Raw genomic sequence first — 56,351 nt, 5'->3', positions numbered from 1 at the left:
CCTACGGGAGCCGTGAGGAGTGGGACGCCGCCCTCACCGAGGCCACCGACGCGTACGCGCCGGACCTCGTGGTCTCCGCAGGGTTCATGAAGATCGTCGGCAAGAGCTTCATCGACCGCTTCGGCGGCCGGTTCGTCAACACCCACCCCGCCCTCCTCCCGGCGTTCCCCGGCGCGCACGGGGTGCGGGACGCCCTCGCGTACGGGGCGAAGGTCACCGGCTGCACGGTCCACTTCGTGGACAGCGGCGTGGACACGGGTCCGATCATCGCCCAGGGTGTCGTCGAGGTCCGCGACGGGGAGGACGAAGCCGCGCTCCATGAGCGCATCAAGGAAGTCGAGCGCCAGCTGCTCGTCGACGTCGTGGGGCGCCTGGCCCGGCACGGCTACCGCATTGAGGGACGAAAGGTAACAATCCAGTGACCGCCAACGAAACGACGACGGCTACGACCCAGCGGCCGATCCGGCGTGCGCTCGTCAGTGTCTACGACAAGACGGGACTGGAAGACCTGGCCCGCGGCCTGCACGAGGCGGGCGTCGCGCTCGTCTCGACCGGCTCCACCGCGTCGAAGATCGCCGCGGCCGGCGTGCCCGTCACCAAGGTCGAGGAGCTGACCGGCTTCCCCGAGTGCCTCGACGGCCGGGTCAAGACCCTCCACCCGCGCGTGCACGCCGGCATCCTCGCCGACCTGCGCCTGGAGGACCACCGGCGCCAGCTCGCCGAGCTGGGCGTCGAGCCCTTCGACCTGGTGATCGTCAACCTGTACCCGTTCCGGGAGACCGTCGCCTCCGGCGCCACGCCCGACGAGTGCGTCGAGCAGATCGACATCGGCGGCCCGTCGATGGTCCGCGCCGCCGCCAAGAACCACCCGTCGGTCGCCGTCGTCACCAGCCCGGCCCGCTACGCCGACGTCCTCGCCGCGGCCCAGGGCGGCGGCTTCGACCTCACCGCCCGCAAGCGGCTCGCGGCCGAGGCCTTCCAGCACACCGCCGCCTACGACGTGGCCGTGGCGTCCTGGTTCACGAACGCGTACGCCCCGGAGGGCGAGGAGGGCGCGCTGCCCGAGTTCCTGGCCGGCGCGTGGGAGCGCAAGTCGACCCTGCGCTACGGCGAGAACCCGCACCAGGCCGCCGCGCTCTACACCGACGGCCAGCCGGGCGGGCTCGCCAACGCCGAGCAGCTGCACGGCAAGGAGATGTCCTTCAACAACTACGTGGACACCGAGGCCGCCCGCCGCGCCGCCTACGACCACGAAGGACCCTGCGTCGCGATCATCAAGCACGCCAACCCGTGCGGCATCGCGGTCGGCGCGGACGTCGCCGAGGCGCACCGCAAGGCGCACGCCTGCGACCCGCTGTCGGCGTTCGGCGGCGTCATCGCCGTCAACCGCCCGGTGACCGTCGAGCTCGCCGAGCAGGTCGCGGAGATCTTCACCGAGGTCATCGCCGCCCCGGCGTACGAGGACGGCGCGGTCGAGATCCTCGCCAAGAAGAAGAACATCCGCGTCCTGAAGGTGGACGGCACCCCGCACCAGCCGGGCGACCTCAAGCCCGTCAGCGGCGGTGTGCTGCTCCAGCACTCCGACGTCTTCCAGGCGGAGGGCGACGACCCGGCGAACTGGACCCTGGCCACCGGCGACGCCCTGTCCGCCGAGGAGCTCGCCGAGCTCGCCTTCGCCTGGCGGGCCTGCCGCGCCGTCAAGTCCAACGCGATCCTGCTGGCCAAGGACGGCGCCTCGGTCGGCGTCGGCATGGGTCAGGTCAACCGCGTCGACTCGGCCAAGCTGGCGGTCGAGCGGGCGGGCGCCGAGCGCGCCCAGGGTTCGTACGCGGCCTCGGACGCCTTCTTCCCGTTCCCGGACGGGCTGGAGATCCTGACCGCCGCCGGCATCAAGGCCGTCGTGCAGCCGGGCGGTTCGGTCCGTGACGAGCAGGTCGTCGAGGCGGCGCAGAAGGCCGGCGTGACGATGTACTTCACCGGTACCCGCCACTTCTTCCACTGAGCGGCCCGGCAGACGGCGAAGGCCGCGTCCCGCAGTGCGGGACGCGGCCTTCGCCGTGAGCGGTGCCTGCTGCCTGCTGCCTACTTCTTGACGACGATCGTGCCCGCGGCACGGTCGTGCCAGCCCTGGAGCTTGCCCGAGTTGTCGAAGAAGGGGGAGAGGTAGACCAGGAGCTGGCCGATGCCGCAGAGGACGGAGCCGACCATCGGGATGATCCAGCGGATGAAGCCGCCGCCGATGCCCGGGACCTGACCCGTGTTCTCCTTGACGACCTTCAGACCGAGGGCCAGCTTGCCGACGGTGGCGCCCACGAAGGCGATCATCAGCCATTCGTAGAGCAGGGTGGCGAGACCGAGGATGAGCAGACCGCCGAAGAAGGCCGCGAAGATGCCGCCCGCGGCCTCGCCGGCCTGGGCCGACGCCTCGTTGAGGCAGGTGCTGTACTGCGGGGACAGCGGGTCGATGCCCGTGCAGTCCTTGATGTCGCTGGCCGCACCGAAGGCGCCCGCGAACACCACGGAGCTCAGGATGAAGTACAGGACACCGATGATCAGACCGTCGATCACGCGGGCGCCGAAGCGGCGGCCCATCGTGGCCACCTGGACGGTGCCCAGGCCCGCGACGTTGATGTAGCCGTTGTTGGCCTGCAGCGTGCCGGGGGCCTGCGGAGGGACGCCGTACGGCTGCTGGCCCTGCTGCGGGTAGCCGTAGCCGGCCTGCGGCGGGACGCCCTGCGGGGCCTGCTGCGGGTAGCCGTAGCCGGGCTGGCCCTGCGGCGGCTGCTGCTGCCCGTAGGGGTTGTTGGGATCGCCGAAGCTCATCTGGGTGTTTCCTCCGTGAAGTGCGGGGACGCACGGCACGCTGGAGGACACTTGCTTCTGCGGTACGCCCCCCGGCACTGCCCGCGGCACTCTTTCCGATCGTCTTGCTGCCCGTCATCGTCGTGGGCCCGCACCGGGCTTGTCCAGCCGGTTGCAAAGCCGGGCCAGACTTGTTGTGCAAGTGCAATGAAGAGCATGTTCCGGCCACCGCCCGACTGGAAGCCGGGCCGCCCCATCCGGGAGGATGCCCCCATGACCGCCCAGATTCTCGATGGCAAGGCCACCGCGGCCGCGATCAAATCCGAACTGACCGCCCGCGTGGCGGCGCTGAAGGAGCGGGGCATCACCCCCGGCCTCGGCACGCTGCTCGTCGGCGACGACCCGGGCAGCCGCTGGTACGTCAACGGCAAGCACAAGGACTGCGCGGAGGTGGGCATCACCTCCATCCGCCGCGAACTGCCCGCCACGGCCTCCCAGGAGGAGATCGAGGCGGTCGTGCGCGAGCTGAACGAGAACCCGGAGTGCACCGGGTACATCGTCCAACTTCCGCTCCCCAAGGGCATCGACACCAACCGGGTCCTGGAGCTGATGGATCCGGCCAAGGACGCCGACGGCCTGCACCCGACCTCGCTCGGCCGGCTGGTGCTCGGCGTGCAGGGGCCGCTGCCCTGCACCCCGTACGGGATCGTCGAGCTGCTGCGCCACCACGGGGTCGAGATCAACGGTGCGCACGTGGTCGTCCTCGGACGGGGCATCACCGTGGGCCGCTCCATCGGGCTGCTGCTCACCCGCAAGTCCGAGAACGCCACCGTGACCCTGTGCCACACCGGTACGCGCGACCTCGCCGGGCTGCTGCGCCAGGCGGACATCGTCGTCGCGGCGGCGGGCGTTCCGCACCTGGTGAAGCCGGAGGACGTCAAGCCGGGCGCGGCCGTCCTCGACGTCGGCGTCAGCCGCGACGAGAACGGCAAGATCGTCGGCGACGTCCACCCGGGCGTCGCCGAGGTGGCGGGCTGGATCTCCCCGAACCCGGGCGGCGTCGGGCCGATGACGCGGGCGCAGCTGCTGGTGAACGTGGTCGAGGCGGCGGAGCGGGCCGGCAGTGCGGGCTGAGCACGACACGAGCGGGGCCGGCGGGACCAGCGGTACGGACGGGACCGGCAGCGGTACGGGCGAGGACACGGGCACGGGCGAGGACACGGGCACGGGCGAGGGCACGGCCGCGGGCGGTGCCCCGGCGCAGGGCGCCGGGGCACCGGAGCACCCGCCGGCACCCCGCCCGAAGTCCGGTCCCGGGACGGGCCGGTCCCCGGCGGCGGCCGGGGCCTCCACCCCCGCCCGGCCGGCGGCGCGGTCCCGGCGGTTCCCCGCCGTCACCCAGGACACCGCCCGCCCGGAGGGCGCGGGCCGCGCCATCCCCGGCGCGGTGTCCACGCCCGCCCGCCAGTGGCCGATGCTCAGCGTCCTCGCCGCCACCGCCGCCGGGCTGTTGGCCACGGCGGTCGGGCACCCGCGGGTGGGCTGCCTCATCATCGGCATCGCCCTGATCGGGGCCGCGGTGCTGCGGCGCGTCCTGCCGTCGGTGGGCATGCTCGCGGTGCGCTCCCGCTTCACGGACATGGTCACGTACGGGCTGCTGGGCGTGGCGATCACGCTGCTGGCGCTGGTGATGGAGCCCAGGCCGTGGCTGCACATCCCGTTCCTGGAGACCGCGGTCCGCTTCACCGTCCGCTGACCGGGCGTCGGCCGCCGCGCCGCCGGGACGATCCCGTGCGGCGCGGCGCGCCCGGGCCCTCGAAGAGGCCTGGAACGTACGGATTTCGGGGCTGGAGTACAGGTCGCGCGTGCGTTCGGACCTTCGAACCCGGGGGTCGTGTGCCGTGGACCACAGGTGCCGGGGGGTTCGGGACCCCTCGGGTCGGATAGCCTGACCGCGGATGTCTCTTCACGTCAAGATTCACAGGACAGGGAAGCGGCGTCCTCCCCAGTACTTGGGACCCAGCACATGGGGCGGGGACGCCCCACCGCCAGCTGTCTAACGGAGAAGGCCATGACCCGCACTCCCGTGAATGTCACCGTGACCGGCGCCGCCGGCCAGATCGGCTACGCGCTGCTCTTCCGCATCGCGTCCGGCCACCTGCTCGGCGCGGACGTGCCGGTCAAGCTCCGCCTCCTGGAGATCCCGCAGGGCATGAAGGCCGCCGAGGGCACCGCCATGGAGCTCGACGACTGCGCCTTCCCGCTCCTCAAGGGCATCGACATCTTCGACGACCCGAACCAGGGCTTCGACGGCGCCAACGTCGCCCTCCTCGTGGGCGCCCGCCCGCGCACCAAGGGCATGGAGCGCGGTGACCTGCTCTCCGCCAACGGCGGCATCTTCAAGCCGCAGGGTGCCGCGATCAACGCGCACGCCGCGGACGACATCAAGGTCCTGGTCGTGGGCAACCCGGCCAACACCAACGCGCTCATCGCGCAGGCCGCCGCCCCGGACGTCCCGGCCGAGCGCTTCACCGCGATGACCCGCCTGGACCACAACCGCGCCCTGTCGCAGCTCGCGCAGCGCACCGGTGCCGACCTCACCGACATCAAGCGCCTCACCATCTGGGGCAACCACTCGGCGACCCAGTACCCGGACATCTTCCACGCGGAGATCGCCGGCAAGAACGCCGCCGAGGTCGTCAACGACGAGCAGTGGCTCGCCGAGACCTTCATCCCGACCGTCGCCAAGCGCGGCGCCGCCATCATCGACGCCCGTGGCGCGTCCTCGGCCGCCTCCGCCGCCAACGCCGCCATCGACCACGTCCACACGTGGGTCAACGGCACCGCCGCCGGTGACTGGACCTCCATGGGCATCCCCTCGGACGGCTCCTACGGCGTCCCGGAGGGCCTGATCTCCTCCTTCCCCGTCACCTGCAAGGACGGCAAGTACGAGATCGTCCAGGGCCTGGACATCAACGAGTTCTCCCGTGCGCGCATCGACGCGTCCGTGGCGGAGCTCGTCGAGGAGCGCGACGCGGTCCGCGAGCTCGGCCTCATCTGATCCACCCGCTCCGCCCGGAGGGCCCGCCCCTCCGGCCGGAGCGGAGCGAACACCCCTTGCGCCCCGGCCGAACACGGCCGGGGCGCTTCGGCGTGCCGCCGGACCGCGGGCCCGGCCGGTCAGCGCTTGAGCGAGCCCGGGGTGTAGTGCCCCGGGGACAGCCGGGTGGTGACGGCGATCCGGTTCCAGACGTTGATCATGGCGATGACGGTGATCAGCTGGGCCAGTTCGGCCTCCTCGAAGTGCGCGGCGGCCCTCGCGTACACCTCGTCCGGGACGAAGCCGTCCGTCAGCACGGTGACGGCCTCGGTCAGCTCGATCGCCGCCAGCTCCTTCTCCGTGTAGAAGTGCCGCGACTCCTCCCAGGCGGCGAGCTGGATGATGCGCTCGACGCTCTCGCCCGCCGCGAGGGCGTCCTTGGTGTGCATGTCCAGGCAGAACGCGCAGTGGTTGATCTGCGAGGCGCGGATCTTGACGAGCTCGACGAGGACCGGGTCCAGGCCCTTCTTCGAGGCGATCTCCAGGGCGACGGCGGCCTTGTAGGCCTCCGGGGCGAGCTTGAACAGCTCCATGCGGGGGGTGTGCTCTTCGGCGAGTCCGGTGGTCTTCGTGTCGTTGCTCATGGCTCCACCGTACGGAGCGGGCGGCCCGCCTATATGGTCCACATCCATGACCGACTCATGGGCCACTTACGGCGCCGACCTGCACCTGGACCTCTCCGCGCTGTCGGCGGGCGAGCGCGGCCTGCGGGCCGCCCTGACCGAGTCGCTGCGGGAGGCCGCGCGCAGCGGCCGGCTGGCGCCCGGGACCCGGCTGCCCTCCTCCCGGACCTTCGCCGCCGACCTGGGCATCGCGCGCAACACGGTCGCGGAGGCCTACGCGGAGCTCGTCGCCGAGGGCTGGCTGACGGCCCGCCAGGGCTCCGGTACCCGGGTCGCGGAACGGGCCCGGCCGCGCCGCGCGCCGGGCCCGGCGGCCCCGGTGCGCCGCCCCGCGCGGCGCTCCCCGGCCTACAGCCTGGTGCCCGGCTCCCCGGACGTGGGCGGCTTCCCGCGCGCCGCCTGGCTGGCGGCCGCCCGCCGGGCCCTGACCGACGCCCCGAACGAGGCCTTCGGCTACGCCGCCGACGCGCGCGGCCGGATCGAACTGCGGGAGGCGCTCGCCGGATACCTGGCACGGGCGCGCGGGGTGTACGCGGACCCGGACCGGATCGTGCTGTGCGCCGGCTTCGCCCACGCGCTCCAGCTGCTCGGGCGGGTGCTGCGGGGCCGCCGGGTACGGGAGATGGCGGTGGAGGGCTACAGCCTGGACCTGCACCGGGACCTGCTCACCGGGGCCGGGCTGCGGACCCGGCCGCTGTGGGTGGACGGGGCCGGCGCCCGCACCCCCGACCTGGCCGGGCTCGGCCCCCGGGTGGGCGCGGTGCTGCTGACGCCCGCGCACCAGTTCCCGACCGGCGCGGCCCTCACCCCCGAGCGCCGGGCGGCGGCGGTGGACTGGGCGCGGACCACGGGCGGGCTGATCCTGGAGGACGACTACGACGGGGAGTTCCGCTACGACCGCCAGCCGGTCGGCGCGCTCCAGGGCCTGGACCCCGACCGGGTGGTCTACCTCGGCACCGCCAGCAAGTCCCTCGCCCCGGCGCTGCGGATGGGCTGGATGGTGGTCCCGCCCGGCCTGCTGGAGGAGGTGCTGGACGCGAAGGGCCGGGCGGAGTGGATGTCGAGCGCGCTGGAGCAGCTGACGCTGGCGGAGTTCATGACCTCCGGCGCGTACGACCGGCACGTGCGGGCGATGCGGCTGCGCTACCGGCGCCGGCGCGACGAGCTGCTGGCCGCGCTCGGCGGCGGACCGGTCTCCGGGATCGCGGCGGGACTGCACGCGGTGCTGGACCTCCCGGCGGGGACGGAGCGGTCGATCGTCCAGGCCGCGGCCTGGCAGGGGCTGGCGGTGGAGGGCCTGGCGCGCTACCGGCACCCGGAGACGGAGATGCCGGAGCGCGAGGCACTGGTCCTCGGCTACGGCACCCCGACGGACAGTGCCTGGTCCCCCACCCTGACCGCCCTGACGGCCACCCTCCCGTAAGCCCACGGCCCGGCCCGGCGCCCTCCGCGGCCCGCGCCCTGCGTGCGGCCCGTGGCCCGTGGTGTGGCCCCCGTGTGGTGGGCGTTGCTCAGCCGGGTTGGGTTGGTTGTGGTTCCGGTTCGCCGAAGCGGGCCAGGGCCAGGGATCCGGCCACCGCCACCAGGAACCCCAGGACCGCCAGCCACTCCAGCCCCTCCCGCGTCCGGTCGCCGAGCCACACCACCCCCACCACCGCCGGGCCCACCGTCTCGCCCAGCACCAGCCCGGCCGTCGCCGCCGTCACCGAACCGCGCTGCAGGGCGGAGGTGAGCAGCAGGAACCCCGCCGCCCCGCCCAGCAGCAACGCGTACAGCGCCGGGTTGAGCAGCTCCCGCAGCGAGACGGAGTCCACGAGCCGCACCGCCACCTCCACCACGCCGAACCCCGTCCCCGCCGCCAGGCCCAGCACCAGTGCGCGCGAGCCGTCCGGCAGCCGCCCCGCCACCGCGCCCACCAGCAGCACCAGCCCCGCCACCGCCAGCAGCCCCAGCTTCAGCGCGAGCGTGCCGACCCCGTCCCCCTCCTCGCCGGAGGCCAGCCCCAGCATCAGCAGCCCCGCGCTCACCACCCCCACCGCACACCACTCCAGCCGCGACAGCCGCACCCGTAGCAGCCGCGCCGATACCACCGCCGTCACCGCCAGGCTCGCGGCCATCGCGGCCCCCACCACGTAGATGGGGATGTGCCGCAGGGCGATGATCTGGAGCACGAATCCGACCGCGTCCAGCGCCAGCCCCGCCAGGTACCGCCACTGCCGCACCGCGCGCAGGAACAGCGCGGTGTCCACCCCCGAGCCGTCCCCCGGCCGGGCCGCCGCGCGGGCCGCCACCGCCTGGAGGACCGAGGCCGTACCGAAGCACACCGCCGCGCCCAGCGCGCAAACCATTCCGATCAGCACGAAACCGACTCTAGGGCCCCCACCGTGACAAGGGTGTGACGGTGGCCGGATTCCCTCGCCCGACACCCCCGCTCTAGTCTGTCGGCAGCCCACGCCACCCAGGGGGAGCGGAACACGCCATGGACACCAGCGAAACCAACCGACGACGCATGCGCTCCGGCGCGGTCGCCCTCGGCGGCATGGGCCTGCTCGCCGCCACCCTCGTGGCCTGCGGCAGCAGCAGCGAGCCCGACAAGCGCTGCGCGTCCCGGTCCACGCTGGACCACCTCAACGCCAAGGAGTGCAAGACCGGCGGCCGCGGGGCGTACTACTACGGCGGCAGCGTCAGCAACGGCAAGGTGACCGGCGGCAGCTTCGACAAGTCGGCCGTCACCCGCGGCGGCATCGGCGGCGGCAGCCACTCCGGCTCCTCCGGCGGCTGAGCGGGCGGCGGACGAGCGCACACGACGGAGCACGGCACCCATGCAGCGGCACACCATCGAACCCCGCCCCGACTGGCAGAAGACCGTCGAGGACCAGGGACTGATCTACCCCCTCACCCGCTTCCCCGACGACTCCCTGCGCCCCTACTGGGACGAGAGCGCCTACTACTCCTTCTCCCTCCCCGAGGTCGAGGCGCTGGAGAACGTCGTCGAGGAACTGCACGCCATGTGCCTGGCCGCGGCCGCCCACATCGTCGAGCACGACCGCTTCGCCGACCTCGGCATCACCGATCCGAAGGTCGCCGCGCTCATCGCCGAGTCCTGGCGGCGCCGTGCCGAACAGCCCTCCCTCTACGGCCGCTTCGACCTGCGCTACGACGGCTCCGCAAGCCCCGCCAAGCTGCTGGAGTACAACGCCGACACCCCGACCTCCCTGGTGGAGGCCGCGAGCCCGCAGTGGTTCTGGATGGAGGAGCGCTTCCCCGGCGCCGACCAGTGGAACTCCCTCCACGAGCGGCTCGTCGACGCCTGGCGCCGGCAGGCCGAGCTGCTGCCGCCCGGCCCGCTGCACTTCGCGCACTCTGAGACCGACGAGCTCGGCGAGGACCTGATGACGGTCGCCTACCTCCAGGAGACCGCCGAGCAGGCCGGGCTGGAGACCCACGCCCTGTCGGTGGAGACCATCGGCTGGGACGCCCTCGCCGGCCGGTTCGTGGACGAGAAGCTCCGCTTCATCCGCGGCTGCTTCAAGCTCTACCCCTGGGAGTGGCTGGTCGAGGACGAGTTCGGCCCGCACGTCCTCGACAGCTACGACCACGGCGGAGGCACCGGCACCACCGCCTGGATCGAGCCCCTGTGGAAGATGCTGCTGGCCAACAAGGCCCTGCTGGCGATCCTGTGGGAGCTCTTCCCCGAGCACCCGAACCTGCTGCCCGCCTACCTCGACGGCCCGCGCGAGCTGGCCGGCACCTGCGGCTACGCCGCCAAGCCCCTGCTGGGCCGCGAGGGCGCGGGGGTCACCCTCCACGAGCCCGGCGGCGAGCCCTTCGCGGCGGCCGACGGGGAGACGTACGTCTTCCAGGCGCTGGCCCCGCTGCCCGACTTCGACGGCAACCGCGTGGTCCTCGGCGCGTGGGTGGTCGAGGAGGAGGCGGCCGGCCTCGGCATCCGCGAGTCGGCGGGCCCGGTCACCGACGAGTACGCCCGCTTCCTGCCGCACGTCATCCTCTAGCGGACGAGGGGGTGCCCGGCCGGGCACCCCCGGGGCCTCAGCCGGCGAGGACCGCCCGCAACTGCTCCAGACCCCAGTCCAGGTCCTCCTTGGCGATGACCAGCGGCGGCGCGATCCGGATCGTCGACCCGTGCGTGTCCTTCACCAGGACCCCGCGCTCCATCAGCTTCTCGGAGACCTCGCGGCCCGTGCCGCGCGCCGGGTCGATGTCGACGCCCGCCCACAGCCCGCGCCCGCGGACGGCGGTCACCGCGCCCGAGCCGGCCAGCAGGTTCAGCTCGCGGTGCAGGTGGTCGCCGAGTTCGGCGGCCCGCTGCTGGTACTCGCCGGTGCGCAGCATCGCGATCACCTCCAGCGCGACGGCGCAGGCGAGCGGGTTCCCGCCGAAGGTCGAGCCGTGCTCCCCGGGCCGGAACACCCCGAGCACGTCGCGGTCCGCGACCACGGCGGACACCGGCACCACGCCACCCCCGAGGGCCTTCCCCAGGACGTACACGTCCGGGACGACGTCCTCGTGCTCGCACGCGAAGGTCCGGCCGGTGCGGCCCAGGCCCGACTGGATCTCGTCCGCCATGAACAGCACGTTCCGTTCGCGCGTCAGCTCCCGTACGCCCGCCAGGTAGCCGGCCGGCGGGACCAGGACGCCCGCCTCTCCCTGGATCGGCTCCAGCAGGACGGCGACGGTGTTGGCGGTGACGGCGGCGTCGAGGGCGGTGAGGTCCCCGTACGGGACGATCTCGAAGCCGGGGGTGTAGGGGCCGTAGTGGTCGCGGGCCTCGTGGTCGGTGGAGAAGGACACGATGGTCGTCGTCCGGCCGTGGAAGTTGTTCGCGGCGACGACGATCTTGGCCTGTCCGTCCGGGACGCCCTTGACCTCGTACCCCCACTTGCGGGCCGTCTTCACCGCCGTCTCCACGGCCTCCGCGCCCGTGTTCATCGGCAGCACCGCCTCCTTGCCGCACAGCGCGGCGAGTTCGGTGCAGAAGTCGGCGAACCGGTCGTGGTGGAAGGCCCGGGAGGTGAGCGTGACCCGCTCCAGCTGGGCCTTGGCCGCGTCGATCAGACGCCGGTTGCCGTGGCCGAAGTTGAGCGCCGAGTACCCGGCGAGCATGTCGAGGTAGCGCCGGCCCTCCACGTCGGTCATCCACGCGCCCTCCGCCGAAGTCACGACGACCGGGAGGGGGTGGTAGTTGTGCGCGCTGTGCTCGTCGGCGGAGCGGATGGCATCAGCTGTTCTCGACACGGGATCTCCGATCGTCCGTCTGCTGGTGACGCGGGTGACATGGGTGGCGTCCTTTGTATCGTCGCTCGGATCGTGGACGCGGAAACCTCCGGGGCGCCGCGCCCGCTAAGGTGTTCGGTACGCACGGCGACTGGCGTACGGGGAACCAACTCCGGGGGAGTCGTGCGCGCACGACCGCAGACAGGGCCGCTCGCCTGGGCCTCGCGGGGACGAGAACCGACATCGACCCCGGAGGAGCCGCGATGACCGCGCACCGCCAGCCCGCCCTGCTCGCCACCGACCCCGAACTCGCCTCGCTCGTCTCCGCCGAGGAGACCCTCCAGGCCGAGACCCTGCGCCTGATCCCCAGCGAGAACTACGTCTCCGCGGCGGTCCTGGAGGCCTCCGGGACGGTCCTGCAGAACAAGTACAGCGAGGGCTACCCGGGCCGCCGCTACTACGAGGGCCAGCAGAACATCGACCGCATCGAGGCCCTGGCGGTCGAGCGGGCCAAGGGCCTGTTCGGCGCGGAGCACGCGAACGTCCAGCCCTACTCCGGATCCCCGGCGAACCTGGCCGTCTACCTGGCCTTCGCGAAGCCCGGCGACACCGTCATGGGCATGGCCCTGCCGATGGGCGGGCACCTCACGCACGGCTGGGGCGTCTCGGCGACGGGCTCCTGGTTCCGCGGCGTCCAGTACGGCGTGCGCGCCGAGGACGGCCTGATCGACTACGACGCGGTGCGCGACCTGGCCCTGGCGGAGCGCCCGAAGATCCTCTTCTGCGGCGGCACCGCCCTGCCCCGCACGATCGACTTCGAGGCCTTCGCCTCGATCGCGAAGGAGGCGGGCTCGATCCTGGTCGCGGACGTCGCCCACATCGCGGGCCTCATCGCGGGCGGCGCCCACCCCTCGCCGGTCCCGTACGCCGACGTGGTCTCCACGACGACCCACAAGACCCTGCGCGGACCGCGCGGCGCGATGCTGATGTGCACGGAGGAGCACGCGAAGGCCATCGACAAGGCGGTCTTCCCCGGCCTCCAGGGCGGCCCGCACAACCAGACGACGGCGGGCATCGCGGTGGCCCTGCACGAGGCGGCCCAGCCCTCCTTCACCGCCTACGCCCACGCGGTCGTCGCCAACGCCAAGGCGCTGGCCGCGGCGCTGCTGGAGCGGGGCTTCGACCTCGTCTCGGGCGGCACGGACAACCACCTGATCCTGATGGACCTCACCTCGCGCGGGGTGCCGGGCAAGGTGGCGGCCAAGGCGCTGGACCGCGCGGGCATCGTGGTGAACTACAACACGGTCCCGTTCGACCCGCGCAAGCCGTTCGACCCGTCGGGCATCCGCATCGGGACGCCGTCCCTGACCTCCCGCGGGCTGACCACGGAGCACATGCCGGCGGTCGCCGACTGGATCTCCCGCGCGGTGGACGCCGCGTCCGCGTCCGACGAGCCGGCCCTGGCGAAGATCCGCGCGGAGGTGGCGGAGCTCCTGTCCGCCCACCCGGCCCCCGGCCTCCCGCTGGCCTAGGCCCGTCCCGGTCGTCGGCGGGGGCGGGCACCGGCCCCCGCCGACGACCGGGCCCCGGGTCCGGGAGCATGGCCCGAGACCGCGCCGTTACCTGAGAGAATGGACCCATGGCTTCTGATCGTCCTCGCGCGCTCTCCGGCATCCAGCCCACCTCCGGTTCGTTCCACCTCGGGAACTACCTCGGAGCGATCCGCCAGTACGTCGCCCTCCAGGAGACGCACGACGCCTTCTACATGGTCGTCGACCTGCACGCGATCACCATGCCGCAGGATCCCAAGGACCTCCGCGCGAACACCCGCCTCTCCGCCGCGCAGCTCCTCGCCGCCGGCCTGGACCCCGAGCGCTGCACGCTCTTCATCCAGAGCCACGTCCCGGAGCACGCCCAGCTCGCCTGGGTCATGAACTGCATCACCGGCTTCGGCGAGGCCAGCCGGATGACCCAGTTCAAGGACAAGTCCGCCAAGGGCGGGGTCAACAGCGCCAGCGTCGGCCTGTTCACGTACCCGATCCTCCAGGTCGCCGACATCCTGCTCTACCAGGCGAACGCCGTCCCCGTCGGCGAGGACCAGCGCCAGCACGTGGAGCTGACCCGCGACCTCGCCGAGCGGTTCAACCACCGCTACGGCCGGACCTTCACCCTCCCCGCCGCGCACATCGTCAAGGAGGTCGCGAAGATCTACGACCTCCAGGACCCGGCGATCAAGATGTCGAAGTCCGCGTCCTCCCCCAAGGGTCTGATCAGCCTCCTCGACGAGCCCAAGGCCACCGAGAAGAAGATCAAGAGCGCGGTCACCGACACCGAGGCCGAGATCCGCTTCGACGCCGAGAAGAAGCCCGGCGTCAGCAACCTGCTCACGATCTACTCCACCCTCACGGGCGAGTCGATCCCCGCCCTGGAGGCCGCGTACGAGGGCAAGGGCTACGGCGCGCTCAAGACCGACCTCGCCGGAGTGATGGTCGATTTCGTCACACCCTTCCGGCAGCGCACGCAGGAGTTCCTGGACGACCCGGAGACCCTGGACGCCGTGCTGGCCAAGGGCGCGGAGAAGGCGCGGGCGGTCGCCGCGGAGACCCTGGCGCAGGCCTACGACCGGATCGGTTTCGTGCCCGCCAAGCACTGACGGACCGAGGCCCCTGGCGGCCGAGGGGGTGCTGCCGCCACACTGAGGCGGCAGCACCCGTTGCGACGCCCGTCGATGCGACCACATCGACGCGACCACTCACCAACACGCGCGGAGGAGATCACGTGGGGACCGTCACGCTCGGCGTTTCGATCGCGGTCCCGGAGCCGTACGGCAGCCAGCTCCAGCAGCTGCGCGCCGGCTTCGGGGACGCCGCCGCGCACGGCATCCCCACGCACGTCACCCTCGTGCCGCCCACCGAGGTGGAGGCCGGCCGGCTGCCGGCGATCCGCGCGCACCTCGCGGAGGTCGCGCGGTCCTTCCCCTCCTTCGCGATGCGCCTGGAGGGGACGGGCAGCTTCCGGCCCCTGTCGCCGGTCGTCTTCGTCCGGCTCGCCGAGGGGATCGAGGGCTGCACCAGCCTGCAGGGCCGCATCCGCGACCCCGAGGGGCCGCTCAGCCGCGAGCTGGCCTTCCCGTACCACCCGCACGTCACGGTCGCGCACGGGATCTCCGAAGAGGCGATGGACCGGGCCTTCACCGAGCTCGCCGACTACGCCGCCGGCTGGCACTGCGAGGGCTTCGCCCTCTACGAGCAGGGCTCGGACGGGGTCTGGCGCAAGCTGCGCGAGCACCCCTTCGGCACCGCCGCGACCGCCGTCCCCGCACAGTCGGGCCCGGCCGCCGCGGACACCGCCATACGACGGTCCTGACGCGCCCGCCGCAGGCCCCGGACCGCACGGAGGGTGTGGAAGCGGAGCCTCCTCAGCGCCAGGGCATGGAACGGTCGGGACGACACAGGGCGAAAAGTCACAATCGACGACCGTAATGCCCGAAAGCGGCAATATCGGCTATTTCCGGCAGCTCAATTACGGTGGCCCCCATGGACTGGCTGAAGAAACTCCCGGTGATCGGCCCGCTCGTGTCGGCCGTCCTGCGCACCCACGCCTGGCGTTCGTACGAGCGCCTCGAACGCGTGCACTGGTCCCGGCTCGCCGCCGCGATCACCTTCATCAGCTTCCTGGCGCTCTTCCCGCTGATCACCCTCGCCGCCGCCGTCGGCGCCGCACTGCTCAGCCAGGAGCAGCTCGACGAGCTCCAGAAGCGTCTCGCCGAGCAGGTCCCCGGCATCTCCGACCAGCTCGACCTCCCCGGCCTCGTCGCCAACGCGGGGGCCGTCGGCCTCGTCGCCGGCGCGCTCCTGCTCCTCACCGGCATCAGCTGGGTCGGCCAGATGCGCGACTGCCTGCGCGCGGTGTGGGAGAAGGACGACGAGGACCTGGGCAACCCGATCGTCCGGAAGGGCAAGGACGCCCTCGTCCTGCTCGGCCTCGGCGGCGCCGCCCTGGCCTCGGCCGCCGCGTCGACCATCGGGTCCAGCGCGGTCGGCAAGTCCGCGGCGGTCCTCGGCATCCCGCGCGAGGGCGCGGGCGGGGCCCTGCTGCGCTCCGGCGCCTTCCTCGTCGGCGTCCTGGCGGCCTTCCTGCTCCTGCTCTACCTGCTGACCCTGCTGCCCGGCGTCGAGCCGTCGCGCGGCCGCCTCCTCCAGGCCGCGCTGATCGGCGCCGCCGGCTTCGAACTCCTGAAACTGCTGCTCAGCGGCTACATGCGGGGGGTCGCCGGCAAGAGCATGTACGGGGCCTTCGGCGTGCCGATCGCCCTGCTGCTGTGGATCAACTTCACGGCGAAGCTGCTCCTGTTCTGCGCCGCCTGGACCGCAGCCCGCGACGACGGGGAGGGGCAGCAGGAGGAAACGGCTACCCCTGGCTCCGGCGGCCGCGCGGCCAGCGGCGGTTGACCACGAAGGCACCGCCCGCGACCACCGCCAGCGCCCCGCCCGCGATGCCGAGCGCCGTGCCGAGGCCGCTGCCCCCGCCCGCGGGCGGGCCGGCCGCCGCGGGGGTGTTCGCGTGGGTCTGGGCGGGGGAGCCGAAGGGCCTGGTGTCCGCGCTCTTCGGGGGCACCAGCTCGCCGACCGGCTTGACCTTGCCGAGGGCGGCGAAGCCCCAGTCGAAGAGGCCGGCGGTCTCCTCGTAGACCGAGTTGAGCCCGCCGTGGTCCGGGTTCATCACCGTGACCAGCAGCTTCTTGTTCCCCCGCTGGGCCGCGCCGGTGAAGGTCGAGCCGGCCATGGTCGTGTTGCCGTTCTTCACCCCGGCGATGCCCTTGTACGGGGTGATGCCGCCGGCGCCGGTCATCAGCCGGTTGGTGTTCTGGATCTCGAAGTACTCGCGCGGCCTGCCCGCCTCCTGGCGGCCCGGGAACCGGGCCTCGGCCGTGCCGCAGTACTCGCGGAAGTCCTGCTTCTGGAGCCCGGAGCGGGCGATGAGCGTGAGGTCGTACGCGCTCGACACCTGTTCCGGGGCGTCGTACCCGTCCGGCGAGACCACGTGGGTGTCCAGGGCCTGGAGCTCCTCGGCGTGCGCCTGCATGTCCTTGACGGTCTTCTCGACGCCGCCGTTCATGGCCGAAAGTACGTGCACCGCGTCGTTCCCGGAGCGCAGGAACACCCCCAGCCACAGGTCGTGGACGGAGTAGTCGTGGTCCTCCTTGACGCCGACCAGGCTGCTGCCCGGGCCGACGCCGTCCATGTCCTCGTTGGTGACGTGGTGCACCCGGTCCTTGGGGAGGGCGGGCAGCACGGTGTCGGCGAAGAGCATCTTCATGGTGGAGGCCGGGGGCAGCCGCCAGTGGGCGTTGTGGGCCGCGAGCACCTCGCCGGTCTCGGCGTCCGCCACGATCCAGGAACGGCCGCTGAGGTTCGCGGGGAGTGCGGGCGCGCCGGGCAGCAGGTTCACCTGGGTGCCGGGCTGGCCGAGCCGGGCGCCGCCGACCGTGGACATCGACGGGGGCGGTGCGGGCGCCACCGGGGCCTGCGTCTTCCCCTTCCCGTCCCCCGGCGGCGTCGGCGCGGCGTGCGCGGTCGAGGACGGGGCGAGCACCGCCGGTACCAGCAGCGCGGCGGAAAGGACCGTCAGTGCGGTCTTCTTGGCAGACACGCAGGTGAACGTACATGCCGATGGACTGCCCGGCGTCCGGGACCGGCCAACGGGGGAGAACCTCCCCCGGTACGGCCCACCCCGCCGCGTCCGTCCCGGGGACGAATCCGATACTGGGGACATGAAACTCAGCCGCACCGCGTCCTGGTTCCTCGCAGCGTTCGGAGCTTGGTCCTGGGTGATCTGGTCCACGTTCGTCAAGAACCTCTTCAATGACGCCAGCGGTCTGGCTTTCGATGACGGTCGGCCCACGGCTTACTTCTGGGTCCACCTCCTCCTCGCGGTGACGTCCTTCCTCCTGGGGACGGCCGTCGGTGTCATCGGGTTGCGCAGCCTCCTCGTACTGCGGCGCGCATCACGATGACCGTGTTTGTGGTGATTGTGGCCGTCGTCGCGGTCCTGGCGCTGCTGGGGCTGGTCCATCGGTGGCTGTGGGTGCGGCTGGTCCGCGACACCACCCGCCCGGGCGGGGCCGCGCGGCGCACCGGGACGGTGCTGGCGTTCGCGCTGCCGCTGCTGTCGCTGGCCGCCCTGACGGCGGGCCGCGCCGGCGCCCCGTTCTGGCTCCAGCGGCTGGTGGCCTGGCCCGGCTTCATGTGGCTCGCGGTCCTGCTGTACCTGACGCTGGCGATGCTGGTGGCGGAACCGGTCCGCCGCCTGTGGCTGCGCCGACCGGCCCGGAGCACGGTCGCCCGGGCCGGCTCGGGGGAGGGCGGCCCGGGGACGGCCCACGTGCCCGCGGGTCCCGCGCGCACGGCCGACCCGGCCACGGGGTCCTCGGCGGAGCCGGCCGGCGACACCGGGCGCGGGTCCGGTGCCCAGGCGGGTTCGGCCGGTCGGCAGCCCGAGGCCGACCCGGAGCCCGGGGTGCGGGAAGGGGCGGGCAAGGGAACGGCCCTGCAGGACCCCGCACCCGCAGCGGCGCCCGAGGCCGACGTCCCGGCTCCGGACCGCGACGGGCCCGGCGGGCCCAGCCGGAGGGTGTTCGTCGCACGGACGCTCGGCGGGGCCGCCGTCGCCGCCGCCGGGCTGACGGTCGGGACCGGGACCTACGGAGTCCTGCGCGGGCCGCGCGTCAAGCGGGTGCAGGTGCCCCTCGCCAAGCTGCCCCGCGCCGCGCACGGCTTCAGGATCGCCGTCGTCAGCGACGTCCACCTCGGCCCGATCCTCGGCCGCGCCCACACCCGGCGCATCGTCGACACCGTCAACCGCACCCAGCCCGACCTCATCGCCGTCGTCGGGGACCTGGTCGACGGCGACGTCCACGACCTCGGCCCCGCCGCCGAACCCCTGCGCGAACTGCGCGCCCGCCACGGCGCCTTCTTCGTCACCGGCAACCACGAGTACTTCTCGGGCGCCCAGCAGTGGGTCGACCACGTCCGCGAACTCGGCCTGACCCCCCTGGAGAACGCCCGCCGCGAGCTGCCCCACTTCGACCTCGCCGGCGTCAACGACGTCCAGGGGGAGAAGGAGGGCAAGGGCCCCGACTTCCGGGCGGCGCTCGGCGACCGCGACCGCTCCCGCACCTCCGTGCTCCTCGCCCACCAGCCGGTCGTGATCGACGAGGCCGTCCGCCACGGCGTGGACCTCCAGCTCTCCGGCCACACCCACGGCGGCCAGCTCTGGCCCGGCAACTACCTCGCCGAACTCGCCAACCCGACCGTCGCGGGCCTGGAACGCTACGGGGACACCCAGCTGTACGTGTCCCGGGGCGCGGGCGCCTGGGGGCCGCCGGTCCGGGTCGGCGCGCCCTCCGACATCACGGTCGTCGAACTCGCCTCATACCAGGCGTGACCCTGCCCGACCAGGGCATCGCGACTCTTCCCGTGGCTGGATTTCCGTGATTGGGTGGCCGACGGCCGTCCGATAGTCGGATAGGTCTTTCGCATTCCGGGGGGTCGGGGGCATGGGGATGGGGTCTGTCCGCTCGAAGGCGGTCGCGGCGGGTCTGGTCCTCGCCGTGGCGGGCGGAGTGGCCGCCTGGCAGCTGCTGCCCGTGGGCGGCGAGCAGCACGGCGCGATCCGTGTCGGGACCACCGACGTCGTCTCCGCACTGGACCCGGCGGGCGCCTACGACGCCGGCTCCTGGGCGCTGTACAGCAACGTCTACCAGTCGCTGCTGACCATCAAGCCCGGCTCCGACACCCCGGTCCCGGACGCCGCGTCCTCCTGCGCGTTCGTCGGGCAGAAGCTGACCGCCTACCGGTGCGAGCTGCGCTCCGACCTCACCTTCGCCGGCGGCCGCCAGGTCACCGCCGAGGACGTGAAGTTCTCCTTCGACCGCATCAAGCAGATCAACTCCGACCAGGGCCCGGCCCCGCTCTTCAACACCCTGGAGTCGGTCAAGGCCGAGGGGCGCACGGTCACCTTCGCCCTCTCCGCCCCCGACGCCACCTTCCCCTTCAAGATCGCGACGGGTGCCGCCTCGATCGTGGACAAGGAGCGCTACCCGGCCAAGGCGCTGCGCGAGGACGGCAAGGCCGACGGCACGGGCCCCTTCACCCTGACCGGCTACAAGGCCCGTACGACCGCCGAGCTCAAGCCCAACCCGGCGTACCGGGGCCAGGCCAGGCCCGCCAACGCCTCGGTCACCGTGCGCTACTTCAAGGACTCCGCCCAGCTGGACCAGGCCTGGCGCGACCACCAGATCGAGGTCGCCCACCGGGACATGCCCCCGGCGGTGCTCGCGGGCCTCAACCCCGGCCTGAAGGACACCCGCTACCAGACCTCGGGCGGTACGGAGGCGCGCCACATCGTCTTCAACGTGCGCCCCGGCTCGACGGTCCAGAAGCCGGCCGTCCGCCAGGCCGTGGCCGCCGCACTGGACCGGTCGAAGATCGCCACCGACGTCCACAAGGGCACGGTCACCCCGCTCTACTCGCTCGTCCCGGCCGGGATCGCCGGGCACAGCACGCCGTTCTTCGACACCTACCCCGCACCCAACGGCACGACGGCCCGCAAGCTCCTCGCGGACGCGGGCGTCGCCACGCCGGTCTCCGTCACCCTCGGGGTCAACACGCGCGGCCCGAACCTGGCCGAGGCCGAGGAGATCAAGCGGCAGCTGGAGTCGACCGGCCTGTTCCAGCTGAAGATCAAGGCGGTCGAGGCCTGGGAGGACTTCCAGAAGGCCTACGCGGCGGGTGAGTTCGACGCCTACACGATCGGCTGGATCGCCGACTTCCCGGACGCGGACAACTTCCTCGCCCCGCTGGTCGGCAAGGACTCCAGCATGAACAACGGCTTCTCCGACAAGGCCGTCGACGACCTCATCGCCCGCACCCAGTCCTTCCAGAACCGCGCCGAGGCCGCCACCGACTTCCGCGAGCTCCAGCGGGTGGTCTCGCAGCAGATCCCGATGCTGCCGATCTGGCAGAAGAAGGACTACGTCCTCTCCCGCGAGGCCGTCACCGGCCTCCAGTACCTCTCCGACGGCACGGGCGTATGGCGCCTGTGGGAGCTCAACTGGCTCTAGGCGGCGCGAGGGTGTCCCCGTGGGCCACCAGCAGCGTGCGCAGGGCGGCGGCCAGTGCGTCGCAGTCCGCGCGGTCCAGCGGGGCCAGTAGCCGCGCGTACTGGGCCAGGTGCTCCTCGATGACGGAGTCGGCCAGGGTGTGACCCCTGTCGGTCAGGCGGATCCGCACCGAGCGGCGGTCGGCGCCGTCGCGGACCCGTTCGACCAGCCCCTTGGCCTCCAGGCGGTCGATCCGGTTGGTGATCGCGCCCGAGGTCACCATGGCGGCCGGGATCAGCGCGCCCGCGGTCAGCGCGTACGGCGGGCCCGACCGGCGCAGGGTGACCAGTACGTCGAACTCGCCCACCTCCAGGCCGTGTTCGGCGGTGAAGGTCTTGAGGTGCTTGTCGATGGTCCGGTTCATGCGCTGGATCCGGGCCAGCACCTCGACGGGCCACATCGCCTCCGTGAGGTCGGGGCGCTCCCTCTCCCACTGGCCGACGACGGCGGCCACCATGTCCTGGTCTTCACGGGCCTCTTCCATACCCCGAGAATACCTCAACGTTAAGACACTTGACGTTGAAGGGGTCTGCCTGTTTTTATCTCAACGTTGAGATTGTCAAGGTTGAGACGTGAAGGGGAGTGGGTCATCCATGACGGTCACCACCGCCACCACCGGCAGCACCAGGGCCACCGGGAGCGCCTCCCGGGGCCCCGTCCCGGTCCTCTGGCTCGCGCTGCTGGCCACCCCCATCGCCGCCGGAGCCAACGCGCCGGTGCTGATCCTCCCGGACATGGCCCGCTCCCTCGGGGTGGCCGACGGCACCGCCGCCTGGCTGCTCACCGCCTTCGGCTGGGCCATGGCCGTCGGCACCCCGCTGATCGCCGGGCTCCTGCGCCGCCGGGGCCTGGCCGCGGTCCTGCGGCTGGCCACCGCCCTCGTCCTGGCCGGCACCCTGCTCGTCGCCGCCTCGCCCTGGCTCCCGCTCACCCTGATCGGCCGCTGCGCCCAGGCCGCCGGCGGTGCCGGGCTGGTGGCGGCGGCGATGAGCCTCGCCGGATCCGCCCGCCGGATGGGTGTGATCAGCGCGGGCTTCGGCATGCTCGGCGCGTCCGGGCCGCTGCTGGGCCGTGCCCTCGCGGACGGCGCCTCCTGGCGGCTCGCGCTCGCCGTCCAGGCGGTCTCCCTGCTGGCCGTGCCCGTCGTCCTGCGCCGCGCCGGCGGCGGGGCACCCGCCCCCGCGGGCCGCTTCGACGCACGCGGCGCCGCCCTGCTGACCGGGCTCGCCACCGCCCTCGTACTCCTGCCGACCCAGCCGCTCGCCGCCCTGGGCGCCGCCCTCGCCGCCGCCGTCCTGCTCGCCCTGCACGTACGCCGCCGCCCCGACGGGTTCGTGCCCGTCGCGCTGCTGCGCCGGCCCGTGTTCGTGGTCTCGGCGCTGCTCGCGCTGGCCCTGTCGGCCTCCTACTTCACCCTGCTCTTCTCGGCGCCCCGGCTGCTCGCCGACCGCGCCGGGTGGGACGCCGCCTCCGCCGGGGCCTGGCAGCTGGTCGCCCTGCTCGCCGGATCCGCCCTGTCCTGGCTGCTCGCCGCCGCCTCGGCCCGGATGGGCCGCGCGGCCGTCCGTACGGTGCTCGTCGCGGCGGGGGCCGCCGCCGCGCTCACCGGGATCCTCGCCTCCTCCGGCCCGCTGCTGGTGGTGGCCACCGGGGTGGGCGTGTTCACCGCGACCGCCGCCAACGGCGTCCTGTCGACCCACGCCGTGGCCTCCGCCCCCGACGAGGCCCACCGGCCGAGCGCCATCGGCCTGTTCACCCTCTGCTACCAGCTCGGCGGAGCCTTCGGCCCCGCGGTCGCCACGCTCCTCGTCCTCGGCTCCTGAGCCCGATCCGGCCGGCGGCGGCCGGCCGCGGAACGGCCGGGAGGGCCGGGGGCCGTCGCGCCCCCGGCCCTCCCGGCCGTTCCCGTCGTCCCGCCCGGCCCTTCCCGGGCCCCCGCTCAGCCTTCCTCGGGCCTCGGGTCGGAAGCGCGTTTCCCGCCCCGCGACACCGCCGTCTGGGCCATGCCCGGCAGGAAGTCCGCGAACAGCTCGTGCACCTCGCGCACCAGCGGCCGCAGTACCCGGAACCGGGCCAGCACGATGCCCCGGGTGGTCAGCTGCGCGCCGCGCTCGGCGAGCCGGCGGGTCTTCTCGCTCTCCGGCGAACGGTCGAAGACCCAGTACAGGACCAGGCCCATCTGCGAGAGCCACATCAGCTCCGGCAGGACGTCCGCCAGTTCGTCCGGGACCTTGGTCTTCGCCCCGGCGAGGACCTCTCGGTGGATGCTGATGGCCGCCTGCCGCGCCGGCTCCGACTCCGGGGAGAAGGGGCTGAGCGGACTCTCCGGGTCCGCCGCGTTCTTGAAGAACTGCGAGGCGAACTCGTGGTAGGGCGCCGCGATGTCGAGCCAGCTCGTCAGCACCCCGGCGAGCCGCTTCTGGAGGTCGGTCTCCCGGTCCAGGATCGGCCGGACCGCGGCCTGGTGGGCCGCGCTGATCCGGTCGTAGAACCCCTGGACCAGGTGCTCCTTCGACTCGAAGTAGTAGTAGGCGTTGCCGACCGAGACCCCGGCCTCCTTGGCGATGGCCCGCATGGTCGTCTTGTCGAACCCGCGCTCCTGGAACAGCCGGAGCGCGGTCTCGAGGATGAGCGTGCGGGTCTGCTCGCTCTTGGGAGCCTTCTGATCTGTCACGGTGTCCGACCTTATCGGGAGGTGGAGCACTGCTCGTCACAGGCCGGTTCCCCGGGCTCCGCCCCGGACTTGGTCCGTACCGCGTGCCGGACGGCGGCGGCCGTGTGCATGGCCGCCTTCGCGAAGGGCCGGCCGGCCGGGGTGGCCAGCCAGTCTGCCTTCGCCCGGTGGCCGGCGAGGGCCCACAGGCAGACGATGAAGGCGTCCGTGCCCCGCCACACCTGCCCCCGGTCCCCGATCACGGTGATCTCGCGGAGGGTCTGGGCGTGCGCCAGTCGGGGGAAGCGCCGCCAGGCCTCGCGCGACGCGGCCGCCACCATCCGCAGCGGGACCAGCTGCGGCTGCCTGACCAGCCAGTTCCGGATGTGTACGCACACCGGGCAGTCCCGGTCGTACAGGACGGTCAGGCTCCGGACAGCGGTCTGCTCCACGGCTCAGGCCCCGGCCGGCGCGGTCCACCCCTGCGGGGGCACCGGCGGCATCTGCGGCATCTGCGGGGCCTGCCGCTCCATGATCCCGCGGCGGCGCATCCGGTTCAGCACCCAGACGTTGCCGAGGTGCATGACGCCGAGCACCAGCAGGACGACGCCGAGCTTCACCGACAGCGCCTCGAACAGCCCGCGCGCTTCGAGGATGGTCTCGCCCGAGCGCAGGTAGAGGGTCACGAAGCCGATGTTCACGAGGTAGAACCCGACGACCAGGAGGTGGTTGACCGCGTCGGCGAGCTTCTCGTTGCCCTGGAGCACGTCGGCGATGAAGACCCGCCCGTTGCGGCTGAGGGTACGGGCCACCCAGACGGTCAGTCCGATGCTGATGAGCAGGTAGATGACGTACGCGACCACGGTGAGGTCCATTGCCCCAGCCCCTTTGAACGTGTTCAACTGCTGACGTCCACGACTGTAGACCTTCTTCTGAACATGTTCAATACCTGGTTGGCGGGCTGTCGGACGGGACCGGATCAGCGGAGTTTCAGGGGGTGGTCCGGGGCGAGGTGGTTGGCGAGGGCGACCAGGACGTCCGTGCTCGGGTTCTGCACCGTGCTGCCCCGGCCCTGGGTGGACACCGTCGCGATCGCGAGCTTCTTCGCCGGCAGGTAGGCCACGGTCGCCGCGTACCCGGCGAAGGACGGGTTCTGCAGGATCCAGTCGTCCTGCACGACCAGCCCCAGGGCGTACGAGGTGCCCGGCGCGACCGTCGAGACCGGGGTGAGCTGCGCCTTGTGGGACTCCGGGGTCAGCAGCCTGCCCTCGCCGATGGCCGCGAAGGACTTCGCCATGTCGGCCATGGTGGACGTCATCACCGCCCCCGGCGCGAGCGTCCAGGACGGGTCCCAGTACGTGGAGTCCTCGAAGACCTTGCGCTCGTTGTCGAAGGCGTGCAGGACCGGCGGGGGGATCTCGGCGGTGGACGGGTTGGCGGTCCCGGTCAGCCCCAGCGGCCTGATGATCTCCTCGCGCATCACCTCGGCCAGCGGCCTGCCCCGCACCCTGCCGATGATGTCGCCCAGGATCTGCCAGTTGGCGTGCGAGTAGGCGAAGCCCGAGCCCGGCGGCCGCACCAGGGGCTTGTCCACGGACATCCGGACGAGCTCCTCCGGCGTCCAGTGCCGGAACGGGTTCGCGTACAGGGCGGCGATGAACGCCGGGTCCCGTACGTAGTCGGCGTAGCCGGAGGTGGTGGAGGCCAGCATCCGCAGGGTGACCGAGTCCGCGTGCGGCAGCTCGGGGCGCCAGCGGGAGATGCTGTCGTCGAGGGAGACCCTGCCCTCGTCGACGAGCTTGAGCAGGACGGTCGTCAGATAGGGGATGGCGACCGCTCCGTTGCGCAGGCGCATGTCCGGGGTGGCGGGCACACCGGTCATGGACCCGCCGGCCCACACCCCGGCCATGGACGCGGTCAGCCGGTACTTCGCCAGCGAGGCGTCGACCTGGCGCCGGGCGAAGCCGGCGGTGTCCCCGGGGAGGCAGGACCCGCCCCGGGAGACCTGTCCGGCCGGGCAGTCCGGCTCGTCGCCCTCGGCGGGGGTCCCGCAGCCGGACAGCAGCGAGGCGCCGAGCACCAGCGGGAGCAGCAGCAGAGCGGGCTTCGCGGAACGGCGGCGCACGGGGCCTCCCTGCGGGTCGGAGGAGTTCGCCTCCCGCTTCGGAGGCTAGCCCCGTCCCCCGCGGGCGTCGCGCCGGAACCACCGGGGGAGTGACGGCCGCGGCGGCGCCGGGCCCGTCCCCGGCAACGCCCGAGGCCCGCACCCCCGGAAGGGGTGCGGGCCTCGGGTCCGGACGGGAGGGATCAGAAGCGGCGCGTGATCAGGGCGCGCTTGACTTCCTGGATCGCCTTCGTGACCTCGATGCCGCGCGGGCACGCGTCGGTGCAGTTGAAGGTCGTGCGGCAGCGCCACACGCCGTCCTTGTCGTTCAGGATCTCCAGCCGCTGCTCGCCGGCCTCGTCACGCGAGTCGAAGATGAAGCGGTGGGCGTTGACGATCGCCGCCGGGCCGAAGTACTGGCCGTCGTTCCAGAACACCGGGCACGAGGACGTGCACGCGGCGCACAGGATGCACTTGGTGGTGTCGTCGAAGCGCTCGCGGTCCTCGGCGGACTGCAGGCGCTCGCGCGTCGGCTCGTTGCCCTTGGTGACCAGGAACGGCATGACGTCCCGGTACGCCTGGAAGAAGGGCTCCATGTCGACCACGAGGTCCTTCATCACCGTGAGGCCCTTGATGGCCTCGACGGTGATGGGCTTCTCCGGGTTGATGTCCTTGATCAGCGTCTTGCAGGCGAGCCTGTTCTTGCCGTTGATCCGCATCGCGTCGGAGCCGCAGATGCCGTGCGCGCACGAGCGGCGGAAGGTCAGCGTGCCGTCGAGGTCCCACTTGATCTTGTGGAGACCGTCGAGCACGCGCTCCTTCGGGTCGATCTCGATCTGGAAGTCCTGCCACTCCGCCTCGGCCGAGACCTCGGGGTTGTAGCGGCGGATCCGGAAGGTGACCGTGATGTTGTGCGAGGCCGCGGCCTCGGACTCCACCTTGTCGAGGGTCGGGGTAGCCATCAGTACTTACGCTCCATCGGCTGGTAGCGGGTGACGACGACGGGCTTGTAGTCCAGGCGGACGGAGTCCTTGCCGTCGGCGCCGACCTCGCGGTACGCCATGGTGTGGCGCATGAAGTTGACGTCGTCGCGGTTCGGGTAGTCCTCGCGGTAGTGACCGCCGCGGGACTCCTTGCGCGCGAGGGCGGACACGGCCATGACCTCGGCCAGGTCGAGCAGGTTGCCCAGCTCGATGGCCTCCAGCAGGTCCGTGTTGAAGCGCTTGCCCTTGTCCTGGACGGACACGTTCTTGTAGCGCTCGCGCAGCTCCGCGATCTTCTCGACCGCGGTCTTGATGGTCTGCTCCGTGCGGAACACCATCACGCACGCGTCCATCGTCTCCTGGAGCTCCAGGCGCAGGTCGGCGACCCGCTCCTTGCCCGTGGAGTTGCGCAGCTGCTCGACCAGCTCGGCGACCTGCTGCGCCGGGTTCTCCGGCAGCTCGACGAAGTCGTGCTTCGCCGCGTACTCGGCCGCCGCGATGCCCGAGCGCTTGCCGAAGACGTTGATGTCCAGCAGCGAGTTGGTGCCCAGGCGGTTGGCGCCGTGCACCGACACGCACGCGACCTCGCCGGCCGCGTACAGGCCCGGGACGACGGTGGTGTTGTCCGCCAGGACCTCACCCTCGACGTTGGTCGGGATGCCGCCCATGGCGTAGTGCGCGGTGGGCTGGATCGGGATCGGGTCCGTGTAGGGCTCGATGCCGAGGTAGGTGCGCGCGAACTCCGTGATGTCCGGGAGCTTCGCGTCGAGCTGCTCCGGCGGGAGGTGCGTCAGGTCCAGGTACACGTGGTCGCCGGCCGGACCGCAGCCGCGGCCCTCGCGGATCTCGGTGTAGATGGAGCGCGAGACGACGTCACGGGACGCGAGGTCCTTCATGACCGGCGCGTACTTCTCCATGAAGCGCTCGCCGTCCTTGTTGCGGAGGATGCCGCCCTCACCACGGGCGCCCTCCGTCAGCAGGATGCCCATGCGCCAGATGCCCGTCGGGTGGAACTGGAAGAACTCCATGTCCTCCAGCGGCAGGCCGCGGCGGTAGCAGGCCGCCTGGCCGTCACCCGTCAGGGTGTGCGCGTTGGAGGTCACCTTGAAGAACTTGCCGGTGCCGCCGGAGGCGTAGATGACCGCCTTGGCCTGGAAGACGTGGATCTCGCCGGTGGCGAGCTCGTACGCGACCACACCCGCGGACTTCTTGACGCCGTCCTCCTCGACCAGCAGCTGGTCCAGGACGTAGAACTCGTTGAAGAACTCCACGCCCTCCTTGACGCAGTTCTGGTACAGCGTCTGGAGGATCATGTGGCCGGTGCGGTCCGCGGCGTAGCAGGACCGGCGGACCGGCGCCTCGCCGTGGTTGCGGGAGTGACCGCCGAAGCGGCGCTGGTCGATGGTGCCGTCCGGGGTGCGGTTGAACGGCAGGCCCATCTTCTCGAGGTCGAGGACCGCGTCGATGGCCTCCTTCGCCAGGATCTCGGCGGCGTCCTGGTCGACCAGGTAGTCACCGCCCTTGACCGTGTCGAAGGTGTGCCACTCCCAGTTGTCGTCCTCCACGTTGGCCAGCGCGGCGGCCATGCCGCCCTGCGCGGCGCCCGTGTGGGAGCGGGTGGGGTAGAGCTTCGTCAGCACGGCGGTGCGGCTGCGCTTCGTCGCCTCGATGGCGGCGCGCATGCCCGCGCCACCGGCGCCGACGATGACGGTGTCGTACTTGTGGATCTTCATTTGATTCGCCTCAGCCCCGTTGCCTAGCGGATGTTCGGGTCGAAGGTGAAGATCACCAGCGTGCCCAGAAGGATGGTGAACACCGTGGCGGTGTAGAGCAGGCCCTTCAGCCACAGCCGCGTGTTGGCGCGCTCCGCGTAGTCGTTGATGACGGTACGCAGGCCGTTGGCGCCGTGCAGCATGGCCAGCCACAGCATCAGCAGGTCCCAGACCTGCCAGAACGGGGAAGCCCAGCGGCCGGCGACGAAGGCGAAGCCGACCTTGGAGACGCCGCCGTCCAGCACCAGCTGGATCAGGAGGTGGCCGATGACCAGGACGACCAGCACGATGCCCGAGAGGCGCATGAAGAGCCACGCGGCCATCTCGAAGTTGCCGCGGGTCGAGCGCGGGGTCTTGCCGGTGCGCTTGCGCGGGGCCTCGATGTAGGGCGCCGGGTTGTCGGCGTCGTAGAGGGACACGCCCTCTACGTCGCCGATCGCCTGGGCGGAAGAAGTGTCAGAAGACATGCGTGTCACTCCCCGAACAGAACGCGGTAGGCGTGGCCGAGGACGGGGTACAGGGCCCCGACCATCAGCACGATCCAGATGCCCACGACGCTCCAGAGCATCTGCTTCTGGTAGCGGGGGCCCTTGGACCAGAAGTCCACGGCGATGACACGGAGACCGTTGAGCGCGTGGAACAGGATTGCGGCGACGAGGCCGTACTCCAGCAGCGCGACGATCGGAGTCTTGTAGGTAGCCACGACATCGTCGTACGCCTCAGGGGAGACGCGGACGAGTGCGGTGTCGAGGACGTGTACGAACAGGAAGAAGAAAATGAGGACGCCGGTGACTCGATGAGCCACCCAGGACCACATTCCTTCCCGGCCGCGGTACAACGTTCCAGCCGGCACGGAAAACCCTCCGGAAGCGGGGCGGGGGCCAGCCGGCTTCTTTGTCGGTCGGGCCCGGCCGGGTACGGTCCACCGGCCCCGGACATCGTAGCGACGCTTCGTCGGTTCCCTTGCGCGGGGTCCACTGGTGTGATCAAACAGGCACGGACGGCCTATCCCACAGGGGCAAATAGGCCGAAATCGGCCGCTGACAGACCGTCGTCCGGGTCCTGGCGGCCGGACGCGGCCAGCCGGTCGAGCAGACCGAGCAGCCGGGAGCGGGCGACCATCCGCAGTTCGTCGGCCGCGATCGAGCGCTCCTCGTCGATCTCGTGACCCATCCTGCGGCGGATCGAGGCCAGCAGCTGGCTTATCTGCTCCTCCGGCGGGTGGCCGTCCAGGCAGATAACGAAGGCGTGCCCGAAGGTGCGCTCGTACTCGGCCCGGGCCGCGTCCAGCGCCACCAGCGCGGCGTAGGGCGCCCCGTGGCCGAGCTCCGCGGAGGATTCGCGGGCCAGCGCCTCGGAGAGGTCGCCCTGGGACATGTCGTACGCGGCCTCGTCGGCCGCCGCCAGCAGGGAGGCGGTGTCCGGGTAGGGGCGGTGGTCGGCCACCCGCCGGCCCCAGCGGACGCTGCCGCAGCAGTGCAGCAGGGCCGTCCGGGCATGCTCGGGCGGCAGGCCGTTGAACCGCGCCAGCCCGGCGCCCGGAGTGGAGACCGGGCCGCGGACCTGTGCCGGAAGGGGGCTGGACAGCGGAGTTCTCCTCGGGGCGCGGCGCGGGTGTACCGCCACGCTAGCGATCCCGGAGCGGGGGTGGCGTATGCATAAGGGGTTTTCACCCGGAAGTGAGCCGAAAGGATGACACCCGGGCCGGTGTGAACCGGCCGAAGAGAGGGGAGGGCGACCGAGGCCGCCACCCCCCACAGGAGAGGCCCCGGTCGCCATCCGTCACGGGCTCGTGCGACAAGCCCGTATCTGTGTCAGCGTCCGGAGTGCGTTTTCTGTCACACCTCGCTCCGCGCAGGGTTGGTTGCTGGTTGTACAACGCGTGGACGAGAGGTACGTGAAAGCCGTAACGTGCGGATTTGCGCCACACGTACAGGACGTCGAACGGGTTGGGGACTTTGCTGGGGGACGACGCGGAGCTGACCGCCGCGGTGCTCGCGGCACAGGACGGCGACGAGAGCGCGTTCCGGACTGTGTACCGCGCCGTGCACCCGCGCCTGCTCGGATACGTACGCACGCTCGTCGGGGACGGCGACGCCGAGGACGTGACCTCCGAGGCCTGGCTGCAGATCGCCCGCGACCTCGGCTCCTTCACCGGAGACGCCGACCGCTTCCGCGGCTGGGCGGCACGCATCGCCCGCAACCGGGCCCTCGACCACATCCGCATGCGCGGCCGCAGACCCGCCGTCGGCGGCGACGAGACCGAGCTGACCGGACGGGCCGCGGACTCGGACACCTACGGCGAGGCCATGGAGGCCCTCTCCACGGGCCGCACCATGGCGCTGATCGCCCAGCTGCCGCAGGACCAGGCCGAGGCCGTCGTCCTGCGGGTGGTCGTCGGCCTCGACGCGAAGAGCGCGGCCGAGACCCTGGGCAAACGCCCCGGCGCGGTCCGTACGGCGGCCCACCGGGGGCTGAAGAAGCTCGCCGAACTGCTGGGCGCCGAGTCGGGGCCCGCGGGCGGGGGCGAGACCCGGGCGCGGGTCGGCCATAATGCCGGAGACCTGGCGCGGGACCGTGACCTCGACGCCGTACCGGCGCAGCGGGCACGGGCCAAGGACCTCGTCGAACAAACCGGTGTGACGCATTCACGTTGGCGGACGCAGAAGGACATGTGATGGCCGACGAGCACAAGGCGTGGCTGGACGGAGCCACGGCGGAGGAGCTGCTGCGCGGACGGGCCGCCGGCCCGGTCGGACCCGGCGCCGACCCCCGTGCCCGCGCCGGGGCCGAGCGGCTGCGCGCCGCCCTCGACGCCCTGACCCCGCCGCCCGCGGGAAGCGGTGAGCTGCCCGGCGAGGCCGCGGCCGTGGCCGCGTTCCGCGCGGCGCACGCGACACGGGCCGCGGCGGCGGTCGCCGCGGCGGGCCGCCCCGGTGCGCCCGGGACCGGAGCGCCCGAAGAGCCCGTCATCGACCTGGCCCCGATACCCGTCGTACGGATCCCCGCGCAGCGCCGCTACGGCACCCCCGCCCGCTTCGGGCTGGCGGCCGCCCTGGCCGGCGTCGCGGTCGGCGGTATCGCCGCCGTCGCCGGCACCGGCCTGCTGGACCGGGCCGTGCACCTCACGGCCGGCCCCGCGCCCGCCGTCTCGGTCAGCGCCGACTCGGACCGCACCCCCGCCGGGGAGACGGCCGGCCCCAGCCCCGAGGTCCCGCTGCTGCGGCCCACCCCGGAGGGCGGCGGCGGGCTCGCCTCGCTCGGCCCCGGCTTCTCGCTGCCGCCGGGCGGGCAGACCCGCATCCCCCTGGACACCGCCCCCAGCGTGTCGCGCCCGCCCGGCGCGGCGACGACGCCGGGCACGGGGGGCGGCGGCGCGGCGGGCACGGACGGCACCCGCAACACGTTCACCGACAAGACCGGCGGCGGCAGCGGCGGCGACGGCGGCGCCGACAAGGACGGCAGGGAGTCGGGCAGGGACCGCCCCGAGGACCTGTGCCGGGACCACCTGGCGAACAAGCTGGCCGAGGACCGCAAGCAGTACCTCGCCCGCATCGCCGGCGGACTCGCCAAGGTGCCGCGCTTCTGCGCGACGCTGCTGGACGCGCCCCGCTCGGGCACCCCGCAGGGCGGCTCCGTCGACCCGGGCAGCGTCGTCGTCCCCTCGCCGACGCCGGCGAACCCGGGCGGCCCGCTGGGCTTCCGCACCCGCTGACGGGCGGGACCCGGCCCGCGGACGCGGCTCGGACCAGCCGGAAACACAGGGCGGAAACGTTTCCGCGCCGGCCCGTGCGAACGGCAGTAACACTTTTCGAACCGCCGACGCAGTACAGAACGAGCCGACTGGTCATCGGCCGCGCGAGAGCCGGGGTTCCCCCCGTACCCCTGGGCTCTGCGCACCCGGCGCGGGCGGGGCACGTTCCCCCGGCCCTGCCCGCGCCCCTTCTCCTCCCACGGCTGCGGCCGATCGGTCGACCGAATCACCGTCACCAGTAGACGACGACCTTGTCGCCGACCTTCACCTGGTCGAACAGCGCCGCCAGCTTCTGCTTGTCCCGGACGTTCACGCAGCCGTGCGAGGCGCCGGCGTAGCCGCGGGCCGCGAAGTCGGCCGAGTAGTGCACCGCCTGGCCCTGGCTGAAGAACATCGAGTACGGCATCGGCGAGTGGTAGATCGTCGACGTCCAGTCCTTCGCCTTCCACTCCACCTGGAACAGGCCCTCGCGGGTCGGCGTGTTCTCCGAGCCGAAGCGCACGTCCATCGTGGAGACCACCTTGCCGTCGATCATCCAGGCGAGGGTGCGGCTCTCCTTGCTGATGCACATCACCCGGCCCTGGAGGCAGCGCGGGTCCGGGGCGGCCGGCTCGTTGGTGGTCGGCGGGCGCAGCTCCTCCTCCGTCGGCTTCCTGCTGCGGCCCTGCAGCTCGCGCCAGGTGGCCTCGTCCACCGCGCCGGTCGCGCCGAGCCCCTGCTGCGACTGGAAGGCCTTCACGGCGGCGGTCGTCTTCGAGCCGTAGAAGCCGGTGGGCGCCACCGACATCAGCTTCAGCTGGCGCAGGCGCGCCTGGAGCTCTCGGACCTGGTCGCTCTCGTCGCCGTTGACCATGACCGGCTTGACGGCCGGGGCCGCGGACGCCGACGGCGGGGCCGGGACCGGGGCCGGGGAGGAGGGCGGGGCCGACGGGGAGGACGACGGGGACGAGGACGGCGAGGGCGACGCGGCGGGGGAGGGGGCGCCCGGCTTGTCGTCCTGCCCGGACGGGGACGCCGAGGGGGGAGCGACCGGCGCGGACGGCGCCGCCGGAGCGGAACCGGAATGCTGGGGACCGCAGCCGGTCGCGACGAACGCGACGGCGGCGGCAAGGCCGAGCGTGCGGATGGCGGCTCTCTGTCGGTGCATCGCGGTTCCCCCGGAATTCGTCGTCGTGTATCTGGGTGATGCGTCACGGGCGTGGACAGTTGCGGACGAACCCCGGATGTTGCGCCATTGTGACCAGCGGCCGTCGCGGGCGCGGCCGTACCGGCCCCGGGCCGGACGGCTCCACGGACACGGAGGGTGCACGACATGGTCCGTCCCACGGCCCGTACCGAGAGCGGAATCCCGATCGAACCGGTCTACGGGCCGCAGGACCTGACGGGCTGGGACCCGGTGGGCAGCCTCGGGGTGCCGGGGGAGTACCCGTTCACCCGGGGCATCCACCCCGCGATGTACACGGCCCGGCCCTGGACCATGCGCCAGTACGCCGGCTTCGGCACGGCCGCCGAGTCCAACGCCCGCTTCCGCCGCCTCATCGAGGGCGGGGGCACCGGTCTGTCCGTGGCCTTCGACCTGCCGACCCAGATGGGCCACGACTCCGACGCCCCCCTCGCCGCCGGGGAGGTCGGCAAGGTCGGCGTCGCCGTCGACTCCGTCGAGGACCTGCGCGTGCTCTTCGAGGACATCCCCCTCGACCGCGTCTCCACCTCGATGACGATCAACGCCCCGGCCGCCCTGCTGCTCCTGATGTACCAGCTCGTCGCCGAGGAGCGGGGCATCGCGGGCGCCCGGCTGACCGGCACGATCCAGAACGACGTCCTGAAGGAGTACATCGCGCGCGGGACGTACGTCTTCCCGCCCGGCCCCTCCCTGCGGCTGACCGCCGACACCTTCCGCTACTGCCGCGCCGAGCTCCCCCGGTGGAACACCATCTCCGTCTCCGGCTACCACATGGCCGAGGCGGGCGCCTCGCCCGTCCAGGAGATCGCCTTCACCCTCGCCGACGCGATCGCCTACGTCCGGACCGCGCTCGCCGCCGGGATGGCCGTCGACGAGTTCGCCCCCCGCCTGTCCTTCTTCTTCGTGGCCCGCACCACCCTCCTGGAGGAGGTGGCCAAGTTCCGGGCGGCCCGGCGGATCTGGGCCCGCGTCATGCGCGAGCAGTTCGGCGCGAAGGACCCCAGGTCGCTGATGCTGCGCTTCCACACCCAGACCGCCGGGGTCCAGCTGACGGCGCAGCAGCCCGAGCTGAACCTCGTACGGGTGGGCGTGCAGGCGCTGGCCGCCGTCCTCGGCGGCACCCAGTCGCTGCACACCAACTCCTTCGACGAGGCCATCGCCCTGCCCACCGAGAAGGCGGCCCGGCTGGCGCTGCGGACCCAGCAGGTGCTGGCGTACGAGACGGACGTGCCGCACACCGCCGACCCCTTCGCCGGGTCCTACGCCGTGGAGCGGATGACGGACCAGCTGGAGGAGGCGGCCCTGGCCCTGATGCGGCGGGTCGAGGACCTCGGCGGGGCGGTCGCGGCGATCGAGGCCGGGTTCCAGAAGGGGGAGATCGAGGCCAACGCCTACCGGATCGCACGGGAGCAGGAGGCCGGGGCGCGGACCGTGGTCGGGGTCAACCGCTTCGCGCTGGACCGGGAGGAGCCGTACGCGCCGCTGCGCGTCGACCCGGGGATCGAGGTCCGGCAGTGCGAGGCCCTGTCCCGGCTGCGGGCCGGGCGGGACGCGGAGGCGGTGCGGTCCACGCTGGAGGAGCTGCGGGAGGCGGCCGCCGGGGCGGAGGAGAACGTGCTGTACCCGATGAAGGAGGCGCTGCGGGCGCGGGCCACGGTCGGGGAGGTGTGCGGGGTGCTGCGGGAGGTCTGGGGGACGTACGAGCCGTCGGGTCTCGGTACGTGAAACACACGGGCATGACAGGTGCGTACCTGTGGGACACTCCTGCCCATGCTGGGTGTGACAGATCTTCCTACTTATTTCGCCGCCGTGGTGCTGATCGTCCTGCTGCCGGGGCCGAACTCCCTCTACGTCCTGTCCGTCGCCTCGCGGCGCGGGGTGCGGCAGGGCTACAAGGCCGCCTGCGGCGTGTTCACCGGCGACACCGTGCTCATGGTGCTCGCGGCCGTCGGCGCGGGTGCGCTGCTCCAGGCCAGCCCGGTGCTGTTCACCGCGGTCAAGGTGCTCGGCGCCGGCTACCTGGGCTGGCTGGCCGTCGGGATGATGCGGGCCGCCTGGGCCATGTGGCAGGCGCGCCGGACGCGTGACGAGGAGCCGGAGCCGGACGGCGCGGAGGCGGCGGGCGCGGCCGAGCGCCCGTACCGGCGGGCGCTGCTGGTCAGCCTGCTCAACCCGAAGGCCATCCTGTTCCTGCTGTCGTTCTTCGTGCAGTTCGTCGACCCCGGGTACGCCTACCCCGCGCTGTCGTTCCTGCTGCTCGGGACCGTCTCCCAGCTGGTCAGCCTCGTCTACCTGTCCACCCTGATCTTCACGGGCACCCGCCTGTCGGCCGCGTTCCGCCGCCGCAAGAGGCTGTCGGCCGGGGCGACCTCGGCGGCGGGCGTGATCTTCCTGGGCTTCGCCGCCAAGCTCGCCGTCGGCTGACGCCGGCCGGCCTGCGCCCGCCGGCCTGCGGGCGCCGGCCTGTGCCCGCCGGCCGAGCGGCGTCGCCCGCGGGGGGTCGCCCGAGGGCGTCAGGAGCCGGCGCCCAGCCGGCCCAGCCGCCTGCGCAGCCGGTGCGCCGCCCGCCGCACGGCACGGCTGCGCGGCAGGAACGCCAGCCGCCGCGGGATCCCGCCCGGCAGCCCCAGGGCGGTCAGCCGCCGGCGCCCGAAGTAGCGCCGGGTGTACGGGTCCAGGTGCCGCGCCAGGTACGCCTCGGCCCGGGGGCGGCGCTCCGGCAGGATCCGCGGCTGCATGGTGAAGCCCACCGCCGAGACCAGTCCGGGCAGATCGGCGGGGGGATCCTGCGGCGGCCCGTCCAGGTCCGGGACCAGCGCGTCCACCAGCGTCAGCGGGATCCGGTTGCTGTTCTGGTACGGGACCAGCCGCCCCAGCACGGCCGCGGTGCCGGTCCGCGCCACCGGGATCCCGTACAGCGCCCGGGCCGTCAGCAGCCCCGTCGAGAAGCAGCCCACCACCAGCGCCGGGCGCAGCCGCTGGTAGAGGGTCTCGGCCAGCACCGGCGCGTCCAGCACGGTCAGCCGGGCCCCGAGCCGGGCGGCCTCCGCCTCGGCCCGCCGCCAGTAGGCCGCCGGGGCGCCCGGGTGCGGTTTGAAGACCAGGTCCCGGTGTCCCCACTCGTAGGCGCCGCGCACCATCGAGGCGTGCAGCTCCTCCTCCTCGTCCGGGGACATCAGCTCCAGCGCGGACAGGTACTGGCCCAGCAGCAGGGCGGGGGGCTCCTCCTCCCCGGCCCCGTCCCCGGCCCCGTCCCCGGCCCCGGCCGGGAGGCCGGATCCGGGCGGGTTCCCCAGGTCGGCCAGCTCGGCGAAGACCTTCAGGGCGGCCGGCGCCGGCACCAGCTCCCCCCGCACCCCGAACTCGGTCAGCAGCAGCGGCTCCAGCCCCGGGACCAGGTCCAGGTGCAGCACCCGCCGCACCCGCATCCCGATCTGCGGGTCGAGCCGGAAGCGGGTGGGCCCGTACGACATGAGCCCGTCGGCGTAGACGTCGATCGCGGCGCCCGGGAACAGCCGGCACAGGCTCTGTGCGGGCGGCACCTGGAGGGACTCCACGACCAGCTCGACCCGGTCCTCGCCCAGCCCCCACGACCGCCGCAGCTGCCGCTCCCACAGCGGGACGTCCTCCGGCCGCGGCGCCCAGACGCCGGGGTGCTGCGGGGCGACGACCGCGTTCCAGTCGAGCACCTCGTCGAAGCGGGTGCGCAGCGCGGCGAAGCCCGGCATGGCGTCGAGGCCCGGCGTGACCTCGGGGGCGGGGGAGTGGTTGCTGGTCAGCAGGATCCGCCGGCCGGCGGGCGGGAGGCAGCCGGCGTCGAGGGCGGCGGCGAGGGTGGCCGTGCCGTAGAGGGTGGAGGCGAGGAAGACCTGCGTCACGTTCACGCGGCGGCCCCCGGGGCGGGGACGGTGGCGGGGGCGGTCCTGCGGCGCAGCCTGCGCAGCAGGGCGGAGCGGTCGGCGTCCATGGAGTCCAGGGCCCCGTCCAGCGCCGCGCGCGGAAGGCGGCCGAGCGCGTCCGCACTCATCGACCGGAGTTTTTTCGCCACGGACGGTTCGAACCTTTCGATCGAGCCGATATGGTGCGCGATAATCGCGCAATACGTTCGGACGGCCTTGGGGATCAGGAGTTCGGATTCCCGGTCGGCGGCCGTTTCCGCGATCACCTGGTCGAATGCCCGAATGAAATCGAGCTGGCGCTCGTCCCCGATCTGCGTCAACGAGGTGGAAATGCCGCGCCGGTAGAAGGTCCCCGGCAGGCCGACGGCCGCGAACGACTCCGCCTCCCGGTGCAGCCGCCAGATCCACGGCCGGTCCTCGGCCGTCCGCAGCCCGTCGGTGAAGTGCAGCAGCCCCCGGTCCAGCAGCCGCCGGTGGTACATCCCGGCCCAGGCGTACGGATAGTCCACCGCGGTGGCCCGGGAGGCCGGCAGGATCCCGGTGCGGGGGTCGGCCACCACCGACTCCGGCCCGTACGGGACCCGCTGCACGACCCGCTCCCGGCCCGTCACCTGCACATGGTCGGTACGGACGAAATCGCAGTTCAGGGCCTCGATGGCGGCCAGTGTGCGGGACAGGTGGCCCGGTGCCAGCCAGTCGTCGCCGTCCAGGAAGGCGACGTACTCCCCGCGCGCGGCGTCCAGCCCGGTGTTGCGGGCGGTCGCCAGCCCGCCGTTGCGTTCCCGTCTCAGCAGCACCGCCCCCGGCAGGGCCGCGGCGGCGCGCTCCAGCAGCGCGGGCGTCCCGTCCGTCGAACGGTCGTCGACGAGCAGGAACTCGAAGTCCTCGCGGGCGTTGAGTTCGAGGCTCCGCAGGGCATCCGGTGCGTATGTCTGCACGTTGTAGAACGGCACGACCACAGAGAGCTTGAGCACCCGCGAGACCCTAGGGGGCGGCCCGGCATTCACCGTGGCCCCGACGCGTATTCCATGTGAACGACGCGGGGCGGTCGCGTTAACCAGGGCGCTTTCGCATTTCGTCGACGGGTTGTTAACCCATCGTTGTGCGCTCGTTGGGCCGACCACCGGAAATGCGGAATAGCTTCTGCCGGGTGCCAGTGCCACTCAGAAGAAGCCCGGCCGATCAGCGGATCGCCGTACTCGCCGATTCCGACACGCGATGGAAATGGGGCGTCCACACGGCCCGCCGCCTCCTCCCCTCCGACACCCCCGCGGGCCACCGGATCACCGGCTACCTCCTGCGCGGCCGGGCCACCCCCACCGCCCGCCAGCTCGGCGAGGCGGGGGCCGGCGCGGACGCCGCACCGGTGGAGGTCACCTGCGCGGAGTTCCTCGCGGAGCTCGGGCGCGAACACCACGACGTGGTCGTCCTCGCCCTCGTCGGCGGCGCCGTCCAGGCCGCCCTGCACGGGGCCCGCGCCCTGTGGCCGGAGCCGTCGGCCCGGCCCGTCTTCGTCACCGGGTACGTGGGCGTGGTCTACGAGAAGCTCGCCGACGGGCTGCTGCTGCGGCACGGCGCCGACCTGGTCCTCGCCAACTCCCGCCACGACGCCGAGCGCTTCCGCGCCGTCTACGCGGGCGTGGGCGCCGACCCGGACGCCGTCACCGAGACCGCCCTGCCGTTCCTGGCGGGGGCCCCGTACGAGCCCGCCGGGACCCGGACCCACCGGGTGGTCTTCGCGGTGCAGCCCTCCGTACCCGAGAGCCGCGCCGACCGGGCCTACCTGCTGGAGCGGGCCGCGGCGCACGCGCGGCTGCACCCGGACCGCGAGGTCCTGGTCAAACTGCGCAGCCGGCCCGGGGAGCACACCACCCACCTGGAGGAACACCCCTACCAGCGCCTGGCCGAACGCCTCCCCGGCGGCCTCCCGCCCAACTGCCGGCTGGTCTACGGGCACATGGGCGAGGTCCTCGACGGCACCGGCCTGCTGGTCACCGTCTCCTCCACGGCCGCCCTGGAGTCCCTCCACCGGGGCATCCCGACCGCCGTCCTGACCGACCTCGGCATCCGCGAGGCCCTCGGCAACCAGCACTTCCTCGGCTCGGGCTGCCTGGCCTCCTGGAACCAGCTCGACGCCGGCCTGCTGCCCCGGGCCGACCCCGCCTGGCTCGCGGCCCACGGCGTCCCCGCCGCCGGGCCGGCCGGCCCCGGCCCCGACCCCTGCGACCCCGACCCCTACGCCCGCGCCCGGGAGCGGGTCGCCGGACTCCTCGCGAAGGAGCGGCTCGCGCCCGTGGCGCCGTACTACACCGCCGAGACCGCCCCCGGCTACCTCCCCGGGATCCTCGCCCGCCAGCACCTCGCCCCCGACGGGACCCCGCTGCCCGGGGCCCTGCGGAGCGCGCAGGGGCGGTCGGCGGCCCGGCGGTGGGTACGGGGACGGCTGCGCGAGGCCGCGCGGGGCGCCTACCGGCACGGGGTGCAGCGCGTGGCCCCGGCGATCCGCCGGCTGGGCGAGCTGTGAGCGCCCGGGCCCGCACCACCGCGGGGCAGGGGCCCCGCAGGGTCCTCGCCGTGATCCCGGCCCGCGGCGGCTCCAAGGGGGTCCCGGGCAAGAACACCGCACGCGTCGGCGGGGTCCCGCTGGTCGCCCGCGCCGTGCGGGCCTGCCGGGCCGCGCCCACCGTCACCGACGTGGTCGTCTCCACCGACTCCGGGACCGTCGCCGCCGCGGCCCGCGCCGCCGGCGCCCAGGTGCTCGGCCGCCCCGCCGCGCTCTCCGGGGACACCGCGAGCAGCGAGGCCGCCGTGCTGCACGCCCTGGAGACCTTCGAGGAGCTGCGCTCCGTCACCGTGGACGTGGTCCTCCTGGTCCAGTGCACCAGCCCCTTCCTGACCCCCTCCGACATCGAGGCCGTCGCCGCCGCGGTGGCCTCCGGCGCCGCAGACTCGGCCCTCACCGCAGCCCCCTTCCACGGCTTCCTCTGGCGCCGCGGACCCGACGGCACCGGGAGCGGGGTCAACCACGTCCCCGCGTACCGCGCCCGCCGCCAGGACCGCCCCGAGGAACTGCTGGAGACCGGCGCCGCCTACGCCATGACCGCGGCCGGCCTGCGCACCGCCCGGCACCGCTTCTTCGGCCGGGTCCTGCCCGTCCCCGCCGACCCGGCACGGGTCCTGGAGGTCGACGATCCGCACGACCTCGCCCGCGCCCGCCTCCTGGCCCCCCTCCTCGACCCGGCTCCCGCACCCCGCCCGCCCCGCCCACCCCAGCGAAGGACACCCGACGCCATGACCGTCGCCCCCCTCAGCCCCCGCCTGCGCACCCTCGGCCCGCGCATCGCCGGCCCCGGCCGCCCGGTCTACGTCGTCGGCGAGATCGGCATCAACCACAACGGCGACCTCGGCACCGCCTTCGCCCTCGTCGACGCCGCCGCCGAAGCCGGGTGCGACGCCGTCAAGTTCCAGAAGCGCACCCCGGAGATCTGCACCCCCCGCGACCAGTGGCACGTCGAACGCGACACCCCCTGGGGCCGCATGACCTACATCGAGTACCGCCACCGCGTCGAGTTCGGCGAGGCCGACTACCTCGCCATCGACGAGCACTGCGCCAAGCGCGGCATCGACTGGTTCGCCTCCCCCTGGGACACCGAGGCCGTCACCTTCCTGGAGAAGTTCGACCTCCCCGCCCACAAGGTGGCCTCCGCCTGCCTCACCGACGACGAGCTGCTGCGCGCCCTGCGCGCCACCGGCCGCACGGTCGTCCTCTCCACCGGCATGTCCACCCCGCAGCAGATCCGGCACGCCGTCGAGGTGCTCGGCAGCGAGAACATCCTGCTCTGCCACGCCACCTCGACCTACCCGGCCAAGGCCGAGGAGCTCAACCTGCGGATGATCAACACCCTCCAGGAGGAGTACCCGAACGTCCCCGTCGGCTACTCCGGCCACGAGACGGGCCTGCAGACCACCCTGGCCGCCGTCGCCCTCGGCGCCGTCTTCGTCGAGCGGCACATCACCCTCGACCGCGCCATGTGGGGCTCCGACCAGGCCGCCTCCGTCGAGCCCGGCGGCCTCGCCCGCCTCGTGCGCGACATCCGCACCATCGAGACCGCCCTCGGCGACGGCGTCAAGAAGGTCTACGACTCCGAGCTCGGCCCCATGAAGAAGCTCCGCCGCGTCCGGGGCACCCTCCCGGCCCCCGCCCCCGCGGCGTCCTGACCGTCCCCGGCCCTCCTCCCCAGAGCGGAGTACGTCGTGAACCCCTCAGCCCCCACCCTCGCCCTCGTGGAGAGCCCGGTCCAGCTCCTCAACGTGCTGGAGTGGGCCCACGCCCGGCGCGGGGGCGGCCCGCTGCTGACCGCCGTCCCCCGCCAGCCCGGTGCCGCCGACCGGCGCCGGACCGACCCGCGCCCGCCCGCCGACCGGCTGCGCATCGTCGTCCTGCCCCCGACCGACCCGATGTCCCGGGGCCAGCTGCGCCGGGTCGCCGGGATCGCCCGGGACGAGGGTCACGCCGTCCACTGGCAGGAGGCCCGCGGCGGCTCGGGCTCCCCGGCGGGGGCCCTGGCCGCCCTCGCCCCCGCCGTGCGCCGCGCGGAGCGGATCGTCGTCGGCGACCCCTTCTCCCGCTTCCTCCAGCTGCTGCTGGTCCCGGCCCGCGCGGCCGAACTGGTCGTCGTGGACGACGGCACCGCCACCATGGAGTTCGTCGCGCAGCTCGGCCGCGGCGAGCGGCTGCGCCGCTGGCACCGCACCGGCGGCGGGGCCGCGGCCCGGGTGCGGGAGCTCGCGTACGCCCCGGTGTCGGGCACCGCGCGGCGCCGGCTGACCCCGCGCACCGGGCACGCCGTCGAGCTGTTCACCTCGATGCCGGTCGCCGCGCCGGACGGGGCCCGGCTGCGGGTCAACGACTTCGCCTGGACCCGGGCCCGGTTCGGCCCGCCCCGCCTGACCAAGGGCACCGACCTGGTCGGCACCTCCCTGGTGGAGACCGGGGTGGTCGACCCGTTCCGCTACCTGGACGCGGTGCGGGCCCTGGCCCGCGAGCACGGGGTGACCCGCTACTTCGCGCACCGCCGGGAGTCGCCCGAGAAGCTGCGCGCGCTGAGCGAGGCGACGGGGCTGGAGATCGTGCGCCCGGACCTGCCGCTGGAGCTGATCGCCCGCAAGGGCCCCATCGGGCGTACGGTCGTCAGCTTTCCGTCCACGGTCGTCCACACGCTGCCGTACGCGCTCACCGGCACCGGTGTGACGGTCGCCGTGTGCGACATCGACCCCGCCTGGCTCACCGCCACCGCCTCGCCCAGGGCCCGCGGCTTCCTCGCGGGCGTCATCGACACCGCCCGTGATGTGCGCAGACTCCCCCTCGGCGCGGCTCCCGCGGCCGGATGAGCGCGCGAGTTTACCCCCGGGCGCATCCGATCATGCGTCCAGAGGTCGCTTTTCTTTCCCCTAACGGCATGAATTTCTGGTGATCTCCAGACAGTTGACCCATCCGTGCGCCTACCCTTAAACGGGTGAACCAGTTGATGTCCCGCGAGTCCCTGCCCGCCCTGCCCGGCAAGCCCGACCGGCCCGAGCTGCCCGGCAAGCTTCCGGATCACCTGCGTGCCGAACTGATCGCCTTCCGCCGCGACTTGCACATGCACCCCGAACTAGGACACCAGGAGTTCCGCACCACGGCGGCGATCAAGGCGCGGCTGGAGCAGGCGGGGCTGCGACCACGCGTACTGAAGTCCGGCACGGGGCTGATCTGCGACGTCGGCACCTGGGACCGGGGACGGCCGATGCTGGCCATGCGCGCGGACATCGACGCCCTGCCCATCCCCGACGCCAAGACCCACGCCCCCTACCGCTCGACCGTCCCGGACCGCGCCCACGCCTGCGGCCACGACGTGCACACCTCCGTCGTCCTCGGCGCCGGCCTGGTGCTGGCCGAGCTCGACCGGCAGGGGCTGCTGCCGCGCCCGGTGCGGCTGCTGTTCCAGCCCGCCGAGGAGGTGCTCCCCGGCGGGGCCACCGAGGCGATCGACTCGGGGGTGCTGGAGGGCGTCGGCCAGATGATCGCGGTGCACTGCGACCCCCGCGTGGACGCCGGCCGGATCGGGCTGCGGGCCGGCCCGATCACCTCGGCCTGCGACCGGCTGGAGGTCACCCTCACGGGCCCCGGCGGCCACACCGCCCGCCCGCACCTGACCACCGACATGATCACGGCCGCGGCCCGGGTCGCCGTCGACGTGCCGGCCCTGCTGGCCCGCCGGATGGACGCCCGCTCCGGCATGTCCGTGACCTGGGGCCGGATCGAGTCCGGACACGCCTGCAACGTCATCCCGATGCACGCCGAGCTCTCCGGCACGGTCCGCTGCCTGGACCTGAACGCCTGGTACGAGGCCCCGGACGCGATCCACTCGGCGATCGACGAGGTCGCGACCATGCACGGCGCCAAGTTCGAGATCAACCACGTGCGCGGGGTGCCGCCCGTGGTGAACGACCCGGTGGTCGCCGAACTGCTCCGGGAGTCCATGGCGGCCCGCCGCGGCGCCGAGTCCGTCGAGGACACCGAGCAGAGCCTCGGCGGCGAGGACTTCTCCTGGTACCTGGAGCACGTCCCGGGCGCGATGGCCCGCCTCGGCGTCCGCAAGCCCGGCGACACCGCCAAGCGCGACCTGCACCGGGGCGACTTCGACGTCGACGAGGACGCGATCGCGGTCGGCGTGGAGTTCTTCACGGCCGCCGCCCTGCTCGACGGGCTCCGTTCAAGGCCCTCCGCGTAAAAAATCAAGCAAAGCTCTGTACAACATCAGAGGGTCCCCTGTCGGACGTGTCCAGCCCTTGGTACACAAGGGTTGGACGGGTCTGCGGTTACCAATCGGTCACTGTCCGGTTCGCGACGATCCGATAACGACTCATGAACGGGCCTTTAACTGACATCTACGCGCGTTACGATCGCCGCGAAACCAGCGCCGGTCGTGGCGCTTCGGTCAGGTTTTGAAGGAGCCTCCCCTTGCGCCGGATCACCAGGATCGCCACCGTGGGCATCGCGTCCGCGGCGCTGGCCCTCTCGGCCACCGCCTGTGGCGGAAAGAAGTCGTCGGACGCCTCGTCCTCCTCGTCCTCCTCCTCCGAGGCGAAGAGCGCCGGCGCCGCCATCGCGTACGACGTCGGTGGCCGCGGCGACCAGTCGTTCAACGACGCCGCCTACGCCGGCCTGGAGAAGGCGGAGAAGGACCTCAAGGTCAAGACCGCCGAGGCGGAGCCCACCGAGGGCGAGAGCGAGGCCGACAAGGTCCAGCGCCTCACCGAGCTGGCGCGCAAGGGCAACAACCCGGTCATCGGCGTCGGCTTCTCCTACGCCCCGGCCATCAAGAAGGTCGCCGCGAAGTTCCCGAACACCACGTTCGGCATCATCGACGACACCTCGGTGACCGACAAGAACATCGCCAACCTGGTCTTCAACGAGGAGCAGGGCTCCTACCTGGCCGGCGTCGCCGCCGCCAAGGCGTCGAAGTCCGGCACGGTCGGCTTCATCGGCGGTGTCGAGGTCCCGCTGATCAAGAAGTTCCAGGCGGGCTTCGAGCAGGGCGTCAAGGACACCAACCCGAACGCCAAGGTGCTGTCGACCTACCTGACCCAGCCGCCGGACTTCTCGGGCTTCGCCAAGCCCGACCTCGGCAAGGCCGCCGCCAAGGGCCAGCTCGACAGCGGCGCCGACGTGATCTACTCCGCCGCCGGCCTCGCCGGCTCGGGCGCCATCGAGGCCGCCGCCACCGCGGGCAAGTGGGCCATCGGCGTCGACTCCGACCAGTACAACCAGGCCGGTCTGTCGAAGTACAAGGACCACATCCTGACCTCGGTCACCAAGGACGTCTCCGACGCGGTCTACAACCTGATCAAGTCGGTCAAGGACGGCAAGCCGGAGAGCGGCGAGGTCCGCTACGGCCTGGACAAGAACGGCGTCGGCCTGGCGGAGTCCAACCCGCAGTACAAGTCGATGGCCGACATCATCGCCGCGGTGGAGAAGGCCAAGGCCGACATCATCGCGAAGAAGATCACCGTCAAGACCGCGCCGTAAGGTTCTCGTCTGACAGGTAGTCGTGGTCTCCGGGGTCCGGGAGCGGTCTCTACCGCTCCCGGACCCCGCACCTCGTCTGCCGCCCAGTCCGTGAGAACTTGTGGTCAGTTGGCCGCAAGTTTTCACTTCCGACAGTGCTACGCGCGTAGAGGCATCGTGGACGCGATACCTTCTCTCCCCGCCCTGTCCTCCTGCCAACTTGGCTCATTACCGGCTCCTTCCGCGCCAAGGAGAGTGCGTCATCAACGCGTCCAGCCCCCCTCTCGCCGTAGAACTGCACGGCATCACCAAGCGTTTCCCCGGCGTCGTCGCCAACAAGGACATCGCCATCTCCGTCCGCAAGGGCACGGTCCACGCCCTCATCGGTGAGAACGGTGCCGGCAAGTCGACCCTGATGAAGATCCTCTACGGCATGCAGAAGCCGGACGAGGGCACCATCGCCATCGACGGGGAGCAGGTCTCCTTCAACAACCCCGGCGAGGCCATCGCCCGCGGCATCGGCATGGTGCACCAGCACTTCATGCTGGCCGACAACCTCACCGTGCTGGAGAACGTCGTCCTCGGCGGCGAGAAGCTGTTCGGCATCGGCTCCAAGGCCCGCAAGAAGATCATGGAGATCTCGGACGCGTACGGCCTCGGCGTGCGCCCCGACGCCCTGGTCGAGGACCTCGGCGTCGCCGACCGCCAGCGCGTGGAGATCCTCAAGGTCCTCTACCGCGGCGCGAAGACCCTCATCCTCGACGAGCCCACCGCCGTGCTCGTGCCGCAGGAGGTGGACGCGCTCTTCGACAACCTGCGCGAGCTCAAGGCCGAGGGCCTGACCGTCATCTTCATCTCGCACAAGCTGGGCGAGGTGCTGAAGGTCGCCGACGACATCACCGTCATCCGCCGCGGCACCACGGTCGGCACCGCCGACCCGAAGACGGCCACGACCAAGCAGCTCGCCGAGCTGATGGTCGGCACCGAGCTGCCGTCGCCGGAGACCCGCGAGTCCACGGTGACCACGACCCCGATGCTCAAGGTCGAGGCCCTGACCGTCGCCGAGTCCGGCACCGTCACCACCCCCGAGACCTCGGCGCCCGCCCTGGGCGACTCCGACACCGACCTGCGCGAGGCCCCGGTCGCCGGCCGCCTCCTGCTCGACGGGATCGGCTTCACCATCCACAAGGGCGAGATCCTCGGCATCGCCGGTGTCGAGGGCAACGGCCAGACGGAGCTGATCGAGGCCCTCATGGGCATGATCACCCCCGACGCGGGCGTCATCACCCTCGACGGCGCCGACATCACCAAGATGCCGGTCCGCAAGCGCCGCGAAGGCGGCATCGGCTACATCCCCGAGGACCGCCACCGGCACGGCCTGCTGCTGGAGTCCCCGCTCTGGGAGAACCGCATCCTCGGCCACGTCACCGAGCGGCCGAACTCCAAGGGCGGCATCCTCGACCCGAAGGCCGCCCGCAAGGACACCGAGCGGATCGTGCGCGAGTACGACGTCCGCACCCCGGGCATCGACGTCACCGCGGCCTCCCTCTCCGGCGGCAACCAGCAGAAGCTGATCGTCGGCCGCGAGATGAGCCACAACCCGAAGTTCCTGATCGCCGCGCACCCCACCCGCGGCGTGGACGTCGGCGCGCAGGCGCAGATCTGGGACGCCATCCGCGAGGCCCGCCGCGAGGGCCTGGCCGTGCTCCTGATCTCCGCCGACCTGGACGAGCTGATCGGCCTGTCCGACACCCTGCGCGTCATCTACCGCGGCCGCCTGGTCGCCGACGCCGACCCGGCGACCATCACGCCCGAGGAGCTCGGCACCGCCATGACCGGCGCCGCCAGCGGGCACCTCGAAGCCCATGACAACCACTCCGCCGGGGTCGACGGCGACGCCACGGAGGACGAGGCCCGATGAAGAAATTCGACAAGGACCGGCTGCTCCTCGCAGCCGCCGGACCGGTGCTCGCACTGGTCAGCGCCCTCGTGCTGACCATGATCGTGCTCGCCCTCTCGGGCGTGGACCCGATCGACCCGCTGCGGATCATGATCGAGCAGGCGGGTTACGAGGACATCCAGGTCCTGATCATCAACCAGGCGGGCATCTACTTCCTGGCGGCCCTGGCCGTGGCCATCGGCTTCCGGATGAACCTCTTCAACATCGGCGTCGACGGCCAGTACCGCCTCGCGGCGATGATCTCCGCCGTGGTCGGTGCCTCGGTCACGCTGCCGGCCCCGCTGCACATCCTGCTGATCGTGGTCGTCGCCATGGTCACCGGTGCCTTCTGGTCCGGCATCGCGGGCATCCTCAAGGCCCGCCGCGGTGTGAGCGAGGTCGTCTCCACGATCATGCTCAACGCCATCGCGACCTCGCTGATCGCCTGGCTGCTCCTGCCGAAGAACCTCGGCGTGCAGCCCCCCGGCTCCAACGACCTGACCACCGGTGACATCGCGGAGTCCGGCTGGTTCCCGGCGCTGTCCCTGCCCGGCGGCGACATCTACGGCTTCACCTTCGTGGCCTTCGCCCTCGGCGTCGTCTACTGGTTCGTGCTCAACCGCACCCGCTTCGGCTTCGACCTGCGCGCCTCCGGCGCCAGCGAGTCCGCGGCGCAGGCCTCCGGTGTCGAGCCCAAGAAGATGATCATGACCGCGATGCTCATCTCGGGCGCCGTCGCCGGTCTGACCGGCATGCCGCTGCTGCTGGGCGAGTCGCACACGTACAACCTGTCCTTCCCGCTGGGCATCGGCTTCACCGGTATCACCGTCGCCCTGCTCGGCCGCAACAACCCGATCGGCATCCTCTTCTCGGCCTTCCTGATCGCCTTCATCGACAAGGCGTCCGCGGGCCTCGACACCGAGGGCTACGCCAAGGAGATCGGCACGATCATGCAGGGCCTGATCGTGATCGCGGTCGTCGTCAGCTACGAGCTCGTCCGCCGCTACGGCATCCGCCGCCAGCAGCAGAAGGTCGGCGAAGAGCTGGCCGCCGGCCACGCCCTCAAGACCGACAACAAGGAGGTCGCGGCGTGAGCACCAGCACCGTTTCCGCGACGAGCGCCGCGCCCAAGAAGGGCGGCGGACGCCGCAAGCTCACCCTCCCCTGGATCCTGCTGATGATCGCGGGAGGTCTCGCACTGGTCTCGGTCGTCCGCCTGATCTCCGGCGCCAACGACCTGACCTCCGTCGGCCAGGTCTCCGGCGCCCTCCAGCTCGCCGTGCCGATCGCCCTCGCGGGCCTCGGCGGCCTGTGGGCCGAGCGCGCGGGCGTGGTCAACATCGGCCTCGAAGGCATGATGATCCTCGGCACCTGGTTCGGTGCCTGGGCCGGCTACCAGTGGGGTCCGTGGACCGGTGTCGTCCTCGGCATCGTCGGCGGCGCCATCGGCGGCCTGCTGCACGCGATCATCACCGTGACCTTCAACGTGAACCACATCGTCTCCGGTGTGGCGATCAACATCCTGGCCGTCGGCTTCACCCAGTACCTGTCGAACTTCACCTTCGACAAGGCCCCGGGCGGCTCCTCCAAGCAGTCCCCGCGCATCGACCCCATCACGGAGATCACGATCCCGGGGCTCTCGGACGGGCTGGCGACGATCCAGGGCAAGCACTGGTTCCTGGTCTCGGACGCCGCGGGCGTGCTCGGCGGCCTGGTCACCGACCTCTCGCTGCTGACCGTCGTCGCGGTGCTGCTGATCCCGGGCACCTGGTGGGTGCTGTGGCGCACGGCCTTCGGTCTGCGCCTGCGCTCCTGCGGTGAGAACCCGGTCGCCGCGGAGTCCCTCGGCGTCAACGTGTACAAGTACAAGTACATCGCCGTGATCGTCTCCGGCGCGATGGCCGGCCTCGGCGGCGCGTTCCTCGCGATCGTCTCCACCGGCATCTACCAGGAGGGCCAGACCGGCGGCCGCGGCTACATCGGTCTCGCCGCGATGATCTTCGGTAACTGGATGCCGGGCGGCATGGCCCTCGGCTCGGGCCTCTTCGGCTTCACCTACAGCCTCCGCCTGCGCGGCGGTGCCGAGAACGTGCACGCGATGCTCCTGCTCATCGCGATCCTGCTGGTCCTCGTCGTCGCCTGGCAGCTGTACAAGAAGAAGTACCTCCAGGGCGCCATCGCGGCCGTCTGCGCCGCCGGGCTCTTCGTCTGGTACGCGCTCACCGACCAGGTGCCCAGCCAGTTCGTGGACGCCGCGCCGTACGTGACGACGCTGCTGGTCCTCGCCCTGTCGGCGCAGCGCCTGCGCATGCCGAAGGCGGACGGCATGCCGTACCGCAAGGGCCAGGGCAAGTGACCCCGGACCCCGCGGTGGACTGGGACGCCCTGCGGGCGGCCGCCCGGGACGCGATGACCCGGGCGTACGCCCCGTACTCGGGCTTCCCGGTCGGGGTGGCCGCGCTGGTCGACGACGGCCGCGTGGTCACCGGCTGCAACGTCGAGAACGCGAGCTACGGACTCGGCCTGTGCGCCGAGTGCGGCCTGGTCTCCTCCCTCCAGGCCACGGGCGGCGGCCGCCTCACCCACTTCACGTGCGTGGACGGCAAGGGCGAGAGCCTCGTCCCGTGCGGCCGCTGCCGCCAGCTGCTCTACGAGTTCGGCGGCCCGGACCTGCTGGTGGACACACCGGCCGGGATCCTCCCGCTGAGCGCGATGCTGCCGCAGGCCTTCGGGCCCGATCACCTCAGACAGCCGTGACGACGGCCCTCCGCCCCCGGGGCGGAGGGCCGTCGGCCGTCTTCGAGCCGGGCTCCACCCCCACCTGAAACTCCTTGAACCTCCCTCCCTCATCTCTATGCGCGTAGAAGGAAGCCACCTCATGGACGTCATCTCCGTCATCCGGACCAAGCGGGACCGCGGCGAGCTGAGCCCCGAGCAGATCGACTGGGTCATCGACGCCTACACCCGCGGGATCGTCGCCGACGAGCAGATGTCGGCGCTCGCCATGGCCATCCTGCTCAACGGCATGAACCGGGCCGAGATCGCCCGCTGGACCGCCGCGATGATCGCCTCCGGCGAGCGGATGAACTTCGACTCCCTCTCCCGCCCCACCGCCGACAAGCACTCCACCGGCGGCGTCGGCGACAAGATCACCCTGCCGCTCGCCCCGCTCGTCGCCGCCTGCGGCGCGGCCGTCCCGCAGCTCTCGGGCCGCGGTCTCGGCCACACCGGCGGCACCCTCGACAAGCTGGAGTCCATCCCGGGCTGGCGCGCGCTGCTCTCCAACGAGGAGATGCTGAACGTCCTCGACACCACCGGCGCCGTCATCTGCGCGGCCGGCGACGGCCTGGCCCCCGCCGACAAGAAGCTCTACGCCCTGCGCGACGTCACCGGCACCGTCGAGGCCATCCCGCTGATCGCCTCCTCCATCATGTCGAAGAAGATCGCCGAGGGCACCGGATCCCTCGTCCTCGACGTGAAGGTCGGCTCCGGCGCCTTCATGAAGAACATCGAGGACGCCCGCGAGCTCGCCTCCACCATGGTGGCCCTGGGCACCGACAGCGGCGTCAAGACGATCGCGCTGCTCACCGACATGTCCACCCCCCTCGGCCTCACCGCGGGCAACGCCCTGGAGGTCCGCGAGTCCGTCGAGGTCCTGGCCGGCGGCGGCCCGGCCGACGTGGTCGAGCTGACCATCGCCCTCGCCCAGGAGATGCTGACGGCGGCCGGCATCAAGGACGCCGACCCGGCGAAGGCCCTCGCCGACGGCTCCGCGATGGACGTGTGGCGCCGGATGATCTCCGCCCAGGGCGGCGACCCGGACGCGACCCTGCCGGTCGCCCGCGAGCAGCACGTGGTCACCGCCTCCGCCTCGGGCGTCCTGACCCGCCTCGACGCGTACGCGGTCGGCGTCGGCGCCTGGCGCCTGGGCGCGGGCCGCGCCCGCAAGGAGGACCCGGTGCAGGCGGGCGCGGGCATCGAGCTGCACGCCAAGCCCGGCGACACCGTCACCGCCGGCCAGCCGCTGATGACCCTGCACACGGACACCCCGGAGAAGTTCGACTACGCCCTGGCCTCCCTGGAGGGCTCGTACGACGTCGCCCCGGCGGGCACCGAGTTCACCGCGAACCCGATCGTCCTGGACCGCATCGCGTAGCGGTCCCCCGGGTGAGGGGCGGGCGCCGCTGCGCGGAGCCCGCCCCTCACCGCAGGGCCCCACCGATGAGTTCCGGGGCCGCGGACGGTCATCCCCCCGTGGAGATCACAACCCTGGCCCTCGACGAGGGCCCCCGGCCGGACGTCCCCGCCCTCTGCGCCCGCGTCGGCGAGGCCTGCCGCGACGGCCCCCGCGAGATCGCCTGCGACGCACGGGCCGTCGGCGCGCCCACCCTCGCCACCGTCGACGCCCTCGCCCGCATGGCGCTCACCGCCCGCCGCCACGGCACCGTCTTCAAGGTCACCGGCGCGGATCCGGCGCTACGGGACCTGCTCCGCCTCGTAGGCCTCGTCGAGCTCCTCGGGCAGCCCGAACAGCGGGAACCAGCGGGCGGTGTCCAGGAAGGCGTTCAGCCCGACGATCCGCCCCCCTGAGACCTCCAGCACCTGGAGCGCCCACGGCACGTGCCCGGGCCGGCCGTCCTCGCGCGGGCGGTACTGGCCGAAGGCCGGCATCCCGTTCGCCGTGGTCGGTACCAGGCGCGACCCCTTGCACCCGATGCCCTGGTTCAGATGCCAGGCCGCGATGTCCGCGGGCCCCCGCAGCCACAGGTCGAACGGCGGCATCGACAGCACGGCGTCCTCGTGCAGCAGGGCCGTCAGCCGCGTGATGTCGTAGGCCTCGAAGGCCGACAGGTACTGCTCCAGCAGCTTCGCCTGGTCCGCGTCCAGCGGGTCCGCCGGATCGCCCGCCCGCAGCGCCTGCCCCGACAGGGTCGCCCGGGCCCGCTGGAGCGCGCTGTTGACCGAGGCCACCGTGGTCTCCAGGAGCCGGGCGACCTCGTCCGCCTTCCAGGCCAGCACCTCCCGCAGGATCAGCACGGCCCGCTGCTTCGCCGGCAGGTGCTGGAGCGCCGCCACGAACGCGAGGCGCACGGACTCCTTCGCCAGCGCCATCTCCGCCGGGTCGGCGGTCTGCGGCAGTACCCGCCCGTCCGGCACCGGCTCCAGCCAGGTCACCTCGGGCCGCTCGTTGAGCACGGCGGACGCCTGGTGCTGCGGGGCGGTGAGGTCCATCGGCCGGGCCCGCCTCTTCCCGGCGTTCAGCAGGTCCAGGCAGACGTTGGTCGCGATCCGGTACAGCCACGACCGCAGCGAGGAGCGGCCCTCGAACTTCCCGTACGACCGCCAGGCGCGCACGTACGTGTCCTGCACCGCGTCCTCGGCGTCGAAGGCCGAGCCGAGCATCCGGTAGCAGTAGCCCGTCAGCTCGACCCGGTAGCGGTCCATCGCCGCGTCGAGCTCAGGGTCGAGCTCCGGTGAGGTGGTCGCGAGGTCGCTCATGGCTGCCGTCCCCCAGGGTGTCGTCCGTCACTTCGGAAACTACCCGAGGGGTCTGACAACGGCAGCCGCAGCGCCGCGCGGTCCGTCAGGTCAGGTGCCCGGCTTGCGGCCGTACACGAACACGTCCTCGCCGTTGGCCAGCATGTTCCAGTACGCCTTGGCGTCGGCCGTCGTCATGTTGACGCAGCCGCCCGAGCCGGGCGGGTTCCACATGCTCTTGGTCACCGAGTGGAAGGCGATGCCCCCGTCGAAGAACTGCGCGTACGGCATCGCCACGTTGTAGAGCGTCGACCAGTGGTTGATGTTGCGGTAGTAGATCTTCTTCAGCCCGGTCCGCGTCGGGGTCTCGGCCTTGCCCGTGCGCACCGCCACCGGTCCGTACTTGAGCACGGACCCGTCCTGGATCCAGCTCAGCTGCCGGGTCAGGTCGACGCAGGCGATCCGCCCCAGGTTCGTGGGGCACTTCCCCTCGGCGTTCGGGTTCTTCCCGGCCGCCCGCTGCGCCAGCATGATGCTCATCGTCTGCCAGGTCAGCGGCCCCGCGTACCCCATCGTCGGGGTGATCCCGTGGGTGGCCTGGAAGGACTGGATCGCGGCGCAGTCGGCCGCCGACTGCACCCCGTCCACCGGCCGCCCCAGGAACCCCTCCACCTCCCGCTGGTAGGGCCCCGTGGTCACGTTGCAGGAGGCGGCGGCCTCGGCGGCCTGCGCCGCACCGCCCCCCGCGACCACCAGCGGCGCCGCCAGCGCCAGCGCCCCGCCGAACACCACCGCAGCCCGCCGTCCCGCGCGCACGCGTGTCCCCGCCATCCGTGCCTCCCCTGCGGCGCCCGCACCCTGGGGGCGCCGATTCCCCCACGCTAGAGCGAGTCGCGCACGCCGGATAGGCCTCGGACGGGACTTCAGCGCGCGGCCGCCGCGGCGGCCGGCAGCCGCCGTTCGACGCGGGCCGCGTGGGACCCGTACAGGGTGATCGAGACGACGCCCAGCACCGCCAGCAGCGCGATCCCGACCGTGGCCGCCCACCCCGAGGCGTGGTACGCCAGGGCGCCCAGGGTGCCGCCCGCGCTGGAGCCGAGGTAGTACGCGGACTGGTACAGCGCGGAGGCCTGCGCCCGACCCGTCCTCGCCGTCCGGCTCACCGCCGCCGAGGCCACCGCGTGGCCCGCGAAGAAGCCCGCCGTGATCAGCACCAGCCCCGGCAGGATCAGCCACAGCGAGTCGGCGAGCGACAGCAGCAGCCCCAGCGCGGTCGTGGTCACCGCCAGGTACAGCGCGCCGCGCCGCCCCGTCCGCGCCACCAGCTGACCGGCCGCCGCCGAGGAGGCCGTACCCACCAGGTAGATCAGGAAGATCGACCCGACCACGCCCTGGCCGAGCGAGAACGGCGCCTCCACCAGCCGGTAGCCGATGACGGTGTACACGGCCCCGAAGACCGTCATGAACAGCGCGCCGATCCCGTACAGCCGCAGCAGCAGCGGGTCCCGCAGGTGCCCGGCGACCGTACGGCCCACCGCGCGCGGGTTCAGCGAGGCGGGCCGGAAGAACCGCGCCCGGGGCAGCAGCACCAGGAAGGCCAGGGCGCCGACCAGCGCCATCACGCCGACGGCCAGCAGCCCGCCCCGCCAGCCCCACAGCTGGGCGCCCCAGCCGGTGACGATGCGGCCGCTCATGCCGCCGATGGAGTTGCCGGCCACGAACAGCCCGATCGCTCCGACCAGCGCCTTGGGCCGGACCTCCTCCGCCAGGTACGCCATCGCGGAGGCGGGGATGCCGGCGATCGCCGCGCCCTGCACCGCGCGCAGCGCCACCAGCCACTCCAGGCCCGGCGCGAACGGCACCAGCAGGCCGACGCCGACGGCCACCACCATCGAGCAGGTCATCATCCGGGTCCGCCCGAACCGCTCGGACAGCGCGCTGAGCGGCAGCACGAACAGGGCGAGCGCACCGGTGGCCGCGGACACCGTCCAGCTGGCCTGACCGGCCGTCACGCCGAATCCGGCGGAGATCGCGGGCAGCAGGGCCTGGGTGGAGTAGAGGAGGGCGAAGGTCGCCAGTCCGGCGGCGAAGAGCGCGAGGCTCATCCGGCGGTAGCCGGGGCGGCCGGGGGAGAGGGGCTCGGGGGACGACGGAGCAGAGGCACCCACGGTGACGGGTGCCCCGGTATGAACGGGAGGCATGCGTCGACCGTAGGCCCCTCTTTTTCATGCGTCCAATGCACAGATCCGCGATAATCGATCCACCCATGCATCAGCACAGCTCAGGGCTTCGGATATCAATGAACCGTTACGAAGAAGACATGGCCGTGACACAAGGGCTGGCCCCGCGCCTCGCCCAGTTCGTCGCGGTCGCCCGGCACGAGCACGTCACCCGCGCCGCCCAGGAGCTGGGCGTGCCCCAGTCCACGCTGTCCCGGGCGATGGTCCGCCTCGAACAGGACCTGGGCGTCTCGCTGTTCGCCCGCAAGGGCCGCACCGTCGCCCTCACCACCGCCGGCCGCACCTTCCTCGCCTCCGCCGAGGAGGCCCTGGCGGGGATCGCCCGCGCCGCCGGCTCCGTGCAGCAGGACGCCGATCCCGCCTTCGGGAAGGTCGCGTTCGGCTTCCTGCACACCCTGGGCCCCGAGACCGTGCCCGGCCTGATCCGCGCCTTCCGCGCCGACCACCCCCGCGTCCGCTTCTCCCTGGTCCAGAACTACGGCGAGGCCATGCTGGAGAAGCTCCGCGCCGGGGAGCTCGACCTGTGCCTGACCTCGCCCGTGCCCGACGCCCCCGACCTGGTGGGCCGCCGCCTCGACGAGCAGCGGCTGCGGCTGGTGGTCCCGGACGACCACCGCCTGGCGGTCCGCAAGCGCATCCGCCTCGCCGAGGCCGCCGAGGAAGCCTTCGTCACCCTGGAGCCCGGCTACGGCCTGCGCCGCATCACCGACGACCTGTGCGCGGAGGCCGGGTTCACCCCGAAGGTGGCCTTCGAGGGCGAGGAGGCCGAGACCCTGCGCGGCCTGGTCGCGGCGGGCCTGGGCGTGGCCCTCCTCCCGCCGCCCCTCGTCCCCCGCCCGGGGGTCGTCGAGCTGACGGTGACGGCGCCGCGCGCGGTCCGCGAGATCGGCGTCGCCTGGCTGGACGGCCACCCGGACACCCCGCCGGTGGCCGCCTTCAAACGCTTCCTCCTCTCCCGCCGCGGCCGCCTGATCCCCGAACTGGAACCCCCGGCCTGACCGGGGGCGTTGCCGCCCCGGGCCCACGGGCGGTGGCCGGCACCGGGATGCAACGGCGCCGTCAGGGGAGTGCTCCGTCGTCCGCGGGTCCCTCCTCCGCTTCGCGGCAGGCGGCGGCCGCCGACAGCAGGTAGCCCGCCTGGAAGCGGGACTTGGCGCCGACCGCTCGCATGAACACCTTCTCGACGCGCCGCTCGCGCGGCTCGGCGCCGGGGCGCCTCCCCGGCTTCGCGTCGCTGCGCCGGACTCCGTCCGCCGACCTGCCGGGCGGTGGCAGCGCCGTCAGGGGAGTGCTCCGTCGTCCGCGGGTCCCTCCTCCGCTTCGCGGCAGGCGGCGGCCGCCGACAGCAGGTAGCCCGCCTGGAAGCGGGACTT

The 56,351-nt window shown here is 72.6% G+C and carries 53 protein-coding genes and 1 pseudogene (1 of these 54 only partly in view); 33 read left to right on the top strand and 21 right to left on the bottom strand.

All coding sequences use genetic code 11. The features are described from left to right. Window positions 1-422: the 3' portion of a phosphoribosylglycinamide formyltransferase gene (purN, locus tag AB0469_RS07300; protein ID WP_366450362.1), read on the top strand. 202 nt of this gene lie to the left of the window's left edge; only the last 422 of its 624 coding nucleotides appear in the window; the start codon falls outside the window, past its left edge; the stop codon is at window positions 420-422. After that, window positions 419-2,002: a bifunctional phosphoribosylaminoimidazolecarboxamide formyltransferase/IMP cyclohydrolase gene (gene purH, locus AB0469_RS07295; RefSeq protein WP_366450361.1), complete on the top strand. Its 1,584-nt coding sequence runs from the start codon at window positions 419-421 to the stop codon at window positions 2,000-2,002. The genes purN and purH overlap by 4 nt, the downstream gene beginning before the upstream one ends. 80 nt (window positions 2,003-2,082) lie before the next feature. Here the strand turns inward: purH and AB0469_RS07290 are convergent, their stop codons facing one another. After that, on the bottom strand, window positions 2,083-2,823 hold the full coding sequence (locus tag AB0469_RS07290) for an RDD family protein (protein ID WP_366450360.1): 741 nt from the start codon (window positions 2,821-2,823) through the stop codon (window positions 2,083-2,085). 252 nt (window positions 2,824-3,075) lie between these two features. Here AB0469_RS07290 and AB0469_RS07285 point away from each other — a divergent pair, with 252 nt between their 5' ends. From AB0469_RS07285 to AB0469_RS07275, 3 genes are all read left to right on the top strand, one after another. Next, window positions 3,076-3,936 carry a bifunctional methylenetetrahydrofolate dehydrogenase/methenyltetrahydrofolate cyclohydrolase gene (locus tag AB0469_RS07285; RefSeq protein WP_366450359.1) on the top strand — a complete coding sequence of 287 codons (861 nt, stop codon included), beginning with the start codon at window positions 3,076-3,078 and terminating at the stop codon, window positions 3,934-3,936. Then, window positions 3,926-4,558: a DUF3017 domain-containing protein gene (locus AB0469_RS07280; RefSeq protein ID WP_366450358.1), complete on the top strand. Its 633-nt coding sequence runs from the start codon at window positions 3,926-3,928 to the stop codon at window positions 4,556-4,558. The genes AB0469_RS07285 and AB0469_RS07280 overlap by 11 nt, the downstream gene beginning before the upstream one ends. A 315-nt stretch (window positions 4,559-4,873) precedes the next feature. Beyond that, on the top strand, window positions 4,874-5,863 hold the full coding sequence (locus AB0469_RS07275; protein ID WP_366450357.1) for a malate dehydrogenase: 990 nt from the start codon (window positions 4,874-4,876) through the stop codon (window positions 5,861-5,863). Between the two features lie 119 nt (window positions 5,864-5,982). Here the strand turns inward: AB0469_RS07275 and AB0469_RS07270 are convergent, their stop codons facing one another. Next, entirely contained in the window at window positions 5,983-6,486 is a 504-nt protein-coding gene (locus tag AB0469_RS07270; RefSeq protein WP_366450356.1) for a carboxymuconolactone decarboxylase family protein, read from the bottom strand. 46 nt (window positions 6,487-6,532) lie between these two features. Here AB0469_RS07270 and AB0469_RS07265 point away from each other — a divergent pair, with 46 nt between their 5' ends. Then, window positions 6,533-7,948 carry a PLP-dependent aminotransferase family protein gene (locus AB0469_RS07265; protein WP_366450355.1) on the top strand — a complete coding sequence of 472 codons (1,416 nt, stop codon included), beginning with the start codon at window positions 6,533-6,535 and terminating at the stop codon, window positions 7,946-7,948. A gap of 88 nt (window positions 7,949-8,036) precedes the next feature. On the opposite strand, the gene AB0469_RS07260 is transcribed toward AB0469_RS07265, so the two are convergent. Next, window positions 8,037-8,873: a DMT family transporter gene (locus AB0469_RS07260; protein ID WP_366450492.1), complete on the bottom strand. Its 837-nt coding sequence runs from the start codon at window positions 8,871-8,873 to the stop codon at window positions 8,037-8,039. 131 nt (window positions 8,874-9,004) lie between these two features. On the opposite strand from AB0469_RS07260, the gene AB0469_RS07255 reads away from it, so the two are divergent. Together AB0469_RS07255 and AB0469_RS07250 are read left to right on the top strand one after the other, a co-directional pair. Then, a complete protein-coding gene (locus tag AB0469_RS07255) occupies window positions 9,005-9,307 on the top strand; it encodes a hypothetical protein (protein WP_366450354.1) in 303 nt (100 codons plus the stop codon). Window positions 9,308-9,347: 40 nt separating this feature from the next. After that, window positions 9,348-10,538 carry a glutathionylspermidine synthase family protein gene (locus tag AB0469_RS07250; protein ID WP_366450353.1) on the top strand — a complete coding sequence of 397 codons (1,191 nt, stop codon included), beginning with the start codon at window positions 9,348-9,350 and terminating at the stop codon, window positions 10,536-10,538. A gap of 37 nt (window positions 10,539-10,575) precedes the next feature. On the opposite strand, the gene rocD is transcribed toward AB0469_RS07250, so the two are convergent. Beyond that, entirely contained in the window at window positions 10,576-11,781 is a 1,206-nt protein-coding gene (gene rocD, locus AB0469_RS07245) for an ornithine--oxo-acid transaminase (protein ID WP_366450352.1), read from the bottom strand. Between the two features lie 242 nt (window positions 11,782-12,023). Between rocD and glyA the strand changes: the two genes are divergently transcribed. The 4 genes from glyA to AB0469_RS07225 all read left to right on the top strand — a co-directional run bounded on the left by glyA (window position 12,024) and on the right by AB0469_RS07225 (window position 16,211). Continuing rightward, window positions 12,024-13,292: a serine hydroxymethyltransferase gene (gene glyA / locus AB0469_RS07240; protein WP_366450351.1), complete on the top strand. Its 1,269-nt coding sequence runs from the start codon at window positions 12,024-12,026 to the stop codon at window positions 13,290-13,292. A 107-nt stretch (window positions 13,293-13,399) separates the two neighbouring features. Continuing rightward, window positions 13,400-14,413: a tryptophan--tRNA ligase gene (trpS, locus tag AB0469_RS07235; RefSeq protein WP_366450350.1), complete on the top strand. Its 1,014-nt coding sequence runs from the start codon at window positions 13,400-13,402 to the stop codon at window positions 14,411-14,413. Window positions 14,414-14,538: 125 nt separating this feature from the next. After that, the gene (locus AB0469_RS07230) at window positions 14,539-15,126 is read left to right on the top strand and encodes a 2'-5' RNA ligase family protein (protein ID WP_366450349.1); all 588 of its coding nucleotides are present in this window, start codon (window positions 14,539-14,541) and stop codon (window positions 15,124-15,126) included. Window positions 15,127-15,296: 170 nt separating this feature from the next. Then, on the top strand, window positions 15,297-16,211 hold the full coding sequence (locus tag AB0469_RS07225; protein WP_366450348.1) for a YihY/virulence factor BrkB family protein: 915 nt from the start codon (window positions 15,297-15,299) through the stop codon (window positions 16,209-16,211). On the opposite strand, the gene AB0469_RS07220 is transcribed toward AB0469_RS07225, so the two are convergent. Further along, window positions 16,171-17,412, bottom strand: a complete 1,242-nt coding sequence (locus AB0469_RS07220) for a D-alanyl-D-alanine carboxypeptidase (protein WP_366450347.1) — start codon at window positions 17,410-17,412, stop codon at window positions 16,171-16,173. The genes AB0469_RS07225 and AB0469_RS07220 overlap by 41 nt on opposite strands. A 121-nt stretch (window positions 17,413-17,533) precedes the next feature. Here AB0469_RS07220 and AB0469_RS07215 point away from each other — a divergent pair, with 121 nt between their 5' ends. The 3 genes from AB0469_RS07215 (at window position 17,534) to AB0469_RS07205 (ending at window position 20,884) form a co-directional block, all read left to right on the top strand. Further along, on the top strand, window positions 17,534-17,776 hold the full coding sequence (locus tag AB0469_RS07215) for an SCO4848 family membrane protein (protein WP_042811438.1): 243 nt from the start codon (window positions 17,534-17,536) through the stop codon (window positions 17,774-17,776). Next, entirely contained in the window at window positions 17,773-19,206 is a 1,434-nt protein-coding gene (locus tag AB0469_RS07210; protein WP_366450346.1) for a metallophosphoesterase, read from the top strand. The genes AB0469_RS07215 and AB0469_RS07210 overlap by 4 nt, the downstream gene beginning before the upstream one ends. Before the next feature lie 118 nt (window positions 19,207-19,324). Then, window positions 19,325-20,884, top strand: a complete 1,560-nt coding sequence (locus AB0469_RS07205; RefSeq protein ID WP_366450491.1) for an ABC transporter substrate-binding protein — start codon at window positions 19,325-19,327, stop codon at window positions 20,882-20,884. Here the strand turns inward: AB0469_RS07205 and AB0469_RS07200 are convergent. Then, entirely contained in the window at window positions 20,871-21,407 is a 537-nt protein-coding gene (locus AB0469_RS07200) for a MarR family transcriptional regulator (protein WP_366450345.1), read from the bottom strand. The genes AB0469_RS07205 and AB0469_RS07200 overlap by 14 nt on opposite strands. A 109-nt stretch (window positions 21,408-21,516) precedes the next feature. Here AB0469_RS07200 and AB0469_RS07195 point away from each other — a divergent pair, with 109 nt between their 5' ends. After that, on the top strand, window positions 21,517-22,746 hold the full coding sequence (locus AB0469_RS07195; protein WP_366450344.1) for an MFS transporter: 1,230 nt from the start codon (window positions 21,517-21,519) through the stop codon (window positions 22,744-22,746). A 116-nt stretch (window positions 22,747-22,862) separates the two neighbouring features. Here the strand turns inward: AB0469_RS07195 and AB0469_RS07190 are convergent, their stop codons facing one another. From AB0469_RS07190 to AB0469_RS07150, 9 genes are all read right to left on the bottom strand, one after another. Continuing rightward, on the bottom strand, window positions 22,863-23,597 hold the full coding sequence (locus AB0469_RS07190; RefSeq protein ID WP_366450343.1) for a TetR family transcriptional regulator: 735 nt from the start codon (window positions 23,595-23,597) through the stop codon (window positions 22,863-22,865). A gap of 11 nt (window positions 23,598-23,608) precedes the next feature. Continuing rightward, complete coding sequence (locus AB0469_RS07185) at window positions 23,609-24,028, bottom strand: DCC1-like thiol-disulfide oxidoreductase family protein (RefSeq protein WP_366450342.1); 420 nt, start codon at window positions 24,026-24,028, stop codon at window positions 23,609-23,611. Window positions 24,029-24,031: 3 nt separating this feature from the next. Beyond that, the gene (locus AB0469_RS07180) at window positions 24,032-24,451 is read right to left on the bottom strand and encodes a hypothetical protein (RefSeq protein WP_366450341.1); all 420 of its coding nucleotides are present in this window, start codon (window positions 24,449-24,451) and stop codon (window positions 24,032-24,034) included. Between the two features lie 104 nt (window positions 24,452-24,555). After that, window positions 24,556-25,701 (bottom strand): serine hydrolase domain-containing protein, encoded by a 1,146-nt coding sequence (locus AB0469_RS07175; RefSeq protein WP_366450340.1) that lies wholly within the window; start codon window positions 25,699-25,701, stop codon window positions 24,556-24,558. A 182-nt stretch (window positions 25,702-25,883) separates the two neighbouring features. Further along, window positions 25,884-26,642, bottom strand: a complete 759-nt coding sequence (locus AB0469_RS07170; RefSeq protein WP_366450339.1) for a succinate dehydrogenase iron-sulfur subunit — start codon at window positions 26,640-26,642, stop codon at window positions 25,884-25,886. Next, window positions 26,642-28,396, bottom strand: coding sequence for a succinate dehydrogenase flavoprotein subunit (gene sdhA, locus AB0469_RS07165; protein WP_366450338.1), 1,755 nt, complete (start codon window positions 28,394-28,396; stop codon window positions 26,642-26,644). Before sdhA ends, AB0469_RS07170 begins: the two co-directional genes overlap by 1 nt. A gap of 23 nt (window positions 28,397-28,419) precedes the next feature. Further along, window positions 28,420-28,902, bottom strand: a complete 483-nt coding sequence (locus AB0469_RS07160) for a succinate dehydrogenase hydrophobic membrane anchor subunit (protein ID WP_042810664.1) — start codon at window positions 28,900-28,902, stop codon at window positions 28,420-28,422. A gap of 5 nt (window positions 28,903-28,907) precedes the next feature. Beyond that, on the bottom strand, window positions 28,908-29,288 hold the full coding sequence (gene sdhC, locus AB0469_RS07155; RefSeq protein WP_365154448.1) for a succinate dehydrogenase, cytochrome b556 subunit: 381 nt from the start codon (window positions 29,286-29,288) through the stop codon (window positions 28,908-28,910). 152 nt (window positions 29,289-29,440) lie between these two features. Then, entirely contained in the window at window positions 29,441-30,214 is a 774-nt protein-coding gene (locus AB0469_RS07150; RefSeq protein ID WP_366450337.1) for a 2-oxo-4-hydroxy-4-carboxy-5-ureidoimidazoline decarboxylase, read from the bottom strand. A 179-nt stretch (window positions 30,215-30,393) separates the two neighbouring features. Between AB0469_RS07150 and AB0469_RS07145 the strand changes: the two genes are divergently transcribed. Next, window positions 30,394-31,113: an RNA polymerase sigma factor gene (locus AB0469_RS07145; RefSeq protein WP_366450490.1), complete on the top strand. Its 720-nt coding sequence runs from the start codon at window positions 30,394-30,396 to the stop codon at window positions 31,111-31,113. Beyond that, window positions 31,113-32,150, top strand: a complete 1,038-nt coding sequence (locus AB0469_RS07140) for a hypothetical protein (RefSeq protein ID WP_366450336.1) — start codon at window positions 31,113-31,115, stop codon at window positions 32,148-32,150. Before AB0469_RS07145 ends, AB0469_RS07140 begins: the two co-directional genes overlap by 1 nt. 271 nt (window positions 32,151-32,421) lie before the next feature. Here AB0469_RS07140 and AB0469_RS07135 read toward each other — a convergent pair whose 3' ends face one another. Then, entirely contained in the window at window positions 32,422-33,336 is a 915-nt protein-coding gene (locus tag AB0469_RS07135) for a L,D-transpeptidase family protein (protein WP_366450335.1), read from the bottom strand. A gap of 165 nt (window positions 33,337-33,501) precedes the next feature. Here AB0469_RS07135 and AB0469_RS07130 point away from each other — a divergent pair, with 165 nt between their 5' ends. Together AB0469_RS07130 and leuE are read left to right on the top strand one after the other, a co-directional pair. Beyond that, complete coding sequence (locus AB0469_RS07130; RefSeq protein WP_366450334.1) at window positions 33,502-35,097, top strand: methylmalonyl-CoA mutase family protein; 1,596 nt, start codon at window positions 33,502-33,504, stop codon at window positions 35,095-35,097. A gap of 45 nt (window positions 35,098-35,142) precedes the next feature. Then, complete coding sequence (gene leuE, locus AB0469_RS07125) at window positions 35,143-35,796, top strand: leucine efflux protein LeuE (protein WP_366450333.1); 654 nt, start codon at window positions 35,143-35,145, stop codon at window positions 35,794-35,796. Between the two features lie 89 nt (window positions 35,797-35,885). Here the strand turns inward: leuE and AB0469_RS07120 are convergent, their stop codons facing one another. Continuing rightward, entirely contained in the window at window positions 35,886-37,256 is a 1,371-nt protein-coding gene (locus AB0469_RS07120) for a polysialyltransferase family glycosyltransferase (protein ID WP_366450332.1), read from the bottom strand. Then, the gene (locus AB0469_RS07115) at window positions 37,253-38,245 is read right to left on the bottom strand and encodes a glycosyltransferase family 2 protein (protein WP_366450331.1); all 993 of its coding nucleotides are present in this window, start codon (window positions 38,243-38,245) and stop codon (window positions 37,253-37,255) included. The genes AB0469_RS07120 and AB0469_RS07115 overlap by 4 nt, the downstream gene beginning before the upstream one ends. A gap of 176 nt (window positions 38,246-38,421) precedes the next feature. On the opposite strand from AB0469_RS07115, the gene AB0469_RS07110 reads away from it, so the two are divergent. From AB0469_RS07110 to AB0469_RS07055, 12 genes and pseudogenes are all read left to right on the top strand, one after another. Beyond that, complete coding sequence (locus tag AB0469_RS07110; RefSeq protein WP_366450330.1) at window positions 38,422-39,795, top strand: DUF6716 putative glycosyltransferase; 1,374 nt, start codon at window positions 38,422-38,424, stop codon at window positions 39,793-39,795. After that, window positions 39,699-40,202, top strand: a pseudogene (locus AB0469_RS07105) (NTP transferase domain-containing protein); the annotation flags it as partial. The gene AB0469_RS07110 and the pseudogene AB0469_RS07105, both read left to right, overlap by 97 nt. A gap of 360 nt (window positions 40,203-40,562) precedes the next feature. Next, window positions 40,563-41,489 (top strand): N-acetylneuraminate synthase family protein, encoded by a 927-nt coding sequence (locus tag AB0469_RS07100; RefSeq protein ID WP_366450489.1) that lies wholly within the window; start codon window positions 40,563-40,565, stop codon window positions 41,487-41,489. A 36-nt stretch (window positions 41,490-41,525) separates the two neighbouring features. Further along, entirely contained in the window at window positions 41,526-42,662 is a 1,137-nt protein-coding gene (locus AB0469_RS07095; protein ID WP_366450329.1) for a hypothetical protein, read from the top strand. Window positions 42,663-42,799: 137 nt separating this feature from the next. After that, on the top strand, window positions 42,800-44,044 hold the full coding sequence (locus AB0469_RS07090; protein ID WP_366450488.1) for an amidohydrolase: 1,245 nt from the start codon (window positions 42,800-42,802) through the stop codon (window positions 44,042-44,044). Between the two features lie 230 nt (window positions 44,045-44,274). Further along, window positions 44,275-45,342: a BMP family ABC transporter substrate-binding protein gene (locus AB0469_RS07085; protein WP_366450328.1), complete on the top strand. Its 1,068-nt coding sequence runs from the start codon at window positions 44,275-44,277 to the stop codon at window positions 45,340-45,342. 241 nt (window positions 45,343-45,583) lie between these two features. Further along, on the top strand, window positions 45,584-47,242 hold the full coding sequence (locus AB0469_RS07080; protein WP_366450487.1) for an ABC transporter ATP-binding protein: 1,659 nt from the start codon (window positions 45,584-45,586) through the stop codon (window positions 47,240-47,242). Continuing rightward, on the top strand, window positions 47,239-48,354 hold the full coding sequence (locus tag AB0469_RS07075) for an ABC transporter permease (RefSeq protein WP_366450327.1): 1,116 nt from the start codon (window positions 47,239-47,241) through the stop codon (window positions 48,352-48,354). Before AB0469_RS07080 ends, AB0469_RS07075 begins: the two co-directional genes overlap by 4 nt. Next, on the top strand, window positions 48,351-49,616 hold the full coding sequence (locus AB0469_RS07070) for an ABC transporter permease (protein ID WP_366450326.1): 1,266 nt from the start codon (window positions 48,351-48,353) through the stop codon (window positions 49,614-49,616). Before AB0469_RS07075 ends, AB0469_RS07070 begins: the two co-directional genes overlap by 4 nt. Then, entirely contained in the window at window positions 49,613-50,017 is a 405-nt protein-coding gene (locus AB0469_RS07065; protein ID WP_366450325.1) for a cytidine deaminase, read from the top strand. The genes AB0469_RS07070 and AB0469_RS07065 overlap by 4 nt, the downstream gene beginning before the upstream one ends. 121 nt (window positions 50,018-50,138) lie before the next feature. Beyond that, window positions 50,139-51,416 (top strand): thymidine phosphorylase, encoded by a 1,278-nt coding sequence (locus tag AB0469_RS07060; protein WP_366450324.1) that lies wholly within the window; start codon window positions 50,139-50,141, stop codon window positions 51,414-51,416. 98 nt (window positions 51,417-51,514) lie between these two features. Further along, the gene (locus AB0469_RS07055; RefSeq protein WP_366450323.1) at window positions 51,515-51,850 is read left to right on the top strand and encodes an STAS domain-containing protein; all 336 of its coding nucleotides are present in this window, start codon (window positions 51,515-51,517) and stop codon (window positions 51,848-51,850) included. Here the strand turns inward: AB0469_RS07055 and AB0469_RS07050 are convergent. From AB0469_RS07050 to AB0469_RS07040, 3 genes are all read right to left on the bottom strand, one after another. Next, window positions 51,737-52,759 (bottom strand): sigma-70 family RNA polymerase sigma factor, encoded by a 1,023-nt coding sequence (locus tag AB0469_RS07050; RefSeq protein WP_366450322.1) that lies wholly within the window; start codon window positions 52,757-52,759, stop codon window positions 51,737-51,739. The two genes, AB0469_RS07055 and AB0469_RS07050, sit on opposite strands and share 114 nt — an antisense overlap. Window positions 52,760-52,849: 90 nt before the next feature. Beyond that, entirely contained in the window at window positions 52,850-53,569 is a 720-nt protein-coding gene (locus AB0469_RS07045; RefSeq protein ID WP_366450321.1) for a L,D-transpeptidase family protein, read from the bottom strand. A gap of 92 nt (window positions 53,570-53,661) precedes the next feature. Further along, complete coding sequence (locus AB0469_RS07040) at window positions 53,662-54,939, bottom strand: MFS transporter (RefSeq protein WP_366450319.1); 1,278 nt, start codon at window positions 54,937-54,939, stop codon at window positions 53,662-53,664. A 98-nt stretch (window positions 54,940-55,037) separates the two neighbouring features. Between AB0469_RS07040 and AB0469_RS07035 the strand changes: the two genes are divergently transcribed. Next, window positions 55,038-55,976, top strand: a complete 939-nt coding sequence (locus AB0469_RS07035; RefSeq protein ID WP_366450318.1) for a LysR family transcriptional regulator — start codon at window positions 55,038-55,040, stop codon at window positions 55,974-55,976. The last annotated feature ends 375 nt before the right edge of the window (window positions 55,977-56,351 follow it).

The organism is Streptomyces sp. NPDC093801 (assembly GCF_040701585.1).
In the GTDB taxonomy this organism is placed as follows: Bacteria; Actinomycetota; Actinomycetes; order Streptomycetales; family Streptomycetaceae; genus Streptomyces.
This window is presented reverse-complemented; position numbering and strand designations above follow the sequence as displayed.

Coding starts and splice junctions, on each gene's coding strand:
- sdhA (WP_366450338.1), bottom strand. CDS start 28,396: ATGAAGATCCACAAGTACGACACCGTCATCGTCGGCGCCGGTGGCGCG.
- AB0469_RS07260 (WP_366450492.1), bottom strand. CDS start 8,873: ATGGTTTGCGCGCTGGGCGCGGCGGTGTGCTTCGGTACGGCCTCGGTC.
- AB0469_RS07040 (WP_366450319.1), bottom strand. CDS start 54,939: ATGCCTCCCGTTCATACCGGGGCACCCGTCACCGTGGGTGCCTCTGCT.
- AB0469_RS07160 (WP_042810664.1), bottom strand. CDS start 28,902: ATGTCTTCTGACACTTCTTCCGCCCAGGCGATCGGCGACGTAGAGGGC.
- AB0469_RS07270 (WP_366450356.1), bottom strand. CDS start 6,486: ATGAGCAACGACACGAAGACCACCGGACTCGCCGAAGAGCACACCCCC.
- trpS (WP_366450350.1), top strand. CDS start 13,400: ATGGCTTCTGATCGTCCTCGCGCGCTCTCCGGCATCCAGCCCACCTCC.
- AB0469_RS07215 (WP_042811438.1), top strand. CDS start 17,534: ATGAAACTCAGCCGCACCGCGTCCTGGTTCCTCGCAGCGTTCGGAGCT.
- AB0469_RS07285 (WP_366450359.1), top strand. CDS start 3,076: ATGACCGCCCAGATTCTCGATGGCAAGGCCACCGCGGCCGCGATCAAA.
- AB0469_RS07130 (WP_366450334.1), top strand. CDS start 33,502: ATGGTCCGTCCCACGGCCCGTACCGAGAGCGGAATCCCGATCGAACCG.
- glyA (WP_366450351.1), top strand. CDS start 12,024: ATGACCGCGCACCGCCAGCCCGCCCTGCTCGCCACCGACCCCGAACTC.
- AB0469_RS07255 (WP_366450354.1), top strand. CDS start 9,005: ATGGACACCAGCGAAACCAACCGACGACGCATGCGCTCCGGCGCGGTC.
- AB0469_RS07140 (WP_366450336.1), top strand. CDS start 31,113: ATGGCCGACGAGCACAAGGCGTGGCTGGACGGAGCCACGGCGGAGGAG.
- AB0469_RS07090 (WP_366450488.1), top strand. CDS start 42,800: ATGTCCCGCGAGTCCCTGCCCGCCCTGCCCGGCAAGCCCGACCGGCCC.
- AB0469_RS07075 (WP_366450327.1), top strand. CDS start 47,239: ATGAAGAAATTCGACAAGGACCGGCTGCTCCTCGCAGCCGCCGGACCG.
- AB0469_RS07200 (WP_366450345.1), bottom strand. CDS start 21,407: ATGGAAGAGGCCCGTGAAGACCAGGACATGGTGGCCGCCGTCGTCGGC.
- AB0469_RS07150 (WP_366450337.1), bottom strand. CDS start 30,214: ATGGCGACCGGGGCCTCTCCTGTGGGGGGTGGCGGCCTCGGTCGCCCT.
- AB0469_RS07210 (WP_366450346.1), top strand. CDS start 17,773: ATGACCGTGTTTGTGGTGATTGTGGCCGTCGTCGCGGTCCTGGCGCTG.
- AB0469_RS07250 (WP_366450353.1), top strand. CDS start 9,348: ATGCAGCGGCACACCATCGAACCCCGCCCCGACTGGCAGAAGACCGTC.
- AB0469_RS07035 (WP_366450318.1), top strand. CDS start 55,038: ATGAACCGTTACGAAGAAGACATGGCCGTGACACAAGGGCTGGCCCCG.
- AB0469_RS07050 (WP_366450322.1), bottom strand. CDS start 52,759: ATGAGCGACCTCGCGACCACCTCACCGGAGCTCGACCCTGAGCTCGAC.
- AB0469_RS07135 (WP_366450335.1), bottom strand. CDS start 33,336: ATGCACCGACAGAGAGCCGCCATCCGCACGCTCGGCCTTGCCGCCGCC.
- AB0469_RS07275 (WP_366450357.1), top strand. CDS start 4,874: ATGACCCGCACTCCCGTGAATGTCACCGTGACCGGCGCCGCCGGCCAG.
- AB0469_RS07060 (WP_366450324.1), top strand. CDS start 50,139: ATGGACGTCATCTCCGTCATCCGGACCAAGCGGGACCGCGGCGAGCTG.
- AB0469_RS07290 (WP_366450360.1), bottom strand. CDS start 2,823: ATGAGCTTCGGCGATCCCAACAACCCCTACGGGCAGCAGCAGCCGCCG.
- AB0469_RS07265 (WP_366450355.1), top strand. CDS start 6,533: ATGACCGACTCATGGGCCACTTACGGCGCCGACCTGCACCTGGACCTC.
- AB0469_RS07170 (WP_366450339.1), bottom strand. CDS start 26,642: ATGGCTACCCCGACCCTCGACAAGGTGGAGTCCGAGGCCGCGGCCTCG.
- leuE (WP_366450333.1), top strand. CDS start 35,143: ATGCTGGGTGTGACAGATCTTCCTACTTATTTCGCCGCCGTGGTGCTG.
- AB0469_RS07100 (WP_366450489.1), top strand. CDS start 40,563: ATGACCGTCGCCCCCCTCAGCCCCCGCCTGCGCACCCTCGGCCCGCGC.
- AB0469_RS07045 (WP_366450321.1), bottom strand. CDS start 53,569: ATGGCGGGGACACGCGTGCGCGCGGGACGGCGGGCTGCGGTGGTGTTC.
- AB0469_RS07205 (WP_366450491.1), top strand. CDS start 19,325: ATGGGGTCTGTCCGCTCGAAGGCGGTCGCGGCGGGTCTGGTCCTCGCC.
- AB0469_RS07180 (WP_366450341.1), bottom strand. CDS start 24,451: ATGGACCTCACCGTGGTCGCGTACGTCATCTACCTGCTCATCAGCATC.
- AB0469_RS07195 (WP_366450344.1), top strand. CDS start 21,517: ATGACGGTCACCACCGCCACCACCGGCAGCACCAGGGCCACCGGGAGC.
- AB0469_RS07225 (WP_366450348.1), top strand. CDS start 15,297: ATGGACTGGCTGAAGAAACTCCCGGTGATCGGCCCGCTCGTGTCGGCC.